The organism is Pseudomonas sp. TKO26 (genome assembly GCF_003225665.1).
Classification (GTDB): domain Bacteria; phylum Pseudomonadota; class Gammaproteobacteria; order Pseudomonadales; family Pseudomonadaceae; genus Aquipseudomonas; species Aquipseudomonas saponiphila.
On record NZ_QKLN01000006.1, the window covers coordinates 1 to 57,671 of the forward strand.

Sequence of the window (57,671 nt, forward strand, 5' to 3'; positions counted from 1 at the left end):
GGTCGGGGGTGTCCGGGGGGACGCTTTCGCGAGCAAGCTCGCTCCTACAACGGCAATGCCAGCCCTGTAGGATCGAGCTTGCTCGCGATCGAGTGCACAGCACTCGCCGCATCAGGAATCTTCTTCTATATCCAGCAGCAGGTGCTCCAGGGCTTCACGATAATCGCCGGGCTCTTGCCACAAGCCGCGCTGCTGAGCCTCCAGCAGGCGCTCGGTCATGTCGCGCAGGGCGTGGGGATTATGCTGGCGGACGAACTCGCGGGTCGAGTCGTCCAGCAGATAGGCATCGGCCAGCAACGCGTATTGGTGATCGTCGATCAGTTCGGTGGTGGCGTCGAAGGCAAACAGGTTGTCCAGGGTCGCGGCCATTTCGAAGGCGCCCTTGTAGCCGTGCCGCTTGACCCCTTCGATCCACTTCGGATTGGCCGCCCGGGAGCGGATCACCCGGTTCAGCTCTTCCTTGAGGGTGCGGATCTTCGGCAGGTCCGGCTGGCTGTGGTCGCCGTGGTAGCTGGCGGCCTTGGCCCCGCTGAGGCTTTCCACCACCGCCAGCATGCCGCCCTGGAACTGGTAGTAGTCGTTGGAATCGAGCAGGTCGTGCTCGCGGTTGTCCTGGTTCTGCAGCACCGCCTGCACCTGCCCCAGGCGGTTGGCGAACTGCTCGCGGGCGGCGGTGCCTTCATCCTGGCCGCCATAGGCGTAGCCGCCCCAGTTCAGGTAGACCTCGGCCAGGTCTTCGCGGCTCTGCCACAGGCGACCGTCGATGGCGCCCTGGACCCCGGCGCCGTAGGCCCCGGGCTTGGCGCCGAAGATCCGCCAGCCGGCCTGACGGGCCGCGGTGTCCCGATCCAGGCCGGAGGCGATCAAGGCTTCGCGCTCGGCGCGGACCCTGGCCGCCAGCGGGTTCATCTCCTCAGGCTCATCGAGGGCCGCCACCGCTTGCACCGCCGCGTCGAACAGACGGATCAGGTTGGCGAAGGCATCGCGGAAAAAGCCGGACACCCGCAGGGTCACGTCGACCCGCGGCCGGTCCAGCAGGCTCAGGGGCAGGATCTCGAAATCGTCGACCCGCTGGCTGCCGGTGGCCCACACCGGGCGCACGCCCATCAGGGCCATGGCCTGGGCGATGTCGTCGCCGCCGGTGCGCATGGTGGCGGTGCCCCACACCGACAGGCCCAGGTGCAACAGGTGGTCGCCGTGATCCTGCAGGTGGCGTTCGAGGATCAGGTTGGCCGACTGGAAACCGATGCGCCAGGCGGTGGTGGTGGGCAGGTTGCGCACGTCCACCGAATAGAAGTTGCGCCCGGTGGGCAGCACGTCGAGCCGCCCACGGCTGGGCGCGCCGCTGGGCCCGGCGGGGACGAAACGCCCGTTCAGGGCTTCCAGCAGGCCGTGCATCTCCGCCGGGCCGCAAGCGTCCAGGCGTGGCGCGACCACCTCACGCAGGCCGTCGATAATGCTCTGCACTGGCTCCCAGCCGGGTTGGTCCAGCTGCGCCACCGGGCCCCGTAGCGCCGCTTCGATCAACTCGGCGGCATACAGCTCCAGACGCTCGCGCGCATCGCCAGCGGTACGCCACAGCGCATCACTGATCTGCCGTAACGCTTGCGGCCGACGCCCGGTCCAGGGCTCGGCCAGGGCACAGTCCAACGGATCAAAATCCAGGTCGAAGGCCTTGGCCAGGGCCCGCAGCAGGCTGGCGTGAGCGCCCTTGCCATCGCCCCGGGGAATGCGCAGCAAGGCCAGCAGGGTGTCGAGGCGCAAGCGACCCTCGGGGGATTCGCCGAACACGTGCAGGCCATCGCGGATCTGCGATTCCTTGAGATCGCACAGGTAGGTGTCCAGCCGCGGCAGCCAGATGGCGGCGTCGGCGTCGTTGTCGAGGGCACCCTCCAGTTGCAGCTCGCGGTCGATATGGGTTTCGCGCACCAGTTGCAGGATGTCCCGCTGCAGCTCCCGCGCCCGCCGTGGATCCAGCAGTTGGGCTTCGTAGTATTCGTCCGCCAGCAGTTCCAGGTTGCGCAGCGGGCCGTAGGTTTCGGCGCGGGTCAGCGGCGGCATCAGATGGTCGATGATCACCGCCTGGGTACGGCGCTTGGCCTGGGCGCCCTCCCCCGGGTCGTTGACGATGAACGGGTAGATGTTTGGCAGCGGCCCCAGCAGCGCATCCGGCCAGCAGTTCTGCGACAGGCCGACGCCCTTGCCCGGCAGCCATTCCAGGTTGCCGTGCTTGCCGACGTGGATCAGCGCATGGGCGCCGTAGGTCTGGCGCAGCCAGAAGTAGAACGCCAGGTAGCCATGGGGCGGCACCAGGTCCGGGTCGTGGTAGACCGCGCTGGGGTCCACCTGATAACCCCGGGCCGGCTGGATGCCGACGAAGGTCAGGCCAAAGCGCAGGCCGGCGATCATCATCCGCCCGTTGCGGAACATCGGGTCTTGCTGCGGTGCGCCCCAGCGTTGCAGCACCGCTTCGCGATTAGCTGGCGGCAGCGCCTGGAACATCGCCGCGTAGTCGTCCAAGGCCAGGCTTTGCTGGCACGGACGCTGGTCGAGGCTGTCCAGGTCGTTGCTGACCCCACCCAGCAACTGCCGGATCAGCTCGCTGCCGCTGGCGGGCAACTCGGCCGGCAGCGGATAGCCTTCGGCGCGCAGGGCCTTGAGGATATTCAATGCCGCCGCCGGGGTGTCCAGGCCGACGCCGTTGCCGATGCGCCCGTCGCGGGTCGGGTAGTTGGCCAGCACCAGGGCAATGCGCTTGTGGCCGTTGTCCAGGCGCCCCAGCTCGACCCAGCGCCGAGCCAGTTCGGCGACAAAGTCCATGCGCTCGGGCTGGCCGCGGTAGCACACCACGTCCGACTGGCTGCGCTCGCTGCGCCAGGCCAGGTCCTTGAAGCTGATGGGCCGGCTGATGATGCGCCCGTCCAGTTCCGGCAAGGCGATGTGCATGGCCAGGTCCCGCGGGCCCAGGCCCTGCTCGCTGTCGCGCCAGCCGGGCTCGTTATCCTGGGCGCAGATGGCCTGGATTACCGGGATGTTGCGCCGGAACGGCCGCAGGTGCGGGGCTTCGGGGCTGGACTGGGCAAAGCCGGTGGTATTGAGGATCACCCCGGCCGCGGTTGCCTCCAGCCAGTCTTCGACCTGGCTCAGGCAGCCGGCTTCCTTGAGGCTGGCCACGGCGATCGGCAAGGGGTTGAGCCCTGCTGCCTGCAGGCGCTGGCAGAACAGATCGATGAAACCGGTGTTGGCCGCCTGCAGGTGAGAGCGGTAGAACAGCAGCGCCGCCACGGCTTGGCCAGGCTGCCAATCGGCCTGCCAGTCGCTGAGGGCGGCCTGGCTTTTTTGCGGGTGATAGATCGCCGTGCGTGGCAGAGTCTGCGGTTCGCTCCAGGGGTAGTCGCGCCCCAGCAGGCCGCTGGCCAGACAGCGGTAGAAATTCAAGGCATTGTCGCGCCCGCCCTGGCGCAGGAACTGCCACAGGCGGTCGCGCTCGGCGGGCCCCACGGTGCTCAGGTCGCTGAGTTCCGGGTCCGGGCGGTCGTCCCCCGGCACCAGGATCAACTGCACGCCGCGCTGGGACAGCTCCACCAGCCGCTCGACGCCGTAACGCCAGTAGCCGATGCCGCCGTGCAGGGAAATCAGGATCACCTTGGCGTGGCGCAGCACCTGATCCACATACAGGTCGACCGAGGCGTGGTTCTGCACCTGCATCGGGTTGGCCAGGCGAAAGCTCGGGTAATCCTCGGGCAACTGCTCGGCGGCATCGGCCAGCAGCGCCAGGCTGGAGTCGCCGCTGCACAGGATCACCAGCTCGGCGGGGGTTTGTCCAAGGTCGGCAATGTTGTCATCCGAGACGAAACCGCCGGGCTGGGTCCTGAGCAGGTGCATGGCTTACACGCTGAGCGCGGCGCGCAGTTGCGCTTCGAGCTGGGCGGCGTCCAGTTCCTGGCCGATCAGTACCAGGCGCGTGGTGCGGGCTTCATCGGCGCCCCACTTGCGGTCGAAGTGCTTGTCGAAGCGCGTGCCCACGCCCTGGATCAGCAGGCGCATCGGCTTGTTGGGGATCGCGGCAAAGCCCTTGACCCGCAGGATGCCGTGCTTAACCACCAGTTGGGTCAGGGCGTCCAGCAGCAGGCTTTCGTCGGCCTGGGGCAGTTCGATGGAAATGGAATCGAAGGCGTCGTGATCGTGGTCGTCGTGGTCGTCATCGCCGTCGTGGTGATGGTCGTGGTGGCTGTGACGGCTGTCGATGTGTTCCTCGGAACCGGCGCCCAGGCCCAGCAGCACGTCCAGTGGCAGGCGGCCGCTGCTGGCTTCGATGACCTTGACCGCCGGCGGCAGTTCCTCGGCCACTTCCAAGCGTACCTTGGCCAGGTCTGCGGGATCGATCAGGTCGGTCTTGTTGAGGATCACCAGGTCGGCGCTGGACAGCTGGTCGGCGAACAGCTCGTGCAGCGGCGATTCGTGGTCCAGGTTCGGGTCGAGCTTGCGCTGGGCGTCCACTTGCTCGGGGAACGCGGCGAAGGTACCGGCAGCCACGGCCGGGCTGTCGACCACGGTGATCACCGCGTCGACCGTGCAGGCGCTACGGATTTCCGGCCACTGGAAGGCCTGGACCAGGGGCTTGGGCAAGGCCAGGCCGGAGGTTTCGATGAGGATGTGGTCCAGGTCGCCACGGCGCGCCACCAGCTCGCGCATCACCGGGAAGAACTCTTCCTGCACGGTGCAGCACAGGCAGCCGTTGGCCAACTCGTAGACCCGGCCGCTGGCCTCTTCCTCGGTGCAGCCGATGGCGCACTGCTTGAGAATCTCGCCGTCGATGCCCAGCTCGCCGAACTCGTTGACGATCACCGCGATGCGCCGGCCCTGGGCGTTGTCCAGCATGTGCCGCAGCAAGGTGGTCTTACCCGAGCCAAGGAAGCCGGTGACGATGGTGACGGGAAGTTTGGCCAGTGTTTTCATCGGATGCCCCTAGGCAAAGGTGGCGGGCATACGGGACGAGAACCGCAGCGCGAAGGCGCGCGGAGATTTCGCCACCGGATCACCCCGCCCGGTTGTAGTGAGAATCTTCGATCGAGGCAGGTCTCCTGGCTGAGGGCTTGCCGGTACGCGACCGACGCTTGCTGCGCCTTCCCGCCGGCGTCGTCGACGCCCATGCAGTGGCCTTGCAGCAATCCAACCCTTCACAGTTGCGGGGGCAGCCGCGGCATCGACCGCGTTCCCTTCTTAGCTTCGACCGCTGGCCGAAGAACCTCGAACGCGCAAGGCTACGCAGAGCGCGGGGGACGGTCAATCGGCAATGCAGCGCCTGGCGCAATTGACGGCATCACCCCGCCCATGATTTGCTACGCGCCTTGTTACGGGTGCCCTTCACAGGGTGAAACGGGAAACCGGTGAATCACGTGCTTAACTAAAAGGCCGTGACCAGTCCGGTGCTGCCCCCGCAACGGTAAGCGAGCGAAGTGTCAGATCCACTGTGCCCCGGCATGGGAAGGCGACACTTAGCGGCATGGCATCAGCCCTGCACCTCGCGAGCCCGGAGACCGGCCCGCAACACTTACATAACAAACCCGCGGTGGGCGGGCGCTGTTGCAAACCCTGCGTGCTCCTCACGCGGGGTTTTGCTGCGCTCCTCCCCAGCCGACACTCCAAAGGGAAGCGCCATGTCGATCATCAGCAGCACCAGCCATTCCGCCAGCAGCACCTCCACCCTGAGCCAGCGTCTGGTGGCCGCCATCGGCGCGTCGCTGCTGGGCGCCTGCCTGGTGTATTTCGCCGGTTTCTCCCATATCGAAGCGGTGCACAACGCCGCCCACGACACCCGTCACAGCGCCGCCTTCCCTTGCCATTGAGACTTGCCGAGATGATCAAGCGTATTGCGCAAACCGCAGGGTTCACCGGGCTGCTGGCGGCCCTGCTGCTGACCCTGCTGCAAAGCTTGTGGGTCGCTCCGCTGATCCTGCAGGCGGAAACCTATGAACAGGCTCCGGTCGCCGAAGCCCATGAACATGCCTCCGGCGCCATGGCCGCGCACAGCCACGATGCCGAAGCCTGGGAGCCGGAAGACGGCTGGCAGCGCACGCTGTCCACCACCGGCGGCAACCTGGTGGTAGCGGTCGGCTTCGCCCTGATGCTGGCCGGGCTCTACACCCTGCGCGCGCCCAGCCGTGCCTCGCAAGGCCTGCTCTGGGGGCTCGCCGGCTATGCGACCTTCTGCCTGGCGCCCACTCTGGGCCTGCCGCCGGAATTGCCGGGCACTGCAGCCGCCGACCTGGTGCAGCGCCAGGTGTGGTGGATCGGGACTGCCGCGTCCACCGCAGTGGGCATTGCCCTGATCGTGTTCGCCGGCCACTGGCTGCTGAAACTGCTGGGCGTGGCGATTATCGCCGTGCCCCACGTGATCGGCGCGCCCCAACCTGAAGTGCACTCGATGCTGGCGCCAGAAGCGCTGGAAGCACAGTTCAAGATTGCCTCGCAGTTGACCAATGCCGCCTTCTGGCTGGCCCTGGGGCTGATCAGCGCCTGGCTGTTCCGGCGCAAGAACACGGATCTGTACCCGGCATGATCGACATGCGCGCGGCGCCGGCCCTGGTGGTCGGCCTGGGTTGCCGGAAGGGCTGCCCGGTGACCACGCTGCGCGCCCTGCTTGAGCAGGTACTGCAAGCCCACCGCCTGGAGAGCGGGCAACTGCTGGCCCTGGCCAGCATCGACCTGAAGCGCAACGAGCCCGGCCTGCTGCAACTGGCGGATCAACTGGCCCTGCCGCTGACCTGCTTCAGCAGCAGTCAACTGGCGCCATACGCCTCGCGCCTGAGCCACCGCTCGCAGATCGCCTTTGAACGCAGCGGCTGCTACGGCGTTGCCGAAAGCGCCGCCCTGGCCCTGGCCGAACAGTTGCACCCCGGCCCGGCCCGGCTGTTGATCCCCCGCCAGAAATACGCCCAGGCCACCCTGGCATTGGCCGCCAGCCGGTAAACTGGCCGACAATTCCCCGTCGCGAATATGAACATCGTTCATCTGCGACCCTGTTCCCGCCCTTTTTTTCACAGGACACAGCCATGACTGTCTATTTCATCGGTGCCGGCCCCGGCGACCCGGAGCTGATCACCGTCAAGGGCCAGCGCCTGATCCATCGCTGCCCGGTGATCATCTACGCCGGCTCGCTGGTGCCCGCGGCCGTCCTCGAAGGTCACCGTGCGGACCGGGTGATCAACAGTGCCGAACTGCACCTGGAACAGATCATCGAGGCGATCCGCGAGGCCCATGCCCAAGGCCAGGATGTGGCCCGGGTGCACTCCGGGGACCCGAGCCTGTATGGCGCCATCGGCGAACAGATCCGCTGCCTGCGGGAGCTGGGCATTCCCTACGAGATCGTCCCCGGAGTCACCGCCACCGCTGCCTGCGCCGCCCTGCTGGGGGCCGAATTGACCCTGCCGGATGTGTCCCAGAGCGTGATCCTGACCCGCTATGCGGACAAGACCGCCATGCCCGCCGGCGAGGAGTTCGCCAGCCTTGCGGCCCACGGCGCCACCATGGCGATCCACCTGGGGGTCAATCACCTGGAAAAGATCGTCGCCGAGCTGCTGCCCCATTACGGCGCCGACTGCCCGATTGCCGTGGTGCATCGGGCCACCTGGCCGGATCAGGACTGGGCGCTGGGCACCCTGGCGGACATTGCCGAGAAGGTTGCGGCCAAGGGCTTCCGGCGCACGGCGCTGATTCTGGTAGGCCGGGTACTGGCCACGGACGCGTTCAGCGAATCGTCGCTGTACCGCGCCGGGCACGCGCACCTCTATCGCCCCTGACCCCCTTGGTCTCGGCATTGATGCAAGGCTTGCAGGCCCTTTCGCCGGCAAGCCGGCTCCTACGGAGGCTTTTTTTGGGGCGCTGGTTTGCGGGCATAAAAAAACGGCGCTCACGGGGCGCCGTTTTTCATGCCGCAGTGAACGCCTTAGTAGTAGGCGTTTTCTTTCTGCGTGTGGTCGGTGACATCACGTACACCCTTGAGCTCGGGGATGCGCTCGAGCAGGGTGCGCTCGATGCCTTCCTTCAAGGTCACGTCGGCCTGGCCGCAGCCCTGGCAACCACCGCCGAATTGCAGCACGGCGATGCCGTCGTCCACCACGTCGATCAGGCTGACCTGGCCGCCATGGCTGGCCAACCCCGGGTTGATCTCGGTTTGCAGGTAGTAGTTGATGCGCTCGTTGATCGGGCTGTCGGCATTGACCATCGGCACCTTGGCGTTGGGCGCCTTGATGGTCAGTTGGCCGCCCATGCGGTCGGTGGCGTAATCGACCACCGCATCATCGAGGAAACCCTCGCTGAAGGCGTCGATATAGGCGGTGAAGCTCTTCAGGCCCAGGGCCTTGTCTTCGGGTTTCTCTTCGCCCGGCTTGCAATAGGCGATGCAGGTCTCGGCGTACTGAGTCCCTGGCTGGGTGATGAAGATGCGGATGCCAATCCCCGGGGTGTTCTGCCTGGACAGCAGATCAGCCAGATAATCGTGGGCGGCGTCGGTAATGGTTATGGCGCTCATGGTGGTTCCTCGCAGACGTGGGCGCAGTTTACGCCAATCGAAGCCGCCGACAAAGTCCCAGTATTTTTGTCGGGATAGACCTTGGTATAAGGCATCCCCGGGGCCCGCCAGCGGGCGTCCCGAGGACAGATAGTGGCCCTGTATCAGAGGTTTTCGTAACGGTTCATGTCCAGAACCCCGGCCTCCACCGGGTCGGTTTCCTGCAGGTAGCGGGTCTGGTCGTGGAAGTACTGCCAGAACTGCGGGTGGCTGCGACGAATGCCCCAGCGCTCGACGACCTTCTCGAAGCTGGCGGCATCCCGCGCCTCTTGCATGGCCTGGACAAACGCCGGCACCTGCTCGGCCGGAACGTTGAACATGAAGTTCGGGTAGCTGCTGAGAATGCCCGGGAAAATCGTCAGGGTGTCCAGCCCCGGCTGGTAGCGCAGCGATTCGCCGAGCATGAAGGCCACATTACTGTGGGCTCGATTGCGCAGCATGCTGTAGAACTCGCGCTTGCCGCTCGGGGCCTGGACCCGCAGCAACGTCGCCTCGGGCAGTTGCTCGATGACCCTGAGCCCCGCCGCCGGACGCGACGCCAGGCGACTCAGGGCCTGCTCGGCGTCCTGCAGCGCCGGGTCGATGTTCGGGCGCGAACAGTAGGCGCCGTCACAGCGGTTGATCGGATCGGGCTTGGCGTTGAGCTCGCCGTAACGCGCCAGCAACTGGTTGGCGAAGTCTTTTTTCGGGTCCTTGAGGTCGAGCTTCAGCGCGCTGCGCTTGCCGTCGTCGATGGACTCGTAGTCCAGCCACATCTTGAACTTGCCGCTGTTCTGGTACCAATCGTCGAGGAAGTCCTCGCGGGTGCCCGCTGGCATCAGGCGCAGGAAGTTCTGCTCGGCGCCGTTGCGGATCAGGTCGAAGTACAGCCGGGTCTGGGCCTGGTGGGAAACGTTGCCGAACACATCGAAATTCACCGCCAACTGATAGTAGGTGCGCTCCAGCAACGGGTAGTCGAACAGCCACATCGTTTGCGGCACTTCGCCGATCAGGCCCTTGGTCACCGAGGCGCTGTCGAAGTGGCGGAAGATGCTCAGCAGCGCGTTGTCGTTGCCGGCCCACAGGCTGGACCAGCTGGGCGCCGGGGCCTCGGCATAAAAGTCGCGGCGCAGGGCTTCGTATTCGTTGCGCTTGTCGCGATAGGCCAGCCACAGGCTGAGCACGCTGCCGACATCGTCGTTCTGCCCGGGCATCGCCAGCAGCGGCGTGGCCTGGCCGCGATAGGCCGGGTCGGTGATGTACAGGTCGTGTTCCGGGGCCTGGAACAGCGCCCAGAAGTTGTCGCGAATCACATCCGTGGCGATCTGCCCGCGACACACCGGGCCGCGAATGAAGGTGCGCACGAAGTATTCGGCGTTATCCAGCATGAACTGGTAGCGGGCCTTGGCCGGAATCGCCTCGAAAGTCTCGAACGGGTTGGCCCGGCGCGCCGGCCCGTAGCCGGGCAAGGCGTTGACCTGCCAGTCGCCGCTGTAGAACAGGGTCTTGACCCGGGCCATCTTCGCCGCGCTCAGCGGGTAGGTGATGTGAGTCTTGTGCACGATCACCCCCTGCACCGGCCACAGGCGGTAATACACCTGGGTGCCCGGATCGTCGTTGGGGCGCCGGGTGTTGATCAGGTCGATGGGCTGGCCGCTGGGGGTACGCGAGCGCACCCACTGGAAGAAGTGCCCCGGCTCGCCGCCTTCGAAATAGATATGGGCGAGGAACCAGTGCTCGTAGAGCCAGCGCGCCACCAGGCTTTCACGGGCACCGGGGGCGTTGAGCAGGTTTTCCCACTGGGCCACTTGCAGGCTTTCCCGGGCACTGGGAACCAGGCCCTGCTCGTCGATTGGTGCGCCGGAGGCCAGCCAGCGTTGCAGGGTCTGGTATTGCTGGTCGCTGAGACCGGTGACGGCCAGGGGCATGCCTTCCTTGGGATGAGCACCGGCATAGGCGTCGAATTCACCCGGCTGCGGGCACATGTTCTCGCGGCTCAGGCCCAGCACGATGTCACTGGGCAGCTTGGCATTGGGCTGCAATGGCGTGCGGTGGCCGAGTTCGAGCATGCGCGCCATCAGCGCCGCCTGGCTGCCCTGGGCATCGAGCACCGAATAGAAGCCCTGGCGCTGCCAGGCCGCCTTGCCGCTGGCGTCATAGAACAGCCGCGTGGGCGCCTGGGCGTTGCTGCGCTCGCCGTCGTACACCGGGATCTTCGACGCGCCGCGGCTCGCGCCTTCGCCGCTGCCCAGATTGAGCTGACAAGCGGAGTCGTAGCAGGCATGACAGGCCACGCACTTCTCGGTAAAGATCGGCTGGATGTCGCGGGTATAGGAAATGGCCGGCGCCGGACCCTGGGCCATGCACAATGAACTGAGCAGCAGCAAAGCGCTGGCAACGACAAAACGGTACGGCATGTCCCTGATCCCGAAAGTAAAAAACGCCGCGATTCTACCGATGTCGCCCGACCACCAACATGAGCGATATTCATGCAAAACCCGCACATGCCGCAAAACCATGCAGGTTTGCTATGATCCTCGCCCTTCGTAATGGCCCTACCAGGTAGTTCTCATGTCTGATCGCAGTGCTCGCCTCCACGCTCTCCAGCAAGCCCTCAAAGAGCGCATTCTGATTCTTGATGGCGGCATGGGCACCATGATCCAGAGCTACAAGCTCGAGGAGCAGGACTACCGCGGCAAGCGCTTCGCCGACTGGCCCAGCGACGTCAAGGGCAACAACGACTTGCTGGTGCTGACCCGCCCCGACGTGATCGGCGCCATCGAAAAAGCTTACCTGGATGCCGGTGCCGACATTCTCGAAACCAACACCTTCAACGCCACCCAAGTGTCCCAGGCCGACTACGGCATGGAGCAACTGGTCTACGAACTGAACGTAGAAGGCGCCCGCCTGGCGCGCAAGGTGGCGGATGCGAAAACCCTCGAGACTCCGGACAAGCCGCGCTTCGTCGCCGGCGTCCTGGGCCCGACCAGCCGCACCTGCTCACTGTCGCCGGACGTCAACAACCCCGGCTACCGCAACGTCACCTTCGATGAACTGGTGGAAAACTACACCGAGGCCACCAAGGGCCTGATCGAAGGCGGTGCCGACCTGATCCTGATCGAGACCATCTTCGACACCTTGAACGCCAAGGCGGCGATCTTCGCCGTGCAGGGCGTGTTCGAGGAGTTGGGCTTGGAGCTGCCGATCATGATCTCCGGGACCATCACCGATGCCTCCGGCCGGACCCTGTCGGGCCAGACCACCGAAGCCTTCTGGAACTCCGTGGCCCACGCCAAGCCGATTTCGGTGGGCCTGAACTGCGCCCTGGGCGCCAGCGAGCTGCGCCCGTACCTGGAAGAACTGTCGAACAAGGCCAGCACCCATGTCTCGGCGCACCCCAACGCCGGCCTGCCCAACGAATTCGGCGAATACGACGAACTGCCGGAGCAAACCGCCAAGGTCATCGAAGAGTTCGCCCAGAGCGGTTTCCTCAATATCGTCGGTGGCTGCTGCGGCACCACCCCGGGGCACATCGGCGCCATCGCCAAAGCCGTGGCCGGCTACGCCCCGCGGCAGATCCCGGACATTCCCAAGGCTTGCCGTCTGTCGGGCCTGGAGCCCTTCACCATCGATCGCAACTCGCTGTTCGTGAACGTCGGTGAACGCACCAACATCACCGGCTCGGCGAAATTCGCCCGGCTGATCCGCGAGGACAACTACACCGAAGCCCTGGAAGTGGCCCTGCAGCAGGTGGAAGCCGGCGCCCAGGTGATCGACATCAACATGGATGAGGGGATGCTGGATTCGAAGAAGGCCATGGTCACCTTCCTCAATCTGATCGCCGGCGAGCCGGACATCTCCCGCGTACCGATCATGATCGACTCCTCCAAGTGGGAAGTGATCGAAGCCGGCCTCAAGTGCATCCAGGGCAAGGGCATCGTCAACTCCATCAGCATGAAGGAAGGCGTGGAGCAGTTCATTCACCACGCCAAGCTGTGCAAGCGCTACGGCGCCGCCGTGGTGGTGATGGCCTTCGACGAAGTCGGCCAGGCCGACACCGAGGCGCGCAAGAAGGAAATCTGCAAGCGCTCCTACGACATCCTGGTCAATGAAGTGGGCTTCCCGCCGGAAGACATCATCTTCGACCCAAACATCTTCGCCGTGGCCACCGGCATCGAGGAACACAACAACTACGCGGTGGACTTCATCAACGCCTGCGCCTACATCCGCGACGAGCTGCCCTATGCCCTGAGCTCCGGCGGCGTGTCCAACGTGTCGTTCTCGTTCCGTGGCAACAACCCGGTGCGCGAGGCGATCCACTCGGTGTTCCTGCTGTATGCGATCCGCAACGGCCTGACCATGGGCATCGTCAACGCCGGCCAGCTGGAGATCTACGACCAGATCCCGCAGCAGTTGCGTGACGCCGTGGAAGACGTGGTGCTCAACCGCACGCCAAACGGCACCGACGCGCTGCTGGCCATCGCCGACCAGTTCAAGGGCGACGGCAGCGTCAAGGAAGCGGAAACCGAGGAATGGCGCAGTTGGGACGTCAACAAGCGCCTGGAACACGCCCTGGTCAAGGGCATCACCACCCACATCGTCGAAGACACCGAGGAGTCGCGCCAAAGCTTCAGCCGCCCGATCGAAGTCATCGAGGGCCCGCTGATGTCCGGCATGAACGTGGTCGGCGACCTGTTCGGCGCCGGCAAGATGTTCCTGCCCCAGGTGGTGAAATCCGCCCGGGTGATGAAGCAGGCAGTGGCCCACCTGATCCCGTTCATCGAGCTGGAAAAAGGCGACAAGCCGGAAGCCAAGGGCAAGATCCTCATGGCCACGGTCAAGGGCGACGTGCACGACATTGGCAAGAACATCGTCGGCGTGGTCCTGGGCTGTAACGGCTACGACATCGTCGACCTCGGGGTGATGGTGCCGGCGGAGAAGATCCTCCAGGTGGCCAAGGAACAGCAGTGCGACATCATCGGTCTGTCCGGGCTGATCACTCCGTCCCTGGACGAGATGGTCCACGTCGCCCGCGAGATGCAGCGCCAGGATTTCCACCTGCCGCTGATGATCGGTGGCGCCACCACCTCCAAGGCCCACACCGCGGTGAAGATCGAGCCCAAGTACAGCAATGACGCGGTGGTCTACGTCACCGACGCCTCCCGCGCGGTGGGCGTGGCCACCCAGTTGCTGTCCAAGGAGCTCAAGGCCGGCTTCGTGCAGAAGACCCGCGAGGAATACGTCGAAGTGCGCGAGCGCACCGCCAACCGCAGCGCCCGTACCGAGCGCCTGAGCTACGCCGCGGCCATCGCCAAGAAGCCGCAGTTCGACTGGGCCGGCTACCAGCCGGTCAAGCCGACCTTCACCGGCGCCCGGGTGCTGGACAACATCGACCTCAAGGTACTGGCCGAATACATCGACTGGACGCCGTTCTTCATCTCCTGGGACCTGGCCGGCAAGTTCCCGCGCATCCTTGAAGACGAAGTGGTGGGTGAAGCCGCCACCGCGCTGTACAAGGACGCCCGGGAGATGCTCGACAAGCTGATCAACGAGAAGCTGATCAGTGCCCGGGCGGTGTTCGGCTTCTGGCCGGCCAACCAGGTGCAGGACGACGACCTGGAAGTCTACGGCGACGACGGCCAGCCCCTGGCCCGCCTGCATCACCTGCGCCAGCAGATCATCAAGACCGACGGCAAGCCGAACTTCTCCCTGGCCGACTTCGTCGCGCCCAAGGACAGCGGCATCACCGATTACGTGGGCGGCTTCATCACCACCGCCGGGATCGGCGCCGAGGAAGTGGCCAAGGCCTATCAGGACGCCGGCGACGACTACAACTCGATCATGGTCAAGGCCCTGGCCGACCGCCTGGCCGAGGCCTGCGCCGAATGGCTGCACCAGCAGGTGCGCAAGGATTACTGGGGCTACGCCAAGGACGAGCAACTGGACAACGAGGCGCTGATCAAGGAGCAGTACAGCGGCATCCGCCCTGCCCCGGGCTACCCGGCCTGCCCGGATCACACCGAGAAGAGCACGCTGTTTGCCCTGCTCGACCCCGAGGCCAGCGAAGGCCGCGCCGGCCGCAGCGGCGTGTTCCTGACCGAGCACTTCGCCATGTTCCCGGCGGCGGCGGTCAGCGGCTGGTACTTCGCCCACCCGCAGGCGCAGTATTTTGCCGTGGGCAAGGTCGACAAGGATCAGGTGCAGAGCTACACCGAGCGCAAGGGCCAGGACCTGGCGGTCAGCGAACGCTGGCTGGCGCCGAACCTGGGCTACGACAACTGACCCAGATGCGGTAGGGCCGGATTGTCGGCGAAGGCGTGGTTGAGGCGTCTTCGCTGGCAAGCCAGCTCCTACGAGCCAGTTCCCACACACGCCCGCCATCACCGACGGCATTGTCTATGCTCTGTTGACACCCCACCGTGTCGAGGGATTTATGGACGATCCAAGCAACGACCACCAGCCCCCAACCTTCCTGCAGATGCTGCAAAGCGTGCTGGCCGCGGCCTTTGGCGTGCAAAGCGGGAAAAACCGCGCCCGCGACTTCAGCCACGGCAAGCCCAGTCACTTCATCGTGCTGGGCATTGTCTTCACTGCCCTGTTCGTCCTGGTGCTGTTGGGCATCGCCAATCTGGCGATGCATCTGGCTGGGGTATGAAACCCGGTCAGCGCAGCAACAGCTGCAAACCGAAGGGATAGCGATAGCCGTCTGGTTTGCCTTGGGCGGACAACCCGTGAAAGTCGACACGGGCCCCGGCCTGATCGCCAAGGCGCAAGAGCTGCTGGGCTTGAGCACGGGTCAATGACTGGAACAGCGGCAATTGCCAGTCGGGCCCTCCCAGACGCCGGGGATCGAGCCCCAGCGCATCGTCATGCAGGGCCACCAGAGCCCAGCCACCGATGGTGAAATGCCCGGCCATGAGTACCGACAGCTGCCCGTCGATCAATGCCCGCAAGGCTTCGGGTGAACTATTTAGCCCGCTGAACAGCAGGTCGCCCCCTGGCTTGCGGCCCAACTCCCGGGCAGCCTGCATGGCCCCCAGAGCCATCTCATCGTTGGCCGACCAGACCAGTTGCGTCTGCGGATAGCGCTGCAGCAGTTGACGCGCCTGTTCGTGCGCCCGCTGCCGGTTCCACTCGCCATACACCATTTGCCGCAGGCGCACCTGAGGATGCTCCTCCAGGGCCCGACGCAGCCCTTGTTCGCGCAACTGCGCCGCCGGCGTGACTTTCACCCCGGAGAACGCCAGCAAGTCGATGCTCTGCCCCTCAGGCACAGGGCCGTGCTTGAGCAGCAGCTCGTTGAGCATCCGATAGCCGGCCTCTTCGTCGTTGCCCACCATGCTGCCGATCCAATCGGAATAACTGCTGCGACTCTGGTTGATCAAGGCCCGCTGATCTTCGGTCAGCGGACTGTTGACGATAAACAGCTTGACCCCGGTGCCCTGAGACATGCGCAGGATCTGCGGCGCGACATACTGCTCGTTGACCAGCATCAGGTAATCGGGCTTTTGCGCCCGCTGAAACAGCTCGCGGGCCTGATCGAGAGAGTTCTGGGGATTGCGTTCGCCATAGAGAATCTGCAGGTCCATGCCCAGGTCCCGGGCGGCGGCCTGCATGAATTGCGAATAGCTGACCCAGAAGGTTTCGGTTGAATTGCCAGGATTGAGAAACACCACGGATGTCGCCTGAGCCACCGCCCAGAACGGCAGACTCAGAAACAGCAAGCACTTGAACAGAACCTTGAACATTACGAGAAGAGCCCCAGAATTATCCCAGGCAGTATAACTGGCAAAGTACTGGCCAACGGCGGCAAATTGTCATGATTGTCCGACAATTCGGGCTCCTGGTTCGGACTCGACTACTGGTGACTGACCCAAAACACGGCCGTACCCACGACCAGTATGATCAGAAAGAGAATGGCCCAAGCATCAACACTACTGTCACTTTTCCTTGTTTTGGTTGGATGGCTCATAGCATCGCCTCTAGTAGATTTTGTCGGTGACTGCTCAAAGACACGTCCACAGTTAAGCTCAGGATTGCCCCTACCACAAATGGGGTTACTGCATCCTCCCTACCGTTAGTCGTTTTGGTTCTTTTCATATACTCAAACATCACTTTTGCGCATAACCACAAACTGGTATCGTTCGCCGGCTCCGAAGGGAGTGCGCGGCCGTGCGCGCAGATTTGCTTACATGGGTGGCGTTGAGCGTGTGCGCTGGTGTGCCACCTGTAGCCTGAGAACTGGACCTATATGTACGTATACGACGAGTACGATCAGCGGATCATCGAGGACCGCGTCAAGCAGTTCCGTGATCAGACCCGACGCTATCTGGCAGGCGAGCTGAGCGAAGAAGAATTCCGCCCCCTGCGTCTGCAGAATGGCCTCTATATCCAACGTTTTGCCCCGATGCTGCGAGTCGCCGTGCCCTACGGCCAACTGACCTCGCGCCAAGCGCGGATGATGGCCAAGATCGCCCGCGACTACGACAAGGGCTACGCGCACATCAGCACCCGGCAGAACGTGCAGTTCAACTGGCCGGCCCTGGAAGACGTGCCGGACATCCTCGCCGAGCTGGCCACCGTGCAAATGCATGCCATCCAGACCAGCGGCAACTGCCTGCGCAACGTCACCACCGACCAGTTCGCCGGTGTTGCCGCCGATGAGCTGATCGATCCGCGCCCCTGGTGCGAGATCGTCCGTCAGTGGACCACCTTCCACCCCGAATTCGCCTACCTGCCGCGCAAGTTCAAGATCGCCATCAACGGCTCGACTTCCGACCGCGCGGCCATCGAAGTCCACGATATCGGCCTGGAGCCGGTGTACAACGCCGCCGGCGAGCTGGGCTTCCGGGTCCTGGTGGGTGGTGGCCTGGGCCGCACCCCGGTGGTTGGCGCCTTCATCAACGAGTTCCTGCCGTGGCAGGACCTGCTGAGCTACCTCGACGCCATCCTGCGGGTCTACAACCGCTATGGCCGTCGCGATAACAAGTACAAGGCGCGAATCAAGATCCTGGTCAAGGCCCTGACCCCTGAAGTATTCGCCGAGAAAGTCGAGGCGGAAATGGTCCACCTGCGTGGCGGCCAGACCACCCTCACCGAAGCCGAAGTCCATCGTGTGGCCAAGCACTTCATCGATCCGGACTACAAGGCCCTGAGCAACCAGGACGCCGAACTGGCGGCCCTGGACAAGGAGCACCCGGGCTTTGCCCGCTGGCGCGCGCGCAACACCCTGGCCCACAAGAAGCCGGGCTACGTTGCCGTGACCCTGTCGCTCAAACCTACCGGCGTAGCGCCGGGGGATGTCACCGACAAGCAGTTCGACGCCATCGCCGATCTGGCCGACCGTTACAGCTTCGGCCAGTTGCGCACCTCCCATGAACAGAACGTGATTCTCGCCGACGTCGAGCAGAGCCAGCTGTTCACCCTGTGGGGCGAGCTGCGTGAAAACGGTTTCGCCACGCCGAACATCGGCCTGTTGACCGACATCATCTGCTGCCCGGGTGGTGACTTCTGCTCCCTGGCCAACGCCAAGTCGATCCCGATCGCCGAATCCATCCAGCGCCGTTTCGACGACCTGGACTACCTGTTCGACATCGGCGAGCTGGACCTGAACATCTCCGGTTGCATGAACGCCTGTGGTCACCACCACGTCGGCCACATCGGCATCCTCGGGGTGGACAAGAAAGGCGAGGAGTTCTACCAGGTGTCCCTGGGGGGCAGCGCCAGCCGCGACGCCAGCCTGGGCAAGATCCTCGGCCCGTCCTTCGCCCAGGACGACATGCCCGACGTGATCTCGAAGCTGATCGACGTGTACGTGGAACAACGTACCGAAGACGAGCGCTTCATCGACACCTATCAACGTATTGGCATCGACCTCTTCAAGGAGCGCGTCTATGCAGCGAATCATTAAGAACAACGAAGTCATCGACGAGACTTGGCACCTGCTGCCCAAGGACGCGACCCTGGACGGCATCTCCAACTGCGATGACCTGATCGTGCCGCTGGCCCTGTGGCGCGACCACGCCCACGCCCTCAAGGCTCGCGACGGCGGTCTGGGCGTATGGCTGGATGCAGACGAAGAAGCCGAGGAAATCGGTGGCGACGTCGAGCATTTCCAGGTCATCGCCCTGAACTTCCCGGCCTTCACCGATGGCCGCAACTACTCCAACGCCCGCCTGCTGCGTGACCGTTATGGCTACAAAGGCGAGCTGCGGGCCATTGGCGACGTATTGCGCGACCAACTGTTCTACCTGCACCGCTGCGGCTTCGACGCCTACGCGCTGCGGGCCGACAAGGACCCTTACGAGGCCCTGGAAAGCCTCAAGGACTTCTCGGTGACCTACCAGGCCGCCACCGACGAACCGCTGCCGCTGTTCCGTCGCCGCTAAAGCCTGGCGCCAACAAAAAGCCCTGAACCGGGAAACCGCTTCAGGGCTTTTTTGTATCCGCCTCTCCCACCACCTGTAGGAGCCGGCGCCTGCAACGCGGGGGTTACCAGAAGCGCTGCTGAGTCAGGCGGCTCCACCAGGTCAGCAGCACGCGGTCGATGGAACCGCTGGCCGCCAGGCCTACACGCTCCTGCAGACTCTTGCGCTCGGCATAGTGCAGGTGGAACACCTCGGCATTCTTGGCTTTATCCGCCAGGTACTCATCACTGGTCTGCAACTCGTCCACCAGCAGCTTTTCCTGGGCTGCCACGCCCAGCCAGACTTCACCGGTGGCCACTTCATCAATGGCCAGTTGCGGGCGATAGCGGGACACGAAGTTCTTGAACAGTTGATGGGTCACGTCCAGATCTTCCTGGAACTTCTCCCGGCCCTTCTCGGTGTTCTCGCCAAACACCGTCAGGGTGCGCTTGTACTCGCCGGCGGTGAGCACTTCAAAATCGATGTCGTGCTTCTTCAGCAGACGATTGACGTTGGGCAACTGAGCCACCACGCCGATGGAACCGAGGATGGCGAACGGCGCGCTGATGATCTTCTCGCCGATGCACGCCATCATGTAGCCGCCACTGGCCGCCACCTTGTCGATACACACCGTCAGCGGCACCCCGGCCTGGCGAATACGTGCCAGTTGCGACGAAGCCAGGCCATAGCTGTGCACCATGCCACCACCACTTTCCAGGCGCAGCACCACTTCATCCTTGGGCGTGGCCAGGCTCAGCAAGGCGGTGATCTCGTGGCGCAGGCCTTCGGTAGCCGAAGCCTTGATATCGCCATTGAAGTCCAGCACGAACACCCGGGACTTGGCTTCGGCCGGTTGTTTCTTCTGCTTTTTCTGGCTCTTTTCGGTCTTGCTCTGGGCCTTGCGCAGGGCCTTGAGCTGATCCTTGTCCAACAGGCTCTGCTCCAGACGCTCGCGCAGGTCCTTGTAGAAATCATTCAGCTTGCTGACCTGCAACTGCCCGGCGCCCTTGCGGCGCCCCTTGCCACGCAGGGCAACGGCAGTGACCAGCACCACCAGAATGGCAACCACCAGGGTCACGGTCTTGGCCAGGAAACTGGCGTATTCGGTGAAAAACTCCACAGGGACTCCTCAAACATGAACCGCTGCCAACCCGCAGCGCAATGGGCTCAAGCATACCGGCGCGACCTGCCGGCCACCAGTCGCGAAACCTCGTGTTACGAGGCTCCAACAAGCATTTCAAACAAGCGTATGTTTTTTCATTGACAGCTCACCGGCATCCTCATAACCTCGCAAAACTTTCAACGTACCGGGACGACACGGACGTGGGCAGCATCTATTTGATTCGACATGGCCAAGCCTCATTCGGTGCAGACGACTACGACGTGTTGTCCGCCACCGGCGTGCGCCAGGCTGCGGTGCTCGGCGAGCATCTGGCTGCGTTGGGCATCAGCTTCGATCGCTGCCTGTCCGGCGACCTGCGGCGCCAGCAGCACACTGCGCGCACCGCCATGGAACAGATGAGCGCCGCCGGTGTTGACCTGCCGTCTCTGGAAATCGATGCCGCCTTCAACGAGTTCGACGCCGACGCCATTATCCGCGCCCTGCTACCGAACCTGCTGCCCCAGGAACCCGAAGCGCTGAATATCCTGCGCAATGCCGCGCAGAACCGCGCCGAGTTCCAACGCATCTTCGCCCTGATCATCCAGCGCTGGCTGGCCGGCACTTACGATCCTCCCGGGCTGGAAAGCTGGCTGGGCTTCGTCGAGCGGGTCCAGGGCGGTCTGCAGCGGATTCTCGAAGCAGCGGACAACCAGCACAAGATCGCCGTGTTCACTTCCGGCGGCACCATTACCGCCCTGCTCCACCTGATCACCCGGATACCTGCCCAGCAGGCGTTCGAACTGAATTGGCAAATCGTCAACACCTCGCTCAACCAGCTGAAGTTCCGCGGGCGCGAGGTGTCTTTGGCTTCCTTCAACGGTCATACCCATCTGCAACTGTTGAAGGCTCCGGAGCTCATCACTTTCCGCTGAGCCCGGCTTACTGTGACCCTTGCTGTAACCACCCATAAAAGGATCGAACCATGACCTCCGTAGCTGACGCCGTACAAGCCATGCAAGCCAAGTTCAACCCAGCTGCCGCTGCCGGCCTGGACCTGGTTTTCGGTTTCCGCATCGATGAATCCAAGCATTTCTCGCTGGTCGTCAAGGACAGCACCTGTGAACTCAAGGAAGGCGAAAACCCTGACGCGCAAGTCACTCTGGTAATGGACGGTGAAACCCTGGACGGCATCGTCAGCGGCGAAACCGACGGCATGCAAGCCTTCATGGGCGGCAAACTGCGCGCCGAAGGCGACATGATGCTGGCCATGAAACTGAGCGAGCTGTTCCCAGCCTAAGACCGCATCAGACCTGGCTGCCCGCGAATCCCGCCCCTGTGGCGGGATTCGTCGTTTCTGGGCCACGCAACGCCTCTAACTCGCCTGTTTGCCCTGGATCAATACTACTGGGCGGCTCACCCCGCAGGCCACACGCTTGATTGATCTCGGTCAGTTATCCCATCGCAACGCCCCTCTACTCTTGCGCCTCCATCGCGGCCAGGGACGGCACAGCCGGAGCCCTTTGCCACTGTGCTATCACTCACGGAAGAGTCTGCTTATGCGATCACTGAAGATCATCCTGCTGTCCACCGCCTTCAACGGCCTGACCCAACGCGCCTGGCTCGACCTGCGCCAGGCCGGGCATCGCCCCAGCGTGGTGCTGTTCACCGGTGAAGAAGACGTCTGCCGGCAGATCGAAGAAGCCCGGGCCGACCTGGTGATCTGCCCGTTCCTCAAGGACCGGGTGCCGCAACGGCTGTGGAGCAACACCAAGCGCCCGGTGGTGATCATTCATCCGGGGATCGTCGGCGACCGCGGCGCCAGCGCCCTGGACTGGGCCATCAGCAAGGAACTCAAGCGCTGGGGCGTCACCGCGTTGCAGGCGGTGGAAGAAATGGACGCCGGGCCGATCTGGTCGACCCATGAATTCAACCTGCCCGCCGGCCTGCGCAAATCCGAGCTGTACAACGGCCTGGTCAGCGACGCCGCCATCCGTTGCATCCGCGATGTGGTGGAGAAATTCCGCAACGGCTTTACCCCCGTGCCCCTGAACTACGACAACCCCGCAGTGCTTGGCCGCCTGCAGCCGAACATGAAGCAGTGCGACCGCACCTTCAGCTGGCACGACAGCGCGCAATTCATCAAGCGCAGCATCGACGCCGCCGACGGCCAGCCCGGCGTATTGGCCAGCCTCGCCGGCGGTCAGTACTACGTGTACGACGCGCACCTGGACTCGCGTACCGGCATGCCTGGGCAACTGCTAGCGGTGCATGACGATGCGGTGCTGGTAGCCTGCGGCGATCACAGCCTGTGGATCGGCTCTCTGCGCCTCAAGCCTCAGCCCGGCGAAGAAACCTTCAAGCGCCCCGCCCGCCACGTACTCGGCGAACGCCTGGCCGAGGTACCGGTGCTGGACTGGTCGATATCCAGCAGCCCGTTCAGCACCGAGTCCTACCAGCCGATCCGCTACCGCGAGTCCGGCCGAGTCGGTGAGCTGACCTTCGAGTTCTACAACGGCGCCATGAGCACCGAACAGTGCCAGCGCCTGGTCAGCGCCCTGCGCTGGGCCAAGGCCCGGGACACCCAGGTGCTGCTGGTACGCGGCGGCCGCGGCGCCTTCAGCAACGGCGTGCACCTGAACGTGATCCAGGCCGCCCCGGAGCCGGGCCTGGAAGCCTGGGCCAACATCCAGGCGATCGACGACGTCTGCCTGGAACTGCTCAGCGCCCGCCAACTGGTGGTCAGCGGCCTGACCGGCAATGCCGGCGCCGGCGGCCTGATGCTGGCCCTGGCCGCGGACGTGGTCCTGGCCCGCGCCGATACCGTGTACAACCCGCACTACAAGAGCATGGGCCTGTACGGCTCCGAGTACTGGACCTACAGCCTGCCCCGTGCCGTCGGCCAGGCCATGGCCAAGCAACTGACCGAAGCCTGCCTGCCCATCAGCGCCCTCCAGGCCCTGCAGATGGGCATGGTGCAAGAGATCGGCCCGCGCTGCCCGGACGAGTTCGGCCTGTGGCTGCTACAACGGGCCAACGGCGTCCTTACCGACCCGCGCTACCAGCACCTGCGCCAGCGCAAGCTGGATGCCGACCCGCAACTGATGCAGCACTGCCGCAACGCCGAGCTGGAAGAGATGCACATGGACATGGTGCAAAACCGCAAGGGCTTCGCCGAGAAGTGCAGCAACTTCGTCTACAAGCGCAAGACCTGCTGCACGCCAGAGCGCCTGATCGAAGCCTGGGCCAAGCCTCAGGACATCGCCCTGGTGGGTTGATCCACGGTCAATACACGGCGCCGTCACCGCCCGGCTCGACACCGGGCGGTTTCATTTTCCCGGCTGCAGCAACAACGCCACCAACGCCGTCCAGCCGGTCTGGTGACTGGCCCCCAGCCCGCGCCCGGTTTCACCATGGAAGTACTCATGGAACAGCACCAGAGAGCGGTCCTCGGCCTCCACCTGCAACTGCGGGTAGCCACTCATGGACGGCCTGCGTCCTTCCTCGTCCAGCAGAAACAGTCGCGTCAGGCGCTGGCTCAAGCCGTCGGCCACTTCCTCCAGGGACGCCAGATACCCGGAGCCCCGCGGGTACTCCACCGAGAAATTGACGTCGTAATAACGATGAAACTCCCGCAGGGATTCGATCAGCAGGTAGTTGATTGGCATCCACAGCGGCCCGCGCCAGTTGGAGTTGCCGCCGTACAGCCGTGAATCGGACTCCGCCGGTACATAGCGGGCGCACAGCTGCTTGCCGTCCACTTGCAGGGCGAACGGTTGCTCGAAGGCCTTGGACAGGGAGCGGATGCCGAAGTCCGAAAGGAACTCGCTTTCATCGAGCATGCGCTTGAGCAGGTCCTTGGTACGCTCGCCGCGCAACAGTGCCAGGAGCATGCGGTTGCCCTGGCCCGGCTCGTACCAGCGCGACACCAGGCTCGCCAGGTCCGGACGATGATGCAAGAAGCCCAACAGGCGCTGAGCCAACCCCGGCAGGTTTTCATGCTCGTGCTGCTCCAGCACCTGCACCGCGAACAGCGGCATCAGGCCGACGATGGAACGCAGGCGCAGGGGTTCGTTCTGCCCGTCGGGGCGGTGCAACACGTCGTAGAAAAACCGGTCCTGCTCGTCCCACAGCCCCTCGGCACTTTCATCTACCCGGTTGATGGCCCCGGCGATATAGAGGAAGTGCTCGAAGAATTTCACCGCGATGTCCACGTACACGCCGTTGCGCTTGGCCAACTCCAGGGCAATGCGCATCAGGTCCAGGGCATAGGCCGCGACCCAGGCCGTGCCATCGGCCTGATCCAGGGCGAAGCCATCGGGCAAGGGTGCAGAACGGTCGAACAGAGCAATATTGTCCAGGCCGAGAAAACCGCCCTGGAACAGGTTGCGGCCCTCGGCATCCTTGCGGTTGACCCACCAGGAAAAATTCAGCAGCAACTTGTGGAAGATGCGTTCGAGAAAGTCCAGGTCGCCCACGCCGGTCAGGGCCTTTTCCCGCTGATAGCCCCGCCAGCAGGCCCAGGCGTGCACCGGCGGGGTGGCATCATCGAAGCGCCACTCGTAGGCCGGCAGTTGGCCGGTGGGGGGCATGAACCGATCCTTCACCAGCAACAGCAGTTGCTGCTTGGCAAAGCCTGGGTCGATCAGGGCAAAGGCCACCGCCTGGAACCCCAGATCCCAGGAGGCGTACCAGGGGTATTCCCAGGTATCGGGCATGGCAACGATGTCGCAGTTGGACAGATGGCGCCAATGGGTATTGCGCAAATGCTCGCGCGCCATCGGCGGCGCCGGCTGCCCGGGATCGCCATCAAGCCATTGCTTGACGTCGAAGTAATACAGCTGCTTGGACCACAGCAACCCGGCCAGGGCCTGACGCTGCACATTGCGCGCATCCGCGCTTTCGATGCCCTGCTGCAACGCCGCGTAGAACTCATCGGCCTCACGCCGCCGCTGCTCGAACAGGTGACGGGCGCTGACCGGTTCGCTGCCGGCCGGGGCAAAGCGCAGGAACAGCCGCTTGCTCTCGCCACCGGCCAGTTCCAGGACGAAATGCGCCGCCACCCGGGTGCCGCCATCGAAGACCACCGCACTGGCTTGCCCATCCACCAGGTAGTCGTTGATGCCGTCCTTGAACGGCCCCGGCGCCGCCAGCCCGTCCAGCTTGGGAAAGTTGCTGTCGTTGTTGCAGAACAGCCACTGGCAAGGCTCGGCCCCCCAGGCGGTGATCTGCCGCTCGGGCAGTTGCCCGCGCCGCGCCAGCACCCTGTCACCCTCCAGACGCAGGCTGGGTATCGGTTCGTCGCCACCCCAACTCCAGGTGTTGCGCGCCCAGACCTGGGGCAGCACCCGCAACCGCGCCGGCTGGTGGAAACGGTTGTGCACGGTGACGTGCATGAAAATGTCATCGGCCGTGTGCTTGGCGTACTCCACCGTCACATCGAAGTAACGGTTGTCCTCGAAAACCCCGGTATCGAGGATCTCGTACTCGGCATCATTCAGGCCGCGCCGGGCGTTTTCCGCCACCAGGTCGGCATAGGGAAAGACCGCCTGGGGGTACTTGTAGAGCATGCGCATGTAGGCATGGCTGGGCACGCCGTCGAGATAGAAATACAGCTCCTTGACGTCCTCGCCATGGTTGCCTTCGGCATTGTTCAGACCGAACAGGCGCTCCTTGAGAATGCTGTCGTGCTCGTTCCACAACGCCAGCCCCAGGCACCAGTGCTGGGCCTTGTCGGAGAACCCCGCCAGCCCGTCCTCGCCCCAGCGGTAGGCGCGGCTGCGGGCGTGCTCATGGGGGAAATAGTTCCAGGCATCGCCATCGGCGCTGTAGTCCTCGCGCACCGTGCCCCACTGCCGCTCACTCAGGTATGGCCCCCACTGGCGCCAGTCCTCGGCGTCGCTGCCTTGCAGGCGCTGGCCTTCAAGCGTATCGAGAATGCTGGTGGTGGATGCTGCCGACATGGGAGGTGTCCTTGGCCATGGAGGTGACTTGCAGTGTAGGAGCGGCCTGCCGCACCGCCCCATGACAAATGTTTCACGGTGCGAACGCACAAGGCCGCAGAATCAGCACGAAAAGCCCGCGCCAGAGCCTGTGCGGTTAAATTTTCCGCTCCTGGCTCGTTATAATCGGCAACCCTTTTATGGCCATGCGGATTCACTGATGTTCAGTTGCAAAGCGTTTTTCCCGGCCCTGTTACTGCTGGCCACCTGTTCGGCCCAGGCCGCGGGCCTAGACCTGAGCTACCCACAACCGCCGTTGCCGGCCACCGCCCAGGCCCCGGCGCCAGAAAGCGACACGCCGAAGCTCAAGTTGCCGTTCAAGCCGGCCATCAGCTACGAGCACCGTTGCAGCGGCCAATGCACCTACGAAACCAATATCGACCAGTTGCACGACCGCGAAACCCGCCACAGCGCAAGCATCGGCTTCGACTGAGCCCCGCCATTGAACCTGCGGCACGCTTGATCCACACTCGCGCTCCTGAGTCCTACAGCAAACTCAGAAAGTCCTGTCCTGCCAGTGCCTTGTTCCGTTTTGGGGTACATGCCTATAGTCCCGGGTCGTCCTGATGACGAACGGGTTTGGCGACCCGATGAATGGATCGAACCCCTGAATGGAGTTGGACTCATGAATCGCTACATGCCGATCACCGGCCACGACTGCACCATCCCTTCCCTGCTGATCGATACCCAGGCCCCTCCCGATGTGCTGTACGAAGCAGCCGCCTATCGCATCCGCGCCGTCACTCAACTGCTGGAAAACTTCGCCACCCGCCCCGACATCCCCGGCGATGCCGTGGTGCTGCAAGAGCTGGCGCTGATCTGCGCCATACCGCTGCGCGATGGCTGCGATGTACTGGATGTGCTGGGTCGTCAGTTGCGCACCCAGGCCATAAGTTGAACCCCGTCAATGGCGAGGGCAATGCCGTCCTCGCCATTGGCAACTGCATGGACGTCATATGCCCAATAGAGGTTTTTACCTGAGCTTTCTCTATCCAGGCATATAGAGAAACTGAAGAGCACCGAACTACCAGATCAATCGCCACAAACAATAAGAGAATCCTCACAGACATAACGCTGTTTGAAAGATCTAATCATCCGAGCTTTTTCGATTTTCTTGGAGGATAAACACTGCAACCCGGCTTAAAACCTCTCCTGCTAGTTTGCCAAGCAGTCTGACCACACAGACAAAAAACCTAATTGCGACGAGCATTGAAGCTCAACACCTCACCATTGATACGAATCATTAATCGATCGTTCAATAACAATCAGGAAGATTGTGCAATGGCCAATCCTTTATGGTCTCATACCGCTACAACGACCCCCTCTCGCGGCGCCCCCCAGAGAATTACCGTTGATATAACTCGGTACGTCAATAAAATTCACAACGAAAGTGGCTGGCTGCTTGTTGGCATGGACAATGTCCCTCGCGAGAATTGGCCACAGCTTTTCAAGTATTGCAAGGTTACACTAATAACCACTAAAGACAATAAGACCTATTTCAACGTCCTTGAAGGAGCTCACAAAGGAAAAGTTGCATTCCTATCAGAAACAAACGCAAAGGAATACCTTGGAAAAATCGCACCAAAACAGAAGCCTATCGAGCTTGTCATGAACTATGAACGCTTAGACCAAAACTGGAAATCAATAACTAGAAACGAACATTTCCCACAACAAATAGCAAATGGAAACATTAACAATCTCAACTTCAAAGCAACGATGAATACAGTATGGAACGGTATATACTTCCCTATTCCAGCTGGCACTTACAAGATATTGCTACCTGACTTCCCTCACTCGAAAAACTACACCCAACAATATAAAAAAGAGTTCCCCAACCTGTCTCACCATCAAGTATGGTTCCCAATCGATCATGGTGACAGGAGCAGATACGTTCACGTAGGTAATGTATCGGAAGGGTGCATCACTGTCATAAGCCTGGATAAATGGTCTGAAATTCAAGAAATGCTTATTAGCCATCGCTCCTCCGATGGAAAAAGCGTGGGCAACCTTATTGTAAAAGGCAAGCCAGAGAGAGCAAAGTAATGCGCAAAAAAAATTTATACGCATGGCCCATCCTCACTGCATTGCTCGCCACCTTGCCTCATATAAATGCGTGCGCATCAGATACTAACGAACGCTATATAACCGACTGGGAATTTTTCAACCAGATCATAAAAAGATATAAATCCGGAATAAAGAACAAAAAAGACATTGAAAACTCAAGCAAAGCTGAAGCAAGGGGAAAAGAGGCATTTCTAAACAATGATTATGTAAAAGCTGAATTCCATGGCTATGGCGACGCACTGGCCTGGATTCCCAGACCAGAGTACTACTTTATAATTGGCGACATCCAACTACGCAGCAAGTTGCATCTTCATACCGACTCACCTTATTCCACCCCAGAATACAAAGCCTGCTGGGACAAATACCTGTTCGCCCTGGATGCACGCAGAAGTGTAATAGACCACTTTGAAAGAGGCTTTAGCTTAACTGCAGAGTTGAATTTATCTGCCACTAAAAACTCGAAAATCTACCAACAAGCCCTGACCAATGCCGCCTGCTTTGCCCGACTGACCAGCAAATACTCCGAAGGCGTTGGCCCTCAGTGCGTGCCGGTCGAAGAAGTCAAAAGCTGCCTCGGTACCCCCCTGCTGTTCTTGTATCACTAGGAAAATTCTGAGGCCGGTATCCAACAGTCATCGTGCGCAGGGATCGGCTGGTCATGGGTAATTCTGAGGCCGCCTTCGCGGGCAAGCCAGCGCCCATGAAAAGCCTTGCGTGCACTGGAACTGTCGAGGCTCCGTTTGCGGGCGCTGACCTGGGCTGGATGAGAGGTTTGCAAAACATTAGTCGGTATCAGGGCATACCTTATCTGGCCTTACAGTTATCCAACTCATCTTGAGTGGTTAATGTTGTCGTCAAACCCAACCGATATTTACAGTAGGCAATAACTTTCCGCCTCTCCAAGTCGCTTAATTCGGAGAGCGACTTATCGTCAGATTCATAGGCAAAGATGTTCTCAAACGCCATTTGAAAAGTTGGATATCTCTTGATGAAAAAAACTTTTTCCGGATAGGCGTCCTCCATTTTTTCGTAGAACCCGACATACAGATAAGCGACGAGCAGAATAGATACAGTAAAGAATAGTTTTTTCATGAGGATGGCGACTGTAATGTTTGGGTTAAGATTCGTCGATTTCGCATCCAATCCACTCCAACGCCACAACAACACCTATCGCCCTGACGTGCAGCGGGAAGCCCATCGAATATAACCTCTGGAGAACCTTCAGCTATTGAGTAGATGCCATGCCTAGGAACAGGGCAAAGGGGTGAGTCAGTTTTCCGTGCGACTGGCTTCGCCATAGTGCCCCCCCCGTGACCAAAAGTGCCTATGCCACCGACAACCTGGTAGAGCGACCGGGCACTTCATGAAAACCAGAAATATCGCACTCAACCGCATCAATTTCCGAATCGATTTGAAGCTTCAAGTCGTGACAGTCTGGGCGTTCCAATTATCAAAGACGATCCGGAGAGAGCACGCTAATGAACAAAAGACTCCTTTACGCAATCTGCATCACCACCGCATGTTCAACCCTCTCTCAACTCGCAAACGCCTATGAAGCCAATGAAAAATACATGCCAGACTGGGAAATGTTCAGACACATAGTGAAAAGTTATAAAAAAGAAATCAACAACCAGAAAAACATCAAATACGCAAAAGACGCCGAGGCACGGGGCAAAGCCGCCTTTCTCAACGGCGACTATGCAAAAGCGGACTACCGCGGCTACGGAGACGCAATAGCCTGGATCCCTCGGCCCGAGTACTACTTCATCGTGGGCGATCTCAATATGCGCAGCAAGTTATCCCTTCATACCGACTCTCCTTATTCCACCCCAGAATACAAAGCCTGCTGGGACAAATATCTGTTCGCCCTGGATGCACGCAGTAGCGTAATAGACCACTTTGAAAGAGGCTTCAGCTTAACTGCAGAGTTGGATTTATCTGCCACTAAAAACTCAAAAATCTACCAACAAGCCCTGACCAATGCAGCCTGCTTTGCCCGATTGACCAGCAAATACTCCGAAGGAGTCGGCCCTCAGTGCGTGCCGGTCGAAGAGGTCAAGAGCTGCCTCGGTAGTCCCCTGCTGTTGCTGTATCACTAGAAAACTCTGAGGCCGCCTTCGCGGGCAAGCCCGCTCCTACGCAATGTTCCAGCATTGAGTGGGATGCAGGGGAGACACCGCTGCAGTGCTCACAAAAACGCAACACCACACTGCGTCCTTTGTGATGGTTGGGCTAAGGTGCAAGCGCTACAGTCGGGTCATCAGCAACCCGACTGACGCCCGACACAAGGATGCGTTCGATGACTGATTTGCACGATCTATCCACCGCGCAGTTGCTGGCGCAGTTTTCCAGCCGCCAGCTCTCGCCCCTGGACTACTACGAACATCTGCTGACCCATATCGGGCGCTGGGAGCCGCATATCCGTGCGCTCTATGCCTTCGATCCGGAGTCGGTACGCCAGCAGGCCCGGGCCGCCACCGAGCGCTGGAACAAGGGTGCGCCCAACGGCCCGCTGGACGGGATTCCGGTGACGATCAAGGAACTGATCGCCACCCAGGGCACGCCGATTCCCCTGGGCAGCGCGGCCACCACGCTCAAGCCGGCGTTGCAGGATGCGCCACCCGCCGCGCGGATGCGTGAGGCTGGGGCGATTATCCTGGCCAAGACCACGGTGCCGGATTTCGGCATGTTGTCCTCGGGGTTGTCGAGCTTTCACGGCATTACCCGCAACCCCTGGAACACCGACTGCAATACCGGCGGCTCCAGTTCCGGTGCCGCAGCAGCCGCCGCGGCCGGTTACGGGCCGCTGCACATCGGTACCGATATCGGCGGCTCGGTGCGCCTGCCGGCCGCCTGGTGCGCTCTGGTGGGGTTCAAGCCGACCCTGGGGCGGATTCCCATCGACCCGTATTACACCGGGCGTTGCGCCGGGCCCATGACCCGCAGCGTCGATGACGCGGTACTGATGATGCGCTACCTGGCCAGGCCCGATGCCCGGGACGCCACTAGCCTGCCGCCCTTGACCGGCGACTGGAGCGATGCGCCGGTGTCTGTCAACGGCTTGAAGATCGGCCTGATGCTGGAGCCCGGCGCCGGGCTGCAGCCGGAAGGTTTTGTCTGTGAGGCGGTGGAGCGCGCCGCGCGGCTATTCGAAAGCCACGGCGCCCAGGTGCGCCCCCTGGCGCCGATCATGGACCGCGCGCAACTGGACGGCCTCGATCGCTTCTGGCGCGCCCGGCAATGGGCGGAACTCTCGGCCCTGGGCGCCGAACAGTTTGCCCAGGTGCTGCCCTATATCCGAGACTGGGCGGCGCCGGGGGCCGACTTGTCCGGGGTCGAGGCGGTGCAGGGCTTCAACCAGACCTTCGAGATGCGCCGACGCGCCGCCCAGGTGTTCAGCGAGTTCGACCTGGTGTTGTCACCCACCAACCAGATCAACCATTTTCCCGCCGAGTGGCCATCGCCGACCAATAACCCGCAGCAGCCGTTCGAGCACATTGTCTTCACCCTGCCCTGGAACATGGGCGAGCAACCGGCGCTGTCGATCAACTGCGGTTTTGCCGCCGATGGCCTGCCCATCGGCCTGCAGATGATCGCCCCGCGCTTCGCCGATCAATGGCTGCTGCAAGTGGCCAAGACCTATGAGAGCTGGCGCGGAGCGATCCACAGCTGGCCGAATCCGCCGTCTCACTGACACACCGAAACTGCCACCTTCACCCCAGCCCCGGGCTTCGCCGCCCGGGGCCTGGGCAACCTATGAATAAAAATTCGAGGGGCCAGTATGCACAGCCAAGCGTCCAATCCATGCGCCACACCCGAGCCCGAAACGCCCAACGCGGCGGGGGGCAAGCGCAGCGTGTTCGCGGTGATCCTCGGCAATGCCGTGGAGTTCTTCGATTTCGGGGTCTACGCCACCTTTGCGGTGATGATCGGCCACACCTTCTTTCCCTCCGACAGTGCCTTTGTCAGCCTGATGCTGTCGGTCACCGCCTTCGGCGTCGGCTTTATCGTGCGGCCCCTGGGGGCGGTGCTGATCGGTGCCTACGCCGACCGCGTCGGGCGCAAGCCGGCGATGCTCCTGACCCTGGTGATGATGGCCGTGGGCACCGGCAGCATCGCCATCCTGCCCAGCTACGAGAGCATCGGCATCGCCGCGCCAATCCTGCTGGTAATCACCCGGCTGATCCAGGGCCTGGCCTGGGGCGGCGAGGCCGGCCCCGCCACCACCTACATCCTCGAAGCCGCGCCGGCACACAAGCGCGGCACCTACGCCTGCTGGCAAGTGGTGGCCCAGGGCGTGGCCGCCATGGCCGCCGGCACCGTGGGCTACACCCTGACCCAGGTGCTGTCCCCCGAGGACCTCAACACCTGGGGCTGGCGCGTGCCCTTCGTGTTTGGCCTGTTGGTGCTGCCGATCGGCATCTACATCCGCCGCAACCTGGCGGAAACCTTCCATGGCCAGGGCGAGCAGGCCAGCACCGGCAGCCTGGTGCGCCAGGTGTTCGGCGAACATCGCCGGGCCCTGGTGCTGGGGTTGCTGATTCTGTCGGGCAGCACCATCACCCAGTACTTCATCAACTACATGACCACCTTCGCCCTCACCGAGCTCAAGCTTCCCACCAGCATCTCCATGCTTTCGACCCTGGTGGCCGGCGCGGCCATGGCGGTGTGCGCGATTGCCGGGGGCATGCTCTGCGACCGCTTCGGCCGCCGCACCATTCTCATGGCGCCACGGGTGGTGCTGTTGCTGGTGCTGTTCCCGGCCTTGCAACTGATGACCGAACACCCCAGCCCGGCGACCTTCCTGCTGACCTTGGCGGTGCTCTCCGGCCTGCATGGCATGAGCGGCGCGGCGCTGATCGTGCTGCTGGTGGAGAGCTTTCCCAAGGCCGTGCGCTCCACCGGTTTCTCCATCGTCTACGCCTTTGGCGTGGCGGCCTTCGGCGGCACCGCGCAGATCATCATCACCTGGCTGATCGGCACCACCGGCAACCCGATGTCGCCGGTGGGCTACCTGCTGGTGGCCAATCTGGTGTGCCTGACTGCGGCCTGGTTCGCCAAGGAAACCCGCCCGCAAACACCCGGACGCAGCCACCCCGGTCAACGGCTCGCACAAGCCCGCGCCCGCTGAGCATTCGCCTCACGGCCTGACACCCTTTTCCGGCACCGCGTTTTTCTCTACCCTGCCGGCCGCGCATGACCGCGGTCGGGCGGTGGACCGACGCCTTTGATTTGTGGGGAAGCACCATGCAACAGCCTGTACTGTTCACCCTGGCACTGGCGGCCAGTAGCGCCGTCATCGCCCAGGACAACCCGCGCCCGAGCCAGCAGGACCAGGCTCCAGGGTTCATCGAGGGCAGCCACCTGGACCTCAACCTGCGTCACTACTACTCCAACCAGCACACCCAGCGCGACACCTACCTGAGCATCAAGAAGCCCGACGGCATTGAACGTACCCGGGTCAGGGAAACCTGGGTGCAGGCCGGCATGCTCAAGTACAGCTCGGGCTACACCCAGGGCCTGATCGGCCTGGGTGTGGATGCCGCGCTGTTCAGCGCGGTCAACCTGGAACGCGGTCATGGCCGGGTGGCCAATGGCGGCGACCGGGTGCTGGTGGACAGCGACGGCGACGCCCTGCCCACCTGGAGCCGCCTGGGCATCGGCGATGTACGCCTGCGCCTGTCCAACACCGAGCTCAAGGCCGGGCGCCTGATGACCGACAACCCGGTGCTGCGCTACAAGGACAACCGCGCCCTGCCCTCAAGCTTCCAGGGCGTGGGCTTGTACAGCAACGAAACCGACTGGCTGGCGCTGCAGGCCGGCAGCTTCGACCGGGCCATCCCGCGCACCGGCACCGGCAGCGAGCGCCTGACCACCACCTTCGGCAACCGCGCCTACAGCGGCGAGCGCATCAGCTACCTGGGAGCCACCGTCAAACCCGGCCCGGGCCTGGAAGGCAGCCTCTACGCCTCGCGCTTCGAGAACATGTGGGACCAGTACTACCTGGGCCTAATCCACCGCGCCGGGGACAAGAACCAGCTGGCGCTGAAGACCGCGTTCAACTACTACCACACCCGGGACCAGGGCCAGCAACGCCTGGGCTACATCGACAACGACGCCCTGAGCCTGGCCGTCACCGGCAGTCACCAGGCCCACAGCCTGACCCTGGCCTGGCAGCAGGTGTTCGGCAACGAGTACTTCGACTATGTCTGGGAATCCACCGGCAACTACATGGCCAACTCCCTGTACTCGGACTACAACGGCCCCAATGAAAAATCCTGGCAACTGCGCTACGACCTGGATTTTGCCGCCTACGGCGTGCCGGGGCTGAGCGCCAGCCTGTGGCACGCCAAGGGCTGGGACATCGATGGCACGCACTATGACGGCGATCGCAACGGTCGCAACCGCGGCTACAACGTGCGCGGCCTGGACGGCGCCAAGCACAACGAAAACGGCCTGATGCTGGCCTACGTGGTGCAATCCGGGCGGCTCAAGGATGCAGTGCTGCGCACCATCGTCTACAACCACCGCGCCAGCGGCGGACAGATCGATGGCAGCTACGACGAGTTCCGCCTGGTGGGCAACTTTCCGTTCAACCTGTTCTGACCACCGCCCCTCCTCCGTAGGAGCCGGCTTGCCGGCGAAGAGGCCCGCTAGCCTTGCATCGCCTTGGCGGACGCCTTCGCGGGCAAGCCCGCTCCTACGCCACGCTATGGCGTTGCATGGTGCGGGCGAGCATTTCCTGGCATTTCAGCGTGGCCACCGACAATGGCCGATTGCGCACCACGCACAGGTCGACGCGGATCCGCTCCAGGTGTTCATCATCGATCGGCACCGCCACCAGACCATCCCCCAGGTCCCGGGCCTCGGCATCCACCTGGGGCAGGATCAGCACCGCCGCGCGCTGGCGCGCCAGGCTTTTCTGCACCTCCAGGGAGCTGGTGGTGAACACCGGCAGAATGCTCACCCCACGTTTTTTCGCCGCACCTTCCAGGGCCTGGCGCACGCCGTAGGCCGAATCGGGAATGGCCAGGGGCTGGCCCTCCAGGTCCGCCAGGCGAATGCTCGGGCACTGGGCAAAGGGATGTTCGGCGCTGACCAGCACCCGATGCCACAGTTGGCAATGGGCGGTCACTTCCACCTCGGCCCGTTCCGGCAGGTAGAAGGCCAGCCCGAGGTCGGCCTCGCCACTGCACAGGGCATCCAGGGTGGCGCCGGCACTGGCGATGACAATGTTGAAGGTAACCTTCGGATGAGCCCGGTTGAACGCCGCGAGCACCGGCGCCAGCACACTGGAAACGATACTTTCCGACACATGGATGCTGACGCTGCCCGCCACCTGGCTCTGGCGACTGGCAATCACATCGCGCACCTGATCGAAGCCGCGCAAGGTCGAGCTGACCTGCTCGGCCAGGCACTCGCCTTCCACCGTCAGACGGATGCCCCGCGGGCCGCGCTCGATCAGCGCGCTGCCGAAAAAGTGCTCCAGCTGCTCGATCTGCCGGCTCACGGCGGTAGGAGTCACGTACAGGCGCTCGGCCGCCTGACGCAGGGAGGCGCACCGGGCCACCTCGTGGAAGTAACGCAACGCTCGTAATTGCATGGCTACAGGCCCCCCTCGCTGAACGGACCCAGCAAGCACGCAATTACTGCGCCAGCCCTTCGCCCATCGGTCCTGGCCGCGCGGTTGTCACACAAAAGATTGATCTGCACGGTGCCCCTGCCTAACCTGCTAGAGCGCCGACGCCTCATTCGGCAGGCTCCATTCCCCGCGCCCTGGCCGGCCCGTTTGCAAGGAATCTCCATGAACATTCTGCCCCGCACCACCTCCCTAGCCTCACTTCTCGCCGCTCTGGCGCTGCTCAGCGCCTGTTCCAGCGTGACCCGGGAAATCCGGCAGGAACCCACCATCACCTCCGCCGGCATCCTGGCCTTTCGCGATATCTGCCTGAAATCCGCACCGTCCTTCGCCGGTGCCGAAACCGCCGCCCGGTCCCATGGCATTCTTGAACTCACCGATGCCGGCTTCGCCAAGATGGGCATGAACGAGGACCAGACCCTGGGGGTCCAGGTCCAGGCCGGCAAGGAATGCGCGATCACCACCCCGAGCCAGAACGACAGCTCGCTGACCCAGCAGTTTCTGAGCATGGCCGGCAAGTTCTCCAGCACCCCGCTGGCACAGAGCGTGCCGACCAAGATCACCCTCGACGGGCAGACCTTCATCCTCATGCACGATCGTCGTGGCGGTGAAGCCTATGTGCTGCTGAAGGCGCCGTAAGCCGCTGCCCGCTCCCGCAAGCAGGCCTCCAATCCAACGCCAATCACCTGCCCTCGGTCCTTGAGCGGCAGGTGAAGCTGCGTAAATCTCCCACTTGAGAACCAACCTCAAGGACAGCGCGAAAGCGCTGGCAAGAAGCTTCTTGGAAAACGACAAGGCCTTTCTTGCACGAATCCATAGCCGGTTTTTCTGAACTAACATGCTGGCGCCGCTTGCACAGCCTTCACTTCCCCGGGGTTATGCCGCCGCTTTTCCCGGCCCGGCACTCTGCAGCAAGTCATAAGGCTATGACCTCCACCACAAAGACAGTGACCGTCGAGTGACCCATTTTTCGCAACGAAAACCACCTGCTCTCACTTGCGTGTCTTCCGAGGGCCCCATGAAAAACAAACGTGTACTGATCGTCGACGACCACCCGATCATCTGCGCCGCCGTCGCCGAGCTACTTGAAGAACATGGCTACCAGCCGATCGGCGAATCCTCCGACGGCTTCGACGCGCTGGAGAAGATTCACAAGCTGCGCCCCGACTACATGCTGCTGGACATCAGCCTGGACAACCTGGACGGGCTCTCGGTCCTGCAACGCATTGCCATGGACAACCTGGAGGTCAAGACCCTGGTGTTCACCGCCAATCGCGCCAGCACCTACGGCGTGCGTTGCCTGCAGGCCGGCGCCATGGGCTTCATCAGCAAGAGCGCCGGCCTGCAGGAACTGGTCAAGGGCCTGAATGCGCTGGCCGACGGCTATCTGTATTTCCCGAGGGAGGTACTGGAGATGTACCGGGGAATCGGCCACGCCGCCAATGACGTACTGAACAACCTGACCAACAAGGAACTGGTGATCCTGCAATTGCTGGCCAGCGGCTACAGCAACCTGGAAATCGCCAGCAAGCTCAACCTGAGCAACAAGACCATCAGCGGACACAAGATCAACGTGCTGAAGAAACTCGGGGTGCGCACCACCATCGAACTGGCCACCATCGCCAAGGAGATGGACCTGCTGTGACCAACCCCGGCCCCGCGCAGTTACTGATGAGGCGCCCTCGATTTTTTTGGCAGAAACAACCGCGCCGTCGACCAGCAGGTGACGAGGGCGGCCAGGAACACCACAAACACCCCCAGCCAGTAGTCCTCATAGCGAGCCCTTTCGCTGTGCGTGACCACCTCATGGATAAACAGCGACACCCAGCCGGTGGCAAGCACGGCGCCCAGCAGCGCCAGGGCGTTGCAGCTGCGCGCCGAGCGCCTGACCTTGAGCAGCGACACCCCCAGCGCCAGGCCGAACAACGGCAGGAAAAACACCACGACCGCCACCAGCGGCGTCAGCAACGGCATCAGCAGGATCTCGGCGCCATGCACCTCGCCGATCAGCCGTGGATGAGTGGCGATATGCGCCACCAGCAGCACGCTATTGATCAGCCCCGCGACAAACCCCGGCACCAGGGGGCACAGGATAAAGATCATGAACACCTTGAAACGCGGGTAACGAACCTCAGTCATCGAGCAATCCCTGGCGAGCGTAAAAGGCCGGGATTGTGCACGGCGATCGCTCTTTTTGCCCTGTGATTTTTGCCCATTGCCCACTGTCCATTGGCCGGATAAAGGGTCGACGACTACGCTGCTGGCGACAAAAACAACAACAGGAACAGCGTCGTGCGAGACACCATCGAACACTTTCGCGAGCAGTATCGAGCCGCGGTCAGTCCGCGCTACAACCCTTGGCTGCATGGCGGTTTTGTCCTGGGCTATGGCCTGCTGTGCATCGCCCTGCTGTGCAGCACCCTGCGCCAGGTGCAGCCTCTGGAATGGCTGGCGGTGCCCCTGGCGCTGCTGTTCTTCAACCTGTGCATCTACCTGGTGCACCGTTGGCTGGGGCATCACAAGCAGCGCTTTGCGCGGCTGTTCTATGCCCGCCATAGCGGCGACCACCACAGTTTTTTCGCCCCCGGGCAAATGACCTATGAAGGTCGCAAGGACTGGCGGGTGATCCTGTTTCCGGCCTGGCTGATCGTGGTCCACAGCCTGCTCTTCGCCCTGCCGCTGTGGGCCTTGCTGCGCCTGTGGAACGGCAACGTGGCGGCGCTGTTCGCCAGCTGCACCTTGATCGGCTACCTGGCCTACGAAGTCTTCCATGCCTGCGAGCACTTGCCCGCCAGCCACCCCCTGGCACGCCTGCCCTGGGTGCGGCAGATGCGCCGCCTGCACGAGCTGCATCACCGCCGCGAGCTGATGCAGGAGCGCAATTTCAATATTGTCCTGCCGTTGATGGACTGGCTGTTCGGCACCCTGTACTGGCAGCCCGAAGAGTCGCCAGCGGCCAGCTTCGCCCCGGGCGGCCCCATGACCCACCTGCAGCACCAGGTCGATATCCCGCGCAACGCCGAGGCCACCCTGGCCTATGCCGCCAGTCCACGCTGCTGGCCGCAATGGCATCCGTCCTCGTTGCAGGTGCTGGGCGCCGAGGGCCCGTTGTCCGCCGGGCAGGGTTTCGAGGAAGACATCCATGCCGGCGGGCGCAGCGGCCACCTCAGCTGGCGGGTCGAGGAGTACCTGCCGGGGCAGCGCTGGCGCGCCAGCGCCCGGGGCGAGCATGGCCTGGAGCTGCGCCTGAGCTATGAGTGCCAGGCGCTGGCGGCCCAACGCACGCGCTTTATCCGCACCCTGGAATATCGTTTCCAGCCGCTGCTGATGCGCCTGGGCAATCAGCTGTTATTCAAGCGGCGGATTGAGCGAGAATCCGCCGCCTCATTGCTGGCATTGTGCGAAACGGCCCAGTACGCCATACCGCTGCCGCCCGCCCCAGCGCCAGGCCACCCGGCCTGAAGCCGCCCCCGACAGGAGTCATTGCATGAATCACATAGCCCCTCGACGTTTCAGCGCGGCACGGATTGTCCTGCTGGTGCTGCTGGCGATCCTGGCCTTCTTGCTGCTGTGGCCGACCAGGGTCCAGCCGGTGGCCTGGAACCCGGCACCCGCGCCCTCCCTGAGCCAGGGCACCTATGCCCAGAACCACAAGCTCAAGGCCGTGCAACCGGTGGGCGCCCGGGATATCGACGGCCCCGAAGCCCTGCTCCTGGAACAGGACCAGCTGATCAGCGGCCTGCATGACGGCCGGGTGATCCAGACCCGCCTCGACGGCAGCACCCTCAAGGTACTGGTCAACACCGGCGGCCGCCCCCTGGGGCTGGCCCGGCACCCGGACGGACGCCTGATCATCGCTGACGCCATCAAGGGCCTGCTGGCCCTGGACAGCCAGGGCCAATTGCAGCCCCTGAGCAGCGAAGCCAACGGCCTGAAGTTCGGCTTTACCGACGATGTGACGGTGGACGCCGCCGGGCGCTACGCCTACTTCAGCGACGCCAGCAGCCGCTGGGGCTACGGCCATGACGGCGAGGCGGTGATCGAGCACGGCGCCGACGGGCGTCTGTTGCGCTACGACTTCCAGAGTGGCCAGACCGAAGTCCTGCTAGACCGCCTGGAGTTCGCCAACGGCGTCGCCCTGGGGCCGGACGAGGCCTATGTGCTGGTCAACGAAACCGGCGCCTACCGCATCAGTCGCTACTGGCTCAAGGGCGAGCAGGCCGGCCAGCACGATCTGTTCATCGACAACCTGCCGGGGCTGCCGGACAACTTGAGCTTCAATGGCGCCGGGCGTTTCTGGGTGGCCCTGTATGCACCACGCAACCCGTTGCTCGACGGCACGGCGCCCTACCCCTTCGTGCGCAAGATGCTGGTGCGGGCGATGACGGTATTGCCCAAGCCGGTGGAGAAACGCGGCTTTGTGCTGGGCCTGGATACCCAGGGCCGGGTGATCGCCAACCTGCAGGACGCCAGCAGTGGCAACTACTCGCCGATCACCACGGTGCGCGAATACGGCGATGCGCTGTACCTGGGGTCGCTGACGGCCAGGCACATGGCGCGGCTGTCGTTGCAGGAGGCGCTGGCACCTTGAGGGTGGGGGGAGTTGATGCGCCGCGCCTTGTTGGAGGTGTGTGGCGGGTGTTTTAGGGCGGCTACGCCGCCCAGCGGGAGCAAGCTCCCTCGCCACAAGCAAGCTCCCGGGCAACAAGCAGGTTCCCTCGCTACAGCAGGCTTCCTTGCCACAACAAGCGTCTTTGCCGCAGCAAGCCTTCTTGCTACAGCAAGCGCCCTTGTCACAGGGGGAAGGTCAGGAACCGGCGGTGAGGTTCTCGGAGATTTCGTCCTTGATCAGCAGGCGCTTTTCCTTGAGCTTCTTCAGTTCGTCGTCGGCAGCAGCCGCCGCTTCGGCCTTGAGCACCTGATCGTCGATGATGTTGTATTTGTCGAACAGCGCATTCAGATGGGGGTCACTGGCCCGACGTTTCTGAATGTCTTCCTTACTGCAGCTCAGGTCCTGGTAAAGGTCGTGGGTCACCGGCATGGAACACCTCCGTGGTTGATGGCAGCAAGGGCGTGGTGACGCCCCTGCCGGAGATCAGAATGGCCTTGGCGCCCCGGGTCTGTCGACCGTTAATCAGACCAGCGGTAACCGTTCGTCGCCCACCCTGCCCTGGATCAATAACCGGCCAGGGCCTGGGCCAGAAACGCCGCGGTACGGCTGTCGCGCTGCCGGGCCACATGCTCCGGCGTGCCACAGGCCACCAGGGTGCCGCCCTGGTCCCCCGCGCCCGGGCCGATGTCCATGACCCAGTCGGCCTGGGCCACCAGGCGCATGTCATGCTCGACCACCACCACGCTGTGCCCCGCCTCCACCAGCTTGTCCAACTGGGCAAGCAAACGGTCCACGTCCTGCGGATGCAGGCCGGTGGTGGGTTCGTCGAGCACGTACAAGGTCGCGCCCCGGGCATTGCGCTGCAGTTCGGTGGCTAGCTTGATGCGCTGGGCCTCACCGCCGGACAGCTCGGTGGCCGGCTGCCCCAGACGCAGGTAATCCAGGCCGATGTCGCGCAGCACTTGCAGGGCGCGGCGAATGCCCGCTTGCTCGGCGAACACCGGCAAGGCCTGCTCGACACTCAGCTGCAGCACCTGGGCGATGTTCAGGCCCTGCCAGGTCACGGCCAGAGTCTCGGGGTGGTAACGGGCCCCATGACAAGTGGGGCATGGGGCGAAGACGCTGGGCATGAACAGCAGCTCGACGCTGACAAAGCCTTCGCCCTCGCAGGCCGGGCAACGGCCCTTGGCCACGTTGAAGGAAAACTGCCCGGCGTCAAAGCCGCGCTCCCGGGCCTCGGGGGTGGCGGCAAACAGCTTGCGCACCTGATCGAACAACCCGGTGTAGGTCGCCAGATTGGAGCGCGGAGTACGGCCGATGGGCTTCTGGTCCACCTGCACCAGGCGCTTGATCTGCTCCAGGCCGGCACTGACCCGACCGCCGCTGCTCGGCGGCGCGTCGTCTTCCAGGTCCAGCTCCGGCGCCTCCTCGCCGCCGCCCACCTTGCCCAGATGGGCCCCCACCAGCTCCAGCAGGGCCTGACTCACCAGGCTGGACTTGCCGGAGCCGGACACCCCGGTCACCGCGGTGAAGCAACCCAGGGGGAAGGCGGCATCCAGGTCCTTGAGGTTGTTGCGGCTGACCCCCTCCAGGCGCAGCCAGCCCCGGGGCTGGCGCGGGGTGCGCCGGGTCGGGGCCCGCTCGGCGAACAGATAGGCCCGGGTCGGTGAGGCCGCGACCGCCGCCAGCCCCGCCGGCGGCCCGCTGTACAGCACCTGGCCACCGCGCTCCCCGGCGGCCGGCCCCACGTCCACCAGCCAGTCGGCACGGCGCAGGGTCTGCAGGTCATGCTCCACCACGAACAGCGAGTTGCCGGCGGCCTTGAGCCGTTGCAAGGCCTGGAACAGCGCTTCGGCATCCGCCGGATGCAGGCCCGCCGAAGGCTCGTCCAGCACGTAGATCACCCCGAACAACTGCGAGCCCAACTGGGTCGCCAGGCGCAGGCGCTGCAATTCGCCGGAAGACAGGCTCGGCGTGCTGCGCTCCAGGGCCAGGTAGCCCAGTCCCAGGTCGGTCAGGGTGCCGACCCGCTCCAGCAGGTCCTGGGCGATGCGTTGCGCGGCCAGGCGTTTCTCCGGGGACAGGTTGGGCGTGCGCCGCGCCTGCGGTGCGCCCTGGACATGCCGCTGCTGGCGCGCGGCACGGGTCTGGGCATGGTTCGGCACCGGCTCATCGGCGGCGGCCTGCTCCAGATAAGCCGCGGCCGCCCCCGGCCGCAGCACCTCGGCCAGTTGCAGCAACGGCAGGCGCGCCAGCTCGCCGATATCCAGCCCGGCAAAAGTCACCGCCAGGGCTTCGCGCTTGAGCCGCTTGCCCTCGCACTGTGGGCACGGGCTGCCGCGCATGAACTGCGCCACGCGCTTTTTCATCAGCGCGCTCATGGTGTGGGTGAAGGTGTGCAGCACATAGCGCCGGGCGCCGCTGAAGGTGCCCATGTAGCTCGGCTCCTGTTTGCGCTTGAGGGCCTCGCGGGTCTGCTCCGGAGTCAGCCCGGCGTACACCGGCACCGTGGGGGTTTCCTCGGTGAAGAGAATCCACTCACGCTGTTTTTTCGGCAGTTCGCGCCAGGGAATGTCGACGTCGTAGCCCAGGGTCACCAGGATGTCCCGCAGGTTCTGCCCCTGCCAGGCCAGCGGCCAGGCGGCCACGGCGCGCTGGCGGATGGTCAGCGAAGGATCGGGGACCATGCTCGCTTCATCGACGGCATAGACCCGGCCCAAACCGTGGCACTCCGGACACGCCCCCTGGGGGGTGTTCGGTGAAAAGTCCTCGGCATAGAGCATCGGCTGCCCCGGTGGGTAGCTGCCGGCCCGGGAATAGAGCATGCGCACCAGGCTGGACAAGGTGGTCACGCTGCCCACCGAGGAGCGCGTGCTCGGCGTGCCGCGCTGCTGTTGCAGGGCCACCGCCGGCGGCAGGCCGTCGATGCGATCGACGTCCGGCACCCCGACCTGATCGATCAGGCGCCGGGCATAGGGCGCCACCGACTCGAAATAGCGCCGCTGAGCCTCGGCATACAGGGTGGAAAACGCCAGGGACGACTTGCCCGAGCCGGACACCCCGCAGAACACCACCAGGGCATCCCGGGGAATGTCCACGTCGACATTCTTCAGGTTGTGCTCGCGGGCGCCGCGCACCCGGACAAAACCGTCGCGCTCAGAAGGTGGCGTACTCGCCAGGGCATCACGGGGGACATGGGACGAAGAAGTCATGAACCTGCCTGCAGTTGGACATCGGAAGGGACGCAAACCCGCCCCGAGGCTGGCCCTGGTGCGGCTGTCTGAATCGGCTCAGCCCCCCAGCAACGAGCGCACCATGGCGCTCAGGTCCTCGGGGGCGTAGGGCTTGCTCAGCAGGTGGGTATCCGGGCTGAGCTGATGATTGCGCGAGATCATGTCCCGGGTATGCCCCGAGGTGAACAGCACCGCGACCGGCGGCGCCTGGGTCCTGGCCCAGGTGGCCAGGTCGGTGCTCTTGATCTGCCCGGGCATCACCACGTCGGTGAAGATCAGATCGACCACCAGCCCCTGCGCCAGCAGTTGCATGGCAGCATCGCCGCTGGCCGCGGAGCACACCTGATAGCCCTCGTGCTTGAGCATCTCCACCGCGGCGCCACGCACATCGGTGTCGTCCTCCACCACCAGGATCCGCTCCTGGCCCGCGCTCGCCCGGGGCACCGGGCCGGCGGCCGACAAGGCGGGCCGAGCGGCGCTGCGGGCAAAGTACATCTGCACCCTGGTACCCTGCCCCGGACGGCTGAGAATCTCGATATGGCCACCGCTCTGCTTGACGAAGCCGAACACCATGCTCAGCCCCAGGCCAGTGCCATGGCCGTCGGTCTTGGTGGTGAAGAACGGCTCGAAGGCCTGCTTCAGTACCTCGGCGGACATGCCGCCACCGCTGTCGGCCACCGTCAGCCGCAGGTACTGGCCGGGGCTCAGGTCCGTGCCGGCGCAGAACCTTCGGTCCAGCAGCAGATTCTCCACGCTGATGCCGATGGTGCCCTCGCCGGCCATGGCATCCCGGGCGTTGATCGCCAGGTTGAGCACGGCATTCTCCAACTGGTTGCGATCCACATGGATGCACCAGGGCTCGGCGGGCAGTTGCACCTGCAGGCGAATGGTTTCCCCCAGTGCCCGTCGCAGCAGTTCAGCCAAGCCCTGATCCAGTTCCCGGGGATCGTACAACGCCGGTGACAGCGGCTGGCGCCGGGCGAAGGCCAGCAACTGGGCCGACAGCTTGGCCCCCCGCTCCACCGCCGTCAGCGCGGCACGGGTGCGGCGCTGCACATTGCCGTTGTCCGGCTCGTGCCGGGCCAGCAGGTGCAGGTTGCCGGCAATCACCTGCAACAGGTTGTTGAAGTCATGGGCCACACCGCCGGTGAGGCCGCCAATGGCCTCGAGCTTCTGTGCCTGGCGCAGTTGCTCTTCGGCGGCCATGCGCGCGTTGACCTCCTCCAGCACCCGCTGTTCGAGACTGCGCGCCATCTGCCGCAGGTTGTCCTCGGCGGCCTGCCGGCGCTGTTCGGAAATCACATGGCCGGTGGTTTCCACGACGATGGCGATCACCCCGGCCGGCGCCTGGTCGTCGCCGGCCACCGGGCTGTAATAGAGGTCCAGCCAGACGCTTTCCGGCTCGCCGTTGCGCAGTAGCACCAGCTCCTTGTTGCGATAGGACAAGGTGCCGCCACTGAGGCAGGTGTGCATCACCCCGCGATTGAACTCGGCCACTTCCGGCCACCCCAGCTCCACTGCACAACCCAGCAGATAGGGATGGCGGCCGCCGGCAAATACCGCGTAGGCATCGTTGTAGATCATGTAGCCCAGCGGGCCCCAGAGCATCACCATCGGCACCGGCGAGCCGAGCATCAGCTGCACCGTGCTGCGCAGGCTGTGGCTCCAGTTGCGCAATGCACCCAGGCTGGTGACGGACCAGTCGAACGCCCGGATGCGTTCGGCCATCTCGCCTTTCCACCCCTGGCACCCGTGATGATCTGATAAGAACGGCATGAACGGACTCTGCGAAAAACGTGATACGGCATGGGTTTTCAGGAGATTGCAGCGCAGCCTCCAGAGCCTTTGAGCACAGCCTTTGCCGATGGTTTCACGGAAATTGCCGCGGCCCGGATCAGCCGATCCGGGGCGAGCCTGAAAGAACAGGATAGGCGATGCCGTCCGGTCCGGGAGGACGCCTGCGGGCGCCCTCCCGGCCACAGGCGGATTGCCCGCCCGTCAGGACCTCAGTCGGTGCCGTATTTCGGCGAGCGCGGACCGTACAGCAGGCCGGTGCGTTGCCCGGCCGACAACAGGCGCTGGCTGGTGATGCCGGCGATCGGGTGCCCGGCGTCGGTGCTGGTGTTGATGATCTGCTTCACCGCGGCGGTAATCAGCATGCCCACCAGGCCACCGCTGTTGCCGTTGTTGCCTTCCTCGCTGGAAGCCCGGGCGCTGCCGGTCCACAGGGTGGTGCCGGTCTTCAGGTCCACCAGGGTGGCGGTGGCGGTGACCACCGTCTGACTGCTGATCAGCATGTAGCTGGTGCCGTATTCCTTGACCGTGATGTACAGCCCGGCGTCGGCGCCGAAGATCTCGTTGAGCTTGGCCGGCGACAGGCCATGGATGTCCGCCGGGGTGGTCAGGCCGTTGTGGCGGAAGGTTTCATCCACCACGGCAATCGGCATCACGTAGTAACCGGCTTCGGCCAGGGGAAAGGTCACCTGGGACAGCATGCTGTAGGTGGCCTTGACGTCCGGCGATTCATTGAGCGGCGGCAGCACCAGGATCGACTTCGGCCGGGCCTGCTTGTAGGCCGAGTAGTCCACGGTCTTGGGCGCGGCGCAGCCCACCAGCAGGCTGACGGCCAACAGGCCCAGGAGGTTGCGCAAGGTGGTGAAGTTCATTGGGCAGCTCCCTGCTTGGCGTTTTTCAACAGAAAGTCCATGTACGAGGCGGACTCGGGAAACAGCGCCTTCTCGGTATTGAACTGCTGCACCATCTGGTCATCCTTGCCCAGGCCTGCGTAGAGCATGCCCAAGTGCGCGTGGTAACCCGGCGGTACCGCCCTGCCGGTGGACTTGATCTTCTGCAGGTCGCGCTCCAACGCCTCGACCTGGGCCTCGCGGGCTTCCTCGCCCTTGAAGTATTCGTAGGTCTGGGCCTGGTAGGTTTCCCACTGGTACAGCGTCTTCGGCCCGCTGCAACCGGCCAGCAAAACGCTGCCCAGCAAGGCGCCGGCCAGCAGTGGCCGCGCGGTGATTGTCTTGAACATGCTTACGTCTCCCTGTTAGCAGTGCTGATCAGCGGCCGGGTTTCCAGGCGCCAGTGTCGATGGCCTCGACCATGCGGTTGACCGCCTCGCGCATGGCCAGGTCCAGCACCTTGCCGTTGAGGGTCGAGTCGTAGGAGGCGGTGCCGCCGAAGCCGATCACTTCACGGTTGGACAGCGCATACTCGCCAGCGCCCTGGGTCGAATAGACCACTTCGGAAGTGCTGATGTTGACGATGTTCAACGCCACCTTGGCGTAGGCCACCTGGGTCTTGCCACGGCCGAGAATGCCGAACAGCTGGCGGTCGCCGGTTTCCTTGCGGCCGAACTCGGTGACGTCGCCGGTGACCACGAAATCCGCGCCCTTGAGTTTCTGCGCCTGGCCCTTGAGCGCCGCTTCCTGCTGGATCTCGCCCATGTTGTCGCGATCCAGCACGTTGAACCGGTTGGTCTGCTGCAGGTGGGTGATGAGGATGGTCTTGGCCTGGCCGCCGAGGCGGTCGACGCCGTCGGAGAAGATCCCGCGCATGTAGCTGGAACGGTTATCGAACTTGCCCACCGCCATCGGCACCCGGGCCCCGGTCCACACCTGGCTGGCGCTCTGGACCTTTTCCACCGGCAAGGCGCGGGAGCTTTCAGTGGCGCAACCGCTCATGCCCGCCAGCACCGCCAGTGCTACGCCGGACAACATCAACTTCGAGATCAATCTCACTCCAGGTTCCTTTTTGAGTATCCATTAAACGCACTTTCGCCCTGCCGCACGCGCCCCGAAACCCGGTCTGTGCGGGCTGGGCAAGGGCAGTCAGGGCGCTGTGAAACTTGATGCAGGGGGCAGCATCGGCGGCGATTATGCCAAAACGCCATCATTGCGAAAAGGAATAAAAAAGCTTGACGTCATTCTCTTGACTGGCCGCTCCACCGGCCGCTCCGACCCTTGCGGCAAGTGCCTGATCCCTCAGCGAAAATCCCGACTGCGCACGCTGATGCCATCCAGCAGCGGGCTCAGGTCCGTCAGGCGCCCGGCAATCAGGTGGCGCACTTCACCCTCGCTTTCCAGGGTGCCGTCGACCTTGAGCAACTGCGAGCCCACCAGCACCCGGCGCTGGCGCTCGGCCAGATCGCGCCAGACCACCACGTTGACGTTGCCGAACTCGTCTTCCAGGGTGACGAAGGTCACTCCGCTGGCGGTACCCGGACGCTGGCGTCCGGTGACCAGCCCGGCCACGCTCACCGAACGCCCGTGTTCCACCGCCAGCAGGTCGCGCGAGCTGCGGCAACGCCGGGCCTTGAGCTGCGCACGCAGCAGCGCCAGAGGATGGGGCCCCAGGGTGGTGCCGAGGCTGTGGTAATCGGCCTGCAGATCCTCGCCGACACTCGGTCGAGGCAGGTTCACCGGGGCCTCCTCCTGGCGTGGCAGATCGGCGAACAGCCCCAGTTGCTTCTCCACCCCGGCCACTTCCCAGCGCGCCCGGTAGCGATCCCCGGCCAGCGCCCGCAGGGCTCCGGCATCCGCCAGCAGTTCCTGGGCCCGGACATCCAGCCGGGCCCGCTCGGCCAGGTCGGCAATATCGACAAAGACCCGCTGCCGGCGGGCGCTTTCGATGCGCAGGCCATCCTCCTGGCGAAAGCCCTTGATCATGCGCAGCCCCAGGCGCAAGGCCGGCTGCCCGGACTGACCCTGTTCAGCATCCAGGCTGCAGTCCCAGTCACTGGCGCTCACATCCACCGGCAAAATCTGCAAGCCGTGGCGCCGGGCGTCCTGGAGGATCTGGTCCGGGCTGTAGAAACCCATGGGCCAGCTGTTGATCAGGGCGCAGGCGAAGGCCGCCGGTTCGTGGCACTTGAGCCAGCAGCTGGCGTAGGTCAGCAAGGCAAAGCTGGCGGCATGGGACTCGGGAAAGCCGTAGCTGCCAAAGCCCTTGATCTGCTCGAAGATCTGCGCGGCGAAGGCGTCGCTGTAGCCGTTCTTGCGCATGCCCAGGCGCAGCCGTTCGCGGTGCGGCTCCAGGCCGCCATGGCGCTTCCAGGCGGCCATGGAGCGGCGCAACTGGTCGGCCTCGCCGGGGGTGTAGTCGGCGGCGACAATCGCGATCTGCATCACCTGTTCCTGAAACAGCGGCACCCCCAGGGTGCGCTTGAGCACGCCTTCAAGCTCCGGAGACGGATAGGTTTCCGGCTCTTCACGGTTACGCCGGCGCAGGTAGGGATGAACCATGCCGCCCTGGATCGGCCCGGGGCGGACGATGGCCACCTCGATCACCAGGTCGTAGAAGTTCTGTGGCCTGAGCCGGGGCAACATCGACATCTGCGCCCGGGACTCGATCTGGAACACGCCAATGGTGTCGGCGCGGCCAATCATTTCGTAGGTGGCGCGGTCTTCGGCCGGAATGCTGGTGAGGCTGTAGCGCTGGCCGCGGTAGCCTTGGATCAGGTCGAAACAGCGGCGGATGGCGCTGAGCATGCCCAGGGCGAGGATGTCCACCTTGAGCAGGCCGACCATGTCCAGGTCGTCCTTGTCCCACTGGATCACCGTGCGCTCGGCCATGCTCGCGTTCTCCACCGGCACCAGCTGGTCCAGGGGCTGCTCGGAAATCACGAAGCCGCCGGGGTGCTGGGACAAGTGCCGGGGAAAGCCGATCAATTGCCCGGTCAGGCTCAGGACCCGGCGCAGCACCGGGCTCTCGGGGTCGAAGCCGGCCTCCTGCAAGCGCTCGACGCTGGGCGGGGTGTCGCTCCAGTGGCCGCAGCAGTCGGCCAGGGCGTTGACCTGATCCGGCGGCAGGCCCAGGGCCTTGGCCACATCGCGCACCGCCCCGGCGCCGTGGTAGGTGCTGACCACCGCGGTCAGCGCCGCGCGGTGCCGGCCGTAACGCTGGAACACGTACTGCAATACCTCTTCGCGGCGCTCGTGTTCGAAGTCGACGTCGATGTCCGGCGGCTCGTTGCGCTCGCGAGACAGAAAGCGCTCGAACAGCAGGGTCGAGCGGTCCGGGTCGATCTCGGTGATTCCGAGGACAAAACACACCACCGAGTTGGCCGCCGAGCCCCGGCCCTGGCAGAGGATGTGCTGGCGCCGGGCGAAGTCGACGATGTCGTGCACGGTGAGGAAATAACTCTCGTAGCCCAGGTCGCCGATCAACTGCAGCTCATGCTCGATCTGCTGCAGCACCTCGGCCCGGGCCCCGCTCGGCCAGCGCCGCAGAATGCCGCGCTGGGTCAGCAGCCGCAGCCAGGACCCGGCGTCATGCCCCTCGGGCACCAGCTCCCGGGGGTATTGGTAGCGCAGTTGGCCGAGGTCGAAAACGCAACGCCCGGCGATGGCCAGCGATTCATCGAGCAGGACTTGCGGGTACAAGCCTTGCAGCACCTCGATGGGGCGCAGGTGACGCTCGCCGTTGGCAAACAGGCGTTGCCCGGCCTCGGCCACCGGCAGGGGATGGCGGATCGCGGTCATGGTGTCCTGCAGCGCCCGGCGCCCGCGCACGTGCATGTGCACATCGCCACAGGCCACGGCCGGCAGCCCCAGTTGCCGGGCCAGGGCCAGCCGCTGTTGCAGGTGCCGGGCATCGTCCTGGCCGCAATGCAGCTCCAGCGCCAGCCACAGACGCTCGGCGAACACCTGCTGCAACCAGCGGCCCTGGGCCAGCGGCTCGCCGGCGCCCGTCAGCCACAGGGCCAGCAGCCCCGGCAAGGGCTCGGCGAAGTCCTCGCGCAGCAGACGATAACTGCCCTTCTCGGCCCGGCGCCGGGCCCGGGTGATCAACCGGCACAGGCCCTGGTAACCCGCCAGGTCCTCCACCAGCAGCACCAGTCGCGGGCCGTCCTCGACCTGCATTTCGCTGCCGACGATCAGTTTCAGGCCGCTGTCGCGGGAGGCCTGCCAGGCACGGACGATTCCCGCCAGGGTGCACTCATCGGTGATCGCCAGGGCCTCATAGCCCAGGGCCTTGGCGCGCTGGAACAACTCGGCGGCACTGGAGGCGCCGCGCTGGAAACTGAAGTTGGACAGGCAGTGCAGCTCGGCGTAGGCGCTCATGCGAACCAGCCTTGCAGGAGCAAGGGCCCGGGCTCGCCGACCTGACGATAGGCCCAGCCCTGCTGGCCGGCCGCAGTTTCGATCAGGTAATAGTCGCGGCGCACATCGGCGCCGTCCCACCAGCCGGACTCGATGCGCTCCGGGCCCATGAGAACCCGCACGCTGCCTTCGTTCAGGGCCTGGGGTTCAGTGAACAGCCAGCCGGGACGACGCAACCCGGGGTTGGCCGGGCACGGTTGCGAATCGCTCTGCGCCTGCCAACTGCGCTCCGGCCGGTGATCGGCGCGGTGCCCCAGGCCCTGCACGGCGTCATCCCCCAGGCGTGCCCGCAGGCGTTCGCGCAACTGTTCCCAGGGCAGGTTCTGCTGCGGGCGCTCGTCGAACAGTTCCGTGTGCCGGGGCACGAACAGCGGCAGGTCCTCGGCCACCAGCCGCAGGTTGCGTACCGGCGCCGGCACCTGGATCTGCTCCAGGCGCCCGCGGGCCAATTCGAACAGCATCGCCGGGTCGCGCTCGGCGCTGAGCAGCCCCACCGGGATCAGGGTGTCGGCGCCTTCGGCATGTTCCAGGTGCAGGGCAAAGCGCTGCACCCCGCTGTCGCGACCACAGAGAAAGGCCGCCAGGTCGGCGGTCAGCCGGCGCAGGGGAAACAGCAGCGCCTGGTGCGACAGCACATCGAAATTCAGCTCGATGCGCAGGTCGAAACGGTCCGGCGGCTGATAGAACGCCAGCCCCAGCGGACGCTCGCCGAGCAGGGTATCCAGGTGCTTGAGCAAGCGGCCGTCAAAACGCCGGGCCAGGCTGGGCCGGGGCAGCTCCCGCAGTTGCTGGAAGCTGCGCACCCCCATGCGCGACAGGGCCGTGGCCTGCTCCGGGGCCAGCCCCAGACGCTCGATGGGCATGCACCCCAGGGCCTCGATCAGGGCCTCGCCATCGGCCACCGCCAAGCCGTCATAGGCATTGGCCAGGACCCGGGCCGCCGCCGGATTGGGCGCGGCAACGATCCGATGGCGAAAGCCCAGGGCCTGCAATTCCCGACGCAGGCGCGCTTGCAACTGCGGCCAGGGGCCGAACAGGCCCAGGCTGGATTCGATCTCCAGCACCAGGGTCCGTGGGTAGGCGACGCTGACCTGGGAGCTGAAACCGTAGGCCCAGGCGGCGAGAAACTGCTGCCAGTGCTCGATCTGCCGGGGGTCGTATTCGGCGCTGGCAAAGGCCTTGGTCAGGGCCTGGGCGGCAGTCAGCGATTGCCCGGGGCGCAGGCCCAGCTCACGGGCGGCGCCGTTCACCGCCTGGATCACCCGGCGCTGCGGGGTGCCACTGAGCAGCGCCAGGGGCGCCTCGGGTTCGGCGCGCTGACGCAACACCGCGTCCAGCGCCAATTGCGGGAACAGGATACACACCCAGCGCATGCCAACCTCAGTGCCCGGCGGGCCAGGCAATAGGCGCCGGATGGGCCAGCCCGCCCCGGCACTTGAGCACCCGCAACTGTGCGGGGCGGCCCTGCACGGCAATCCTCAGGGCCGCCGGCGACGGGTTGTGCGCAGCCTCCAGGGGCCGATAGGCGAAGGCCAGGGTCTGGCCACTTTCCGCCGCCACCTGCAGGCGCCGCAGGGCGCGGTCGTCGACCTGCCGCGGCCAGCACAGCACCGCGCCGCAACTGCCGGAACGCAGGCACTGCTCGGCGGCCCACAGGGCATCGCGCTCCCCGGCCTGGATGATCGACAACTGGCGCACATCCACCCCGGCGTTCTGCCAGGCCTGGGGATAGGGCACGAACGGTGGCGCCACCAGCACCACCCGCTCCCCCGCCGCGGTCAGCCGCGCCAGGCTCGGCCACAGCAACTGCAGCTCGCCCAGGCCCTGGGCGGCGATGAGGATTTCCGTCAGCGCCGCCTCCGGCCAACCGCCCGTGGGCAGCACTGCATCCAGAGCGGCATGCCCCGTCGGGTGCAGGCTGACCGGCGCGGCCGCCGGGCGGCCTTTCCATACCCGTCCGCCATTGAACAGGGTATCCAGTGCGACCACGGCGCCCATCAGCCTGGCCTCACCAGGCCGCAGAACACGCCTTCGATAAACAGCTCGTGCTCGGCGCTGACCTCGATCGGCTGGTAGGCCGGGTTGCGCGGCAGCAGGCGGATGCCCTGGCCCTTGCGCTCGAAACGCTTGATGGTCACCTCGCCATCCAGGCGAGCGATCACGGTCTGGCCGTTGCGCACCTCGCTGCTGCGGCGCACCGCCACCAGATCGCCGTCGAGAATGCCGTCATCGATCATCGAGTCGCCCTGGACCCGCAGCAGGTAATCCGGAGTGCGGGAGAACATCCCCGGGTCCAGCCACAACTGGCCGTGTATCTCGGCATCGACACCAATCGGCGCACCGGCGGCGACCCGCCCCAGCACCGGAATTTCCAGCAGCTCGGGGCGCCGTGGCTGGTTGAGCAGGCGAATGCCCCGGGCCTGATGCGGGTTGACCTCGATGAACCCGGCCTCGGTCAGCGCCAGCACATGCTTGCGCGCCACGCTGCGCGAGGCGAAACCAAAAGCCTCGCTGATTTCAGCGAGGCTTGGGGGCTGACCGTGATCGGCAATGCGTTCGCGGATAAAGGTCAGGATGGCACTGCGGCGGGGAGATAAAGTCGTCATGGAGTACATTTGTACTCCTCTCGGATTTATCTGACAAGAACCGCCAATCAGTCCAGTCCGTGGCGGGCCAGAAAGCCGCCGACATAGTCGATGAACGCCTGCACCTTGGCGGTCGCCCGCCGGTGGCTGGGGTACACCGCGAGGATGTGCGGACCGAAGCTGTCCGGGTCGATCTCATAGTCGGCCATGACCTGCACCAGACGCCCGTCAGCCAGGTACGGCGCGGCGCTCCACAGCGGAGTGTGCAGCAGGCCGCGCCCGGCCAGGGCATTGGCCAGCAGCAGGTCGTAATTGTCACTGCGCAGGCGTGGCGCCTGGGGCTGGGGCAGGCTCAGGCGCTGGCCATCGCGCTCGACCCACCAGAACTCCCGGCTGAGCAAGGGGTGGCGATACAGCAGCCATTCATGCTCTTCCAGTGTCTGCGGGTTCACCGGCCGGCCCTTGCGCGCCAGGTAGACCGGGCTGGCGCACAGGGCCAGGCGGTTGCTCCCGACCACCCGGGCAATCAGCCCCGGCAGGTCGTCATGGCCTTCGCGCAGGGCCAGGTCGTAGCCGCTTTCCAGCAGGTTGACGAACTCGTCGCACAGGTCCACCTGCAGATTGATCTGCGGGTACTGCTCAAGAAAACCGTCACACACCTGATCGAGAAACGCCTGTCCGTAGGCCAGCGGCGCGGTGACCTTGAGGTTGCCGCGCAGACCGTGCTGCAACTGCTCGACCTCCTCGCCCACCTCCTCCAGCCGCTGCAGCACCTGGCGCGCGGTCTCCAGGTAGAGCCGGCCGACTTCGGTGAGCACGATGCGCCGGGTACTGCGCTCGAACAAGCGCGAACCCAGCTCGGCCTCCAGATGGTTGACCGCCTTGGTCAGGGCCGACGGGGTCTTGCCCAACTGCTCCGCCGCCCGGCTGAAACTGCCCAACTGAGCGGTGACCACAAACATCTTCAAGGCACTCCACTTGTCCATGGTTTTTCCATCCAGGCAAAAATGTTTTTCGTGAATCGGCCGTTCTGCCCGCTGCGGGCAGCCCCTAATCTGGCGATCAGACGCAATAACAAGGAAATGTTCAATGAAAAGATTGACCCCGACGCTGCTGCTGGCCGCCATGAGTTTTGCCTCGTTGGAAGCCATGGCCGCTGCCGACCTGGTGCTGCTCAACGGCCAGATCTTCACCGCCGACCGCGCCCAGCCCAAGGTCCAGGCCCTGGCCGTGGAGAACGGCAAGGTTCTGCAAACCGGCAGCGACCCAGAGATCAAGGCGCTGATCGACAGCCACACCCGGGTCGTCGACCTGGGGGGCAAGACCCTGATGCCGGGCCTGATCGACACTCACTCCCATGCGATCTTCGGTGGCCTGGAAATGACCAGCGCCAACCTGCAGGACGAAGTGGTCAGCCTCGACGAACTGGAAAAACGCCTGCGCGCCTGGCGGGACGACGGCAGCGCCCGGCATGCCGACGTACTCAGCATCGCCGGCATAAGCTCGGCCTACTGGGCCCAGGCCCAGGCTCTGGGCCAGCGTTTCAATCAGGGTGAATGGGCCGGCGTGCCAGTGGTATTCACCGGCAGCGATCACCATACCGCCTGGGCCAATGACTTCATGCTAAAGCGCGCCGGAATCGACGCCGCCCTGCTCAAGAGCCTGCCCGAGGCCGAGCGCAACACCATTGGCCAACTGCCCGACGGCCGCCCCAACGGTTTCCTGGTGGACGCCGGCTGGGACCGGGTGGCCGCGAAAATGCCGGCGCCGGGCCCGGAGCAGATGCTGCGCGCTGCGCAATCGGCCCTGCACTACAACAACAGCCTGGGGATTACCGCCTGGATGGACCCCGCCGCCAACGCCGCCCCCGGCGAAGCGGTGTTCGCCATCAAGCCCACCGAACACTCCGTCGGCGTGCTGCCGGCCTACAAGGCCCTGGCCGAAAGCGACGGGCTGACCGCCCATGTCGCCGCACTGCTGGTGGCCAACCCCCGTAGCCGCCCCGCCGACCTCGACACCCTGGACAAGGTACGCCAGCAGTTCCAGGGCATCCCCAACCTGACCCTGCCGGGCGTCAAGATCTTCGCCGACGGGGTGATCGAATACCCGGCCCAGAGCGCGGCGATGATCGAGCCCTACAACAACTCCCACAAACCCGGCGAACTGCTGATCGACCCGGCGCACTTCGGCGAGTTGGTCAGTGCCATCGACCAGCGCGGCTGGCTGGTCCACATCCACGCCATCGGCGACCGCGCGGTGCGCGAATCGCTGAACGGCATCGAGCAGGCACGCCAGGATCGTCAGAGCGGCATCAGCCACTCCATCACCCACCTGCAGATGGTCAACCCCAAGGAATTCGCCCGTTTCAAGCCGCTCAACGTGGTGGCTTCGATGCAACTGCTCTGGGCTTCGGCCGACGACTACACCACGAACATGATCAAGCCCTACGTCAGCGCCCTGGCGTTCCGCTACCAGTACCCGGCGCACTCGCTGCTCAAGCAGGGCGCGACCATCGCCGGCGCCAGCGACTGGCCGGTGTCCTCGCCCAACCCGTGGAACGCCATGGCCCAGGCCATCACCCGCCAGGGGCCGCTGGGGGTGCTCAATGCTGATGAACGCCTGGATCGCGAAACCATGTTCTACGCCTACACCCTCAATGCCGCACGCACCCTGGGCCTGGAACAGCAGATCGGCTCACTGACGGCCGGCAAGCAGGCCGACTTCATCGTCCTCGACCGCGACGTGTTTGCCGTGGACGAAAAGGCCCTGCATGAAACCCAGGTACTGCAGACCTGGTTCGCCGGTCGCGAGGTCTATAACCGCCCGCTCTGAGCTCCGCCCACCGTTGCAACGCCTGCCCCGCGCTCTGATGACGCCGGGGCACGGCGCCGCCTTGCCCGCTTCCCCCCATAACAATCACAACAACGGGATCCCCATGAAGCCCCTAACCCTGCTCACCCTGGGCGCCGCGTGCCTGCTGCCCCCGGCCAGCCACGCCCTGCCCCTGACCGACGACCTGACAGTGGAACTGGAACTGACCCTGGCCAGCGACTACCGCACCCGCGGCATCTCCCAGACCCAGAACGACCCCGCAGCCCAGGCCGCCGTGACGCTACTGCATGGCAGCGGCCTGTACCTGGGCAGCTGGAGTTCCAACGTCGACTTCGGTGGCGGTCTGAAGCCCCGTCAGGAGGTCGACTACTACGGCGGCTGGCTGTGGCAGGCCAGCCAGGACCTGAGCCTGGACCTGGGCTACCTGAAGTACAGCTACCCCCGGGAAGCGCAGTTCAACCAGAGCGAGGTGTACGGCATCCTCAGCGTTTACGGGGTCAAGCTCGCGGCCTATTACTCCAACGATGCCCCCGGCACCGACAGCCAGCAGAGCACCCTGTACCGCTATCTCGGCTACGAGACCCGATTGCCGCTGGAGCTGGGGCTGCACCTGCGCTATGGCGAGATGGACTTCAAGGACCCACGACTGATCCGCGCCTCGGGCCAGAGCGATGACAGCTACCGCGAGTGGGAGGCCAAACTGACCCGAGACATGGCCGGGCTGGAACTGGGCCTGAGCTACATCGGCACCGATCTGTCCCGCAGCCAGTGCACCAGCAACTACGGTTTCAGCGACCTGTGCGGCGCCACCTGGGTGGCCAGCGTCAAGAAGACCTTTTGAATGCTCCGTGGGCGATGCCCGTCCCGGGACCGCCTGCGCCGGCAAGCCAGCTCCAAGGAAAGACCTCGCGCCGGCTTGCTGGCGAACAGCCCGGAAAGAGCGGCACCACTGGCTCAGCCGCGCTGCAGGATCCGATCCATCACCCAGTCGGTCTTCAAGGCTTCGCTAGCCAAGGCCGGGTGCACGGCGTCACCGCGGATATGGGCATTCATGCCCTGCACGTGATGCCACTGGATGTGCGCGGGGTGGTCGATGACCAGGCTCAGGGTCTCTTCGGCTTCAAGTTGCAGCGGATGCTCGTCGAACACGGAAAAGCTGATGCGCCCCAGGCTGCCGATGATCTCCACCCGGTCCACCCGGCGGTCGGCGACGAAGTTCCAGGCGCCGCTGCCCAGCGCACCGCAGGCGAAGCGCCAGCTGGCGCTGACCGCGTCCTCGGCGGCATACAACCCGGCCTGACGGGTGCTGATGCCGGCCACCTCGACGATGTCGCCCAAAAGGTACTGGAACAGGTCCAGGCCATGGCTGGCCAGATCGGCGAAATAACCGCCGCCGGCAATCCGTGGATCGGTCCGCCAGTTGGCCGCGCCGCTGCGATCGGCTTCGGAGGCGGGCTTGCTCAGGCTCCAGTGCAAGTGCCGGACTTCACCGATGCGACCATCCGCCAGCCATTGCCGCACCTGCGCAAAGCGCGGCAGGGA

48 protein-coding genes and 2 riboswitches (1 of these 50 running past the window's edge) are annotated in these 57,671 nt (G+C 64.2%); of the genes, 25 read left to right on the top strand and 23 right to left on the bottom strand.

All coding sequences use genetic code 11. From position 1 onward, the window contains the following. Nucleotides 1–111: 111 nt before the first annotated feature. A complete protein-coding gene (gene cobN, locus DNK59_RS10690) occupies nt 112–3,885 on the bottom strand; it encodes a cobaltochelatase subunit CobN (RefSeq protein WP_110723170.1) in 3,774 nt (1,257 codons plus the stop codon). A 3-nt stretch (nt 3,886–3,888) separates the two neighbouring features. Then, nucleotides 3,889–4,959: a cobalamin biosynthesis protein CobW gene (gene cobW / locus DNK59_RS10695; RefSeq protein ID WP_092313686.1), complete on the bottom strand. Its 1,071-nt coding sequence runs from the start codon at nt 4,957–4,959 to the stop codon at nt 3,889–3,891. Nucleotides 4,960–5,056: 97 nt separating this feature from the next. Beyond that, nucleotides 5,057–5,268: riboswitch (cobalamin riboswitch) on the bottom strand. A gap of 73 nt (nt 5,269–5,341) precedes the next feature. Beyond that, a riboswitch (cobalamin riboswitch) is annotated at nt 5,342–5,564 on the top strand. 96 nt (nt 5,565–5,660) lie between these two features. Here cobW and DNK59_RS10700 point away from each other — a divergent pair. The 4 genes from DNK59_RS10700 (at nt 5,661) to cobM (ending at nt 7,802) form a co-directional block, all read left to right on the top strand. Beyond that, nucleotides 5,661–5,849: a CbtB-domain containing protein gene (locus tag DNK59_RS10700; protein WP_060839964.1), complete on the top strand. Its 189-nt coding sequence runs from the start codon at nt 5,661–5,663 to the stop codon at nt 5,847–5,849. A gap of 11 nt (nt 5,850–5,860) precedes the next feature. Continuing rightward, on the top strand, nt 5,861–6,562 hold the full coding sequence (locus DNK59_RS10705) for a CbtA family protein (protein WP_110723171.1): 702 nt from the start codon (nt 5,861–5,863) through the stop codon (nt 6,560–6,562). Beyond that, on the top strand, nt 6,559–6,972 hold the full coding sequence (locus DNK59_RS10710; RefSeq protein WP_092313680.1) for a cobalamin biosynthesis protein: 414 nt from the start codon (nt 6,559–6,561) through the stop codon (nt 6,970–6,972). Before DNK59_RS10705 ends, DNK59_RS10710 begins: the two co-directional genes overlap by 4 nt. A gap of 83 nt (nt 6,973–7,055) precedes the next feature. Continuing rightward, nucleotides 7,056–7,802, top strand: a complete 747-nt coding sequence (cobM, locus tag DNK59_RS10715) for a precorrin-4 C(11)-methyltransferase (RefSeq protein WP_110723172.1) — start codon at nt 7,056–7,058, stop codon at nt 7,800–7,802. A 146-nt stretch (nt 7,803–7,948) separates the two neighbouring features. On the opposite strand, the gene nfuA is transcribed toward cobM, so the two are convergent. Next, complete coding sequence (nfuA, locus tag DNK59_RS10720) at nt 7,949–8,533, bottom strand: Fe-S biogenesis protein NfuA (protein ID WP_110723173.1); 585 nt, start codon at nt 8,531–8,533, stop codon at nt 7,949–7,951. Nucleotides 8,534–8,676: 143 nt separating this feature from the next. Beyond that, the gene (locus tag DNK59_RS10725) at nt 8,677–10,968 is read right to left on the bottom strand and encodes a fatty acid cis/trans isomerase (RefSeq protein WP_110723174.1); all 2,292 of its coding nucleotides are present in this window, start codon (nt 10,966–10,968) and stop codon (nt 8,677–8,679) included. A 154-nt stretch (nt 10,969–11,122) separates the two neighbouring features. On the opposite strand from DNK59_RS10725, the gene metH reads away from it, so the two are divergent. Together metH and DNK59_RS10735 are read left to right on the top strand one after the other, a co-directional pair. After that, nucleotides 11,123–14,833: a methionine synthase gene (gene metH / locus DNK59_RS10730; RefSeq protein ID WP_110723175.1), complete on the top strand. Its 3,711-nt coding sequence runs from the start codon at nt 11,123–11,125 to the stop codon at nt 14,831–14,833. Nucleotides 14,834–14,984: 151 nt separating this feature from the next. After that, complete coding sequence (locus tag DNK59_RS10735) at nt 14,985–15,206, top strand: DUF2970 domain-containing protein (protein WP_060844002.1); 222 nt, start codon at nt 14,985–14,987, stop codon at nt 15,204–15,206. Nucleotides 15,207–15,213: 7 nt separating this feature from the next. Here the strand turns inward: DNK59_RS10735 and DNK59_RS10740 are convergent, their stop codons facing one another. Further along, a complete protein-coding gene (locus DNK59_RS10740) occupies nt 15,214–16,299 on the bottom strand; it encodes an ABC transporter substrate-binding protein (protein WP_110723176.1) in 1,086 nt (361 codons plus the stop codon). Between the two features lie 503 nt (nt 16,300–16,802). On the opposite strand from DNK59_RS10740, the gene DNK59_RS10745 reads away from it, so the two are divergent. Together DNK59_RS10745 and DNK59_RS10750 are read left to right on the top strand one after the other, a co-directional pair. Beyond that, nucleotides 16,803–18,461 (top strand): nitrite/sulfite reductase, encoded by a 1,659-nt coding sequence (locus DNK59_RS10745; protein WP_110723177.1) that lies wholly within the window; start codon nt 16,803–16,805, stop codon nt 18,459–18,461. Then, complete coding sequence (locus DNK59_RS10750) at nt 18,445–18,939, top strand: DUF934 domain-containing protein (RefSeq protein ID WP_092313665.1); 495 nt, start codon at nt 18,445–18,447, stop codon at nt 18,937–18,939. Before DNK59_RS10745 ends, DNK59_RS10750 begins: the two co-directional genes overlap by 17 nt. A 103-nt stretch (nt 18,940–19,042) precedes the next feature. Here the strand turns inward: DNK59_RS10750 and sohB are convergent, their stop codons facing one another. Then, nucleotides 19,043–20,077 (bottom strand): protease SohB, encoded by a 1,035-nt coding sequence (gene sohB, locus DNK59_RS10755; RefSeq protein ID WP_110723178.1) that lies wholly within the window; start codon nt 20,075–20,077, stop codon nt 19,043–19,045. Between the two features lie 203 nt (nt 20,078–20,280). On the opposite strand from sohB, the gene DNK59_RS10760 reads away from it, so the two are divergent. The 3 genes from DNK59_RS10760 to DNK59_RS10770 all read left to right on the top strand — a co-directional run bounded on the left by DNK59_RS10760 (nt 20,281) and on the right by DNK59_RS10770 (nt 23,334). Then, the gene (locus DNK59_RS10760; protein WP_092313659.1) at nt 20,281–20,991 is read left to right on the top strand and encodes a histidine phosphatase family protein; all 711 of its coding nucleotides are present in this window, start codon (nt 20,281–20,283) and stop codon (nt 20,989–20,991) included. A gap of 50 nt (nt 20,992–21,041) precedes the next feature. Then, complete coding sequence (locus tag DNK59_RS10765; protein WP_092313656.1) at nt 21,042–21,356, top strand: SCP2 sterol-binding domain-containing protein; 315 nt, start codon at nt 21,042–21,044, stop codon at nt 21,354–21,356. Between the two features lie 259 nt (nt 21,357–21,615). Beyond that, complete coding sequence (locus tag DNK59_RS10770; RefSeq protein ID WP_110723179.1) at nt 21,616–23,334, top strand: hydrogenase maturation protein; 1,719 nt, start codon at nt 21,616–21,618, stop codon at nt 23,332–23,334. Between the two features lie 51 nt (nt 23,335–23,385). On the opposite strand, the gene DNK59_RS10775 is transcribed toward DNK59_RS10770, so the two are convergent. After that, nucleotides 23,386–26,019, bottom strand: a complete 2,634-nt coding sequence (locus tag DNK59_RS10775; protein WP_110723180.1) for a glucosidase — start codon at nt 26,017–26,019, stop codon at nt 23,386–23,388. A 199-nt stretch (nt 26,020–26,218) separates the two neighbouring features. On the opposite strand from DNK59_RS10775, the gene DNK59_RS10780 reads away from it, so the two are divergent. The 4 genes from DNK59_RS10780 (at nt 26,219) to DNK59_RS31630 (ending at nt 28,727) form a co-directional block, all read left to right on the top strand. Then, nucleotides 26,219–26,491, top strand: a complete 273-nt coding sequence (locus DNK59_RS10780; RefSeq protein ID WP_177431231.1) for a hypothetical protein — start codon at nt 26,219–26,221, stop codon at nt 26,489–26,491. A 192-nt stretch (nt 26,492–26,683) separates the two neighbouring features. After that, the gene (locus DNK59_RS10785; RefSeq protein ID WP_110723181.1) at nt 26,684–26,956 is read left to right on the top strand and encodes a hypothetical protein; all 273 of its coding nucleotides are present in this window, start codon (nt 26,684–26,686) and stop codon (nt 26,954–26,956) included. Nucleotides 26,957–27,339: 383 nt separating this feature from the next. Next, entirely contained in the window at nt 27,340–28,101 is a 762-nt protein-coding gene (locus DNK59_RS31625) for a hypothetical protein (RefSeq protein ID WP_146249898.1), read from the top strand. Then, a complete protein-coding gene (locus tag DNK59_RS31630) occupies nt 28,101–28,727 on the top strand; it encodes a hypothetical protein (protein ID WP_146249899.1) in 627 nt (208 codons plus the stop codon). Before DNK59_RS31625 ends, DNK59_RS31630 begins: the two co-directional genes overlap by 1 nt. A gap of 199 nt (nt 28,728–28,926) precedes the next feature. On the opposite strand, the gene DNK59_RS32100 is transcribed toward DNK59_RS31630, so the two are convergent. Then, the gene (locus DNK59_RS32100; protein ID WP_103739660.1) at nt 28,927–29,214 is read right to left on the bottom strand and encodes a hypothetical protein; all 288 of its coding nucleotides are present in this window, start codon (nt 29,212–29,214) and stop codon (nt 28,927–28,929) included. Then, a complete protein-coding gene (locus tag DNK59_RS10795) occupies nt 29,211–29,420 on the bottom strand; it encodes a PAAR domain-containing protein (protein WP_110723182.1) in 210 nt (69 codons plus the stop codon). The genes DNK59_RS32100 and DNK59_RS10795 overlap by 4 nt, the downstream gene beginning before the upstream one ends. Nucleotides 29,421–29,600: 180 nt before the next feature. Here DNK59_RS10795 and DNK59_RS10800 point away from each other — a divergent pair, with 180 nt between their 5' ends. From DNK59_RS10800 to DNK59_RS10815, 4 genes are all read left to right on the top strand, one after another. Next, the gene (locus tag DNK59_RS10800) at nt 29,601–30,221 is read left to right on the top strand and encodes a hypothetical protein (RefSeq protein WP_146249900.1); all 621 of its coding nucleotides are present in this window, start codon (nt 29,601–29,603) and stop codon (nt 30,219–30,221) included. Between the two features lie 200 nt (nt 30,222–30,421). Continuing rightward, the gene (locus tag DNK59_RS10805) at nt 30,422–31,816 is read left to right on the top strand and encodes an amidase (RefSeq protein WP_110723184.1); all 1,395 of its coding nucleotides are present in this window, start codon (nt 30,422–30,424) and stop codon (nt 31,814–31,816) included. 87 nt (nt 31,817–31,903) lie between these two features. After that, nucleotides 31,904–33,253 carry a citrate-proton symporter gene (locus DNK59_RS10810; RefSeq protein WP_110723185.1) on the top strand — a complete coding sequence of 450 codons (1,350 nt, stop codon included), beginning with the start codon at nt 31,904–31,906 and terminating at the stop codon, nt 33,251–33,253. Nucleotides 33,254–33,369: 116 nt separating this feature from the next. Continuing rightward, nucleotides 33,370–34,728 (top strand): OprD family outer membrane porin, encoded by a 1,359-nt coding sequence (locus tag DNK59_RS10815; RefSeq protein WP_092313634.1) that lies wholly within the window; start codon nt 33,370–33,372, stop codon nt 34,726–34,728. A 94-nt stretch (nt 34,729–34,822) separates the two neighbouring features. On the opposite strand, the gene DNK59_RS10820 is transcribed toward DNK59_RS10815, so the two are convergent. Beyond that, the gene (locus tag DNK59_RS10820; protein ID WP_092313631.1) at nt 34,823–35,725 is read right to left on the bottom strand and encodes a LysR family transcriptional regulator; all 903 of its coding nucleotides are present in this window, start codon (nt 35,723–35,725) and stop codon (nt 34,823–34,825) included. Between the two features lie 201 nt (nt 35,726–35,926). Between DNK59_RS10820 and DNK59_RS10825 the strand changes: the two genes are divergently transcribed. Then, nucleotides 35,927–36,400, top strand: coding sequence for a hypothetical protein (locus tag DNK59_RS10825; protein WP_092313628.1), 474 nt, complete (start codon nt 35,927–35,929; stop codon nt 36,398–36,400). Between the two features lie 379 nt (nt 36,401–36,779). Then, a complete protein-coding gene (locus DNK59_RS10830; protein ID WP_092313625.1) occupies nt 36,780–37,406 on the top strand; it encodes a response regulator transcription factor in 627 nt (208 codons plus the stop codon). A gap of 20 nt (nt 37,407–37,426) precedes the next feature. On the opposite strand, the gene DNK59_RS10835 is transcribed toward DNK59_RS10830, so the two are convergent. After that, the gene (locus DNK59_RS10835; protein ID WP_110723186.1) at nt 37,427–37,900 is read right to left on the bottom strand and encodes a hypothetical protein; all 474 of its coding nucleotides are present in this window, start codon (nt 37,898–37,900) and stop codon (nt 37,427–37,429) included. 153 nt (nt 37,901–38,053) lie between these two features. Here DNK59_RS10835 and DNK59_RS10840 point away from each other — a divergent pair, with 153 nt between their 5' ends. Beyond that, nucleotides 38,054–39,223: a sterol desaturase family protein gene (locus tag DNK59_RS10840; RefSeq protein WP_110723187.1), complete on the top strand. Its 1,170-nt coding sequence runs from the start codon at nt 38,054–38,056 to the stop codon at nt 39,221–39,223. 25 nt (nt 39,224–39,248) lie between these two features. Next, on the top strand, nt 39,249–40,352 hold the full coding sequence (locus DNK59_RS10845) for an SMP-30/gluconolactonase/LRE family protein (RefSeq protein ID WP_110723188.1): 1,104 nt from the start codon (nt 39,249–39,251) through the stop codon (nt 40,350–40,352). A 216-nt stretch (nt 40,353–40,568) separates the two neighbouring features. Here DNK59_RS10845 and DNK59_RS10850 read toward each other — a convergent pair whose 3' ends face one another. The 11 genes from DNK59_RS10850 to DNK59_RS10900 all read right to left on the bottom strand — a co-directional run bounded on the left by DNK59_RS10850 (nt 40,569) and on the right by DNK59_RS10900 (nt 54,283). Further along, nucleotides 40,569–40,802: a DUF465 domain-containing protein gene (locus tag DNK59_RS10850; RefSeq protein ID WP_110723189.1), complete on the bottom strand. Its 234-nt coding sequence runs from the start codon at nt 40,800–40,802 to the stop codon at nt 40,569–40,571. Nucleotides 40,803–40,936: 134 nt separating this feature from the next. Beyond that, nucleotides 40,937–43,585: an excinuclease ABC subunit UvrA gene (locus DNK59_RS10855; protein WP_110723190.1), complete on the bottom strand. Its 2,649-nt coding sequence runs from the start codon at nt 43,583–43,585 to the stop codon at nt 40,937–40,939. 78 nt (nt 43,586–43,663) lie between these two features. Next, nucleotides 43,664–45,382 (bottom strand): ATP-binding protein, encoded by a 1,719-nt coding sequence (locus DNK59_RS10860; RefSeq protein ID WP_110723191.1) that lies wholly within the window; start codon nt 45,380–45,382, stop codon nt 43,664–43,666. 230 nt (nt 45,383–45,612) lie between these two features. Next, on the bottom strand, nt 45,613–46,272 hold the full coding sequence (locus tag DNK59_RS10865) for a DUF799 domain-containing protein (protein WP_110723192.1): 660 nt from the start codon (nt 46,270–46,272) through the stop codon (nt 45,613–45,615). After that, a complete protein-coding gene (locus tag DNK59_RS10870) occupies nt 46,269–46,640 on the bottom strand; it encodes a DUF4810 domain-containing protein (protein ID WP_092313604.1) in 372 nt (123 codons plus the stop codon). The genes DNK59_RS10865 and DNK59_RS10870 overlap by 4 nt, the downstream gene beginning before the upstream one ends. A 28-nt stretch (nt 46,641–46,668) precedes the next feature. Next, on the bottom strand, nt 46,669–47,328 hold the full coding sequence (locus DNK59_RS10875; protein WP_167365693.1) for a CsgG/HfaB family protein: 660 nt from the start codon (nt 47,326–47,328) through the stop codon (nt 46,669–46,671). Between the two features lie 264 nt (nt 47,329–47,592). Beyond that, nucleotides 47,593–50,673 carry an error-prone DNA polymerase gene (locus DNK59_RS10880; RefSeq protein ID WP_110723193.1) on the bottom strand — a complete coding sequence of 1,027 codons (3,081 nt, stop codon included), beginning with the start codon at nt 50,671–50,673 and terminating at the stop codon, nt 47,593–47,595. Then, entirely contained in the window at nt 50,670–52,085 is a 1,416-nt protein-coding gene (locus tag DNK59_RS10885; RefSeq protein WP_110723194.1) for a DNA polymerase Y family protein, read from the bottom strand. The genes DNK59_RS10880 and DNK59_RS10885 overlap by 4 nt, the downstream gene beginning before the upstream one ends. Nucleotides 52,086–52,092: 7 nt before the next feature. Next, complete coding sequence (gene imuA / locus DNK59_RS10890) at nt 52,093–52,710, bottom strand: translesion DNA synthesis-associated protein ImuA (RefSeq protein WP_110723195.1); 618 nt, start codon at nt 52,708–52,710, stop codon at nt 52,093–52,095. Beyond that, nucleotides 52,710–53,327: a transcriptional repressor LexA gene (gene lexA, locus DNK59_RS10895; RefSeq protein WP_110723196.1), complete on the bottom strand. Its 618-nt coding sequence runs from the start codon at nt 53,325–53,327 to the stop codon at nt 52,710–52,712. The genes imuA and lexA overlap by 1 nt, the downstream gene beginning before the upstream one ends. A 38-nt stretch (nt 53,328–53,365) precedes the next feature. Beyond that, on the bottom strand, nt 53,366–54,283 hold the full coding sequence (locus DNK59_RS10900) for a LysR family transcriptional regulator (RefSeq protein ID WP_092313586.1): 918 nt from the start codon (nt 54,281–54,283) through the stop codon (nt 53,366–53,368). 103 nt (nt 54,284–54,386) lie between these two features. Between DNK59_RS10900 and DNK59_RS10905 the strand changes: the two genes are divergently transcribed. Further along, entirely contained in the window at nt 54,387–56,129 is a 1,743-nt protein-coding gene (locus tag DNK59_RS10905; protein ID WP_110723197.1) for an amidohydrolase, read from the top strand. A gap of 103 nt (nt 56,130–56,232) precedes the next feature. Continuing rightward, on the top strand, nt 56,233–56,970 hold the full coding sequence (locus DNK59_RS10910) for a TorF family putative porin (RefSeq protein ID WP_110723198.1): 738 nt from the start codon (nt 56,233–56,235) through the stop codon (nt 56,968–56,970). A 113-nt stretch (nt 56,971–57,083) separates the two neighbouring features. Here DNK59_RS10910 and DNK59_RS10915 read toward each other — a convergent pair whose 3' ends face one another. Continuing rightward, a protein-coding gene (locus tag DNK59_RS10915; RefSeq protein ID WP_110723350.1) for a Gfo/Idh/MocA family protein crosses the window boundary here: on the bottom strand, nt 57,084–57,671 show its 3' portion. Its footprint extends 381 nt past the window's final position; the window shows 588 of its 969 coding nt (coding positions 382–969); its start codon lies beyond the right edge, outside the window; its stop codon occupies nt 57,084–57,086.

Bases quoted from the DNA above. Each gene is read 5' to 3' on its own strand.
- cobN (WP_110723170.1), bottom strand. From the start codon at position 3,885: ATGCACCTGCTCAGGACCCAGCCCGGCGGTTTCGTCTCGGATGACAAC.
- cobW (WP_092313686.1), bottom strand. From the start codon at position 4,959: ATGAAAACACTGGCCAAACTTCCCGTCACCATCGTCACCGGCTTCCTT.
- DNK59_RS10700 (WP_060839964.1), top strand. From the start codon at position 5,661: ATGTCGATCATCAGCAGCACCAGCCATTCCGCCAGCAGCACCTCCACC.
- DNK59_RS10705 (WP_110723171.1), top strand. From the start codon at position 5,861: ATGATCAAGCGTATTGCGCAAACCGCAGGGTTCACCGGGCTGCTGGCG.
- DNK59_RS10710 (WP_092313680.1), top strand. From the start codon at position 6,559: ATGATCGACATGCGCGCGGCGCCGGCCCTGGTGGTCGGCCTGGGTTGC.
- cobM (WP_110723172.1), top strand. From the start codon at position 7,056: ATGACTGTCTATTTCATCGGTGCCGGCCCCGGCGACCCGGAGCTGATC.
- nfuA (WP_110723173.1), bottom strand. From the start codon at position 8,533: ATGAGCGCCATAACCATTACCGACGCCGCCCACGATTATCTGGCTGAT.
- DNK59_RS10725 (WP_110723174.1), bottom strand. From the start codon at position 10,968: ATGCCGTACCGTTTTGTCGTTGCCAGCGCTTTGCTGCTGCTCAGTTCA.
- metH (WP_110723175.1), top strand. From the start codon at position 11,123: ATGTCTGATCGCAGTGCTCGCCTCCACGCTCTCCAGCAAGCCCTCAAA.
- DNK59_RS10735 (WP_060844002.1), top strand. From the start codon at position 14,985: ATGGACGATCCAAGCAACGACCACCAGCCCCCAACCTTCCTGCAGATG.
- DNK59_RS10740 (WP_110723176.1), bottom strand. From the start codon at position 16,299: ATGTTCAAGGTTCTGTTCAAGTGCTTGCTGTTTCTGAGTCTGCCGTTC.
- DNK59_RS10745 (WP_110723177.1), top strand. From the start codon at position 16,803: ATGTACGTATACGACGAGTACGATCAGCGGATCATCGAGGACCGCGTC.
- DNK59_RS10750 (WP_092313665.1), top strand. From the start codon at position 18,445: ATGCAGCGAATCATTAAGAACAACGAAGTCATCGACGAGACTTGGCAC.
- DNK59_RS10765 (WP_092313656.1), top strand. From the start codon at position 21,042: ATGACCTCCGTAGCTGACGCCGTACAAGCCATGCAAGCCAAGTTCAAC.
- DNK59_RS10770 (WP_110723179.1), top strand. From the start codon at position 21,616: ATGCGATCACTGAAGATCATCCTGCTGTCCACCGCCTTCAACGGCCTG.
- DNK59_RS10775 (WP_110723180.1), bottom strand. From the start codon at position 26,019: ATGTCGGCAGCATCCACCACCAGCATTCTCGATACGCTTGAAGGCCAG.
- DNK59_RS10780 (WP_177431231.1), top strand. From the start codon at position 26,219: ATGTTCAGTTGCAAAGCGTTTTTCCCGGCCCTGTTACTGCTGGCCACC.
- DNK59_RS10785 (WP_110723181.1), top strand. From the start codon at position 26,684: ATGAATCGCTACATGCCGATCACCGGCCACGACTGCACCATCCCTTCC.
- DNK59_RS31625 (WP_146249898.1), top strand. From the start codon at position 27,340: ATGGCCAATCCTTTATGGTCTCATACCGCTACAACGACCCCCTCTCGC.
- DNK59_RS31630 (WP_146249899.1), top strand. From the start codon at position 28,101: ATGCGCAAAAAAAATTTATACGCATGGCCCATCCTCACTGCATTGCTC.
- DNK59_RS32100 (WP_103739660.1), bottom strand. From the start codon at position 29,214: ATGAAAAAACTATTCTTTACTGTATCTATTCTGCTCGTCGCTTATCTG.
- DNK59_RS10795 (WP_110723182.1), bottom strand. From the start codon at position 29,420: ATGGCGAAGCCAGTCGCACGGAAAACTGACTCACCCCTTTGCCCTGTT.
- DNK59_RS10800 (WP_146249900.1), top strand. From the start codon at position 29,601: ATGAACAAAAGACTCCTTTACGCAATCTGCATCACCACCGCATGTTCA.
- DNK59_RS10805 (WP_110723184.1), top strand. From the start codon at position 30,422: ATGACTGATTTGCACGATCTATCCACCGCGCAGTTGCTGGCGCAGTTT.
- DNK59_RS10810 (WP_110723185.1), top strand. From the start codon at position 31,904: ATGCACAGCCAAGCGTCCAATCCATGCGCCACACCCGAGCCCGAAACG.
- DNK59_RS10815 (WP_092313634.1), top strand. From the start codon at position 33,370: ATGCAACAGCCTGTACTGTTCACCCTGGCACTGGCGGCCAGTAGCGCC.
- DNK59_RS10820 (WP_092313631.1), bottom strand. From the start codon at position 35,725: ATGCAATTACGAGCGTTGCGTTACTTCCACGAGGTGGCCCGGTGCGCC.
- DNK59_RS10825 (WP_092313628.1), top strand. From the start codon at position 35,927: ATGAACATTCTGCCCCGCACCACCTCCCTAGCCTCACTTCTCGCCGCT.
- DNK59_RS10830 (WP_092313625.1), top strand. From the start codon at position 36,780: ATGAAAAACAAACGTGTACTGATCGTCGACGACCACCCGATCATCTGC.
- DNK59_RS10835 (WP_110723186.1), bottom strand. From the start codon at position 37,900: ATGACTGAGGTTCGTTACCCGCGTTTCAAGGTGTTCATGATCTTTATC.
- DNK59_RS10845 (WP_110723188.1), top strand. From the start codon at position 39,249: ATGAATCACATAGCCCCTCGACGTTTCAGCGCGGCACGGATTGTCCTG.
- DNK59_RS10850 (WP_110723189.1), bottom strand. From the start codon at position 40,802: ATGCCGGTGACCCACGACCTTTACCAGGACCTGAGCTGCAGTAAGGAA.
- DNK59_RS10855 (WP_110723190.1), bottom strand. From the start codon at position 43,585: ATGACTTCTTCGTCCCATGTCCCCCGTGATGCCCTGGCGAGTACGCCA.
- DNK59_RS10860 (WP_110723191.1), bottom strand. From the start codon at position 45,382: ATGCCGTTCTTATCAGATCATCACGGGTGCCAGGGGTGGAAAGGCGAG.
- DNK59_RS10865 (WP_110723192.1), bottom strand. From the start codon at position 46,272: ATGAACTTCACCACCTTGCGCAACCTCCTGGGCCTGTTGGCCGTCAGC.
- DNK59_RS10870 (WP_092313604.1), bottom strand. From the start codon at position 46,640: ATGTTCAAGACAATCACCGCGCGGCCACTGCTGGCCGGCGCCTTGCTG.
- DNK59_RS10875 (WP_167365693.1), bottom strand. From the start codon at position 47,328: ATGTTGTCCGGCGTAGCACTGGCGGTGCTGGCGGGCATGAGCGGTTGC.
- DNK59_RS10880 (WP_110723193.1), bottom strand. From the start codon at position 50,673: ATGAGCGCCTACGCCGAGCTGCACTGCCTGTCCAACTTCAGTTTCCAG.
- DNK59_RS10885 (WP_110723194.1), bottom strand. From the start codon at position 52,085: ATGCGCTGGGTGTGTATCCTGTTCCCGCAATTGGCGCTGGACGCGGTG.
- imuA (WP_110723195.1), bottom strand. From the start codon at position 52,710: ATGGGCGCCGTGGTCGCACTGGATACCCTGTTCAATGGCGGACGGGTA.
- lexA (WP_110723196.1), bottom strand. From the start codon at position 53,327: ATGTACTCCATGACGACTTTATCTCCCCGCCGCAGTGCCATCCTGACC.
- DNK59_RS10900 (WP_092313586.1), bottom strand. From the start codon at position 54,283: ATGGACAAGTGGAGTGCCTTGAAGATGTTTGTGGTCACCGCTCAGTTG.
- DNK59_RS10905 (WP_110723197.1), top strand. From the start codon at position 54,387: ATGAAAAGATTGACCCCGACGCTGCTGCTGGCCGCCATGAGTTTTGCC.
- DNK59_RS10910 (WP_110723198.1), top strand. From the start codon at position 56,233: ATGAAGCCCCTAACCCTGCTCACCCTGGGCGCCGCGTGCCTGCTGCCC.